Source organism: Caballeronia sp. SEWSISQ10-4 2, assembly GCF_030464885.1.
In the GTDB taxonomy this organism is placed as follows: domain Bacteria; phylum Pseudomonadota; class Gammaproteobacteria; order Burkholderiales; family Burkholderiaceae; genus Caballeronia.
On sequence record NZ_JALPRJ010000006.1, the window covers coordinates 113673 to 170254 of the forward strand.

Consider the following 56582-nt stretch of genomic DNA (forward strand, 5'->3'; position numbering starts at 1 on the left):
TGTATCTGTAGTAGGGTTCGACCGTTTTCTTATGGCGCTTTCCAAAACAACGGACGAGCGATGCTCAAGAACAAAAAACCCCGCCACTTTCGCGGCGGGGTTTTTCGGGGGGTGTCGCTGGTGTTATTACTGCTCAGCCGGGGTACAACGTTTAGTGGAGGATCACCGGCTGGTTCATCAAGATGTCGAACTGTCCGAGGAACTCGTCCACGTCCTCGAGCGATTGCTCTTCTTGCATTAACTTCTGGACATGCTCGCGAAAACGCGCCGCGAGTGCGCCGTCAATGAAGATTTCGCGCTGCATGGTCTTGTCCACGATCTCGTAACCCCCCGCTTTCATCGCGAGATGATTGTCCTGCGGCGGGAATTCGACTACACAATAGTTAGGGCTGTTGTAGATCATCTGCATGGCGACACTCCTTATTCCTGTTTGCCCGTAAGGCGTTTCACCGTCTTACATTGAGCGTTTGGGTTGGAATTCAAGGGGTGGCCTCGACGTTGAGTCCGAAAGCCCATCGAGGACCTTTGTTAGACATTCTCCCGCAAAGATGTTTCCAGAAACGCCGTGAAACACTGTGTTTCTGCTACTGGGACAGATGTGTCGCGTCAAATATTTCGAATCTTGCATCCATGATTGAATCTACCACCACTTCCAGGCGCGCCTTCCGGTACGTTTTCATCAGCAAACTTCGCACCGTTTCATCGACGATACTCGCCGTTCAGTGTTACCGCACATTCGCCGCGCATCTATCGGTATGAGGCTTCATCTGGCGGCGTTGTGAACACCTTCATACCAAGAACGTACCGCGTGTCGATACCGTTGACCGTTACTTGCATACTGGCCCCGTTCGGATGCGCTTTCAGTACGGGATCGAACCATCTTTCACACGTCCGTGCATGCTCTGGAGTCACCTGTTTAACGGCTATTTTCGTCGAATCTTTACGTCTCACAGGTTCGCCGGACGTGGGGCTCCGGTCCGCTTTCACCTACGCGGAAATCAGGGTTTGTCGGATCCCGGTGTGCCGGGTGTCGCATTGTCAGACGCATCCGGCGTGCCTGCACCGGATTGATCCGGCGTTACGGACGGCGGCTGCAGTTTGCCGCGCCAGAGCATTTCGATCTGCATGCCGTTCGGCTCCGTCTGCAGAATACGCACCGGCAGCCAGCCCAGCGCGGGTGCGAGCCAGATGTCGAGACGCCGGCGATCGCCGGCGCGTCGGGGCAGGCGGGTGAAATGGCGAGCCTGGACATTGCCGTCGCCGGTCTGGACGTTTTCATCGCCGACGGTTTCTATCGGCCAGATCTCGTTGCTGTCGTTATCGGCAACACTGAATTGACGCACTACGCCGGGTTTGTAGGTATCGGGGGCGCCTCGCACAAGGCTCGATAGCTGCATGACCACGCTGAAGCGATCCTGCGCGCCATCGGCGAGTGGCTGGTTGTTCGGTGTGCGTGTATAGACGAGTTGCTTCGTGGTGCGATCGAAGACGGTGATATCGGCGGCACGGCGGCCACGCTGCTCCGAGTATTGCTCCGGCGCAAGGCCAAAACCGTCGGTGTGGCCCTTGCTGGAATATACGTAAGGCCCGACGAACGGCAAGGGGATGGAGACGACCATCTCGTAGTGCTGGCCGTCGTTGATCCAGTGGATCGTGCCTATCTGATTCATCACGCCGTTGATTCGCGTGTCGTATCGAAGTTCGCCCGAGGGTGGGACGCTGAACTTATCGGCGGGCGCGGCTGCTGCTGCTTGGGAGGCCGCTGCCGCTTGAGCTGCCGCAGCAGCGCTCGCGGCCTTCGCGGCTGCTTGAGCCGCTTGCGCGGCCTGTGCTGCTTGCTCGGCCTGTGCCGCTTCCGCAGCCTGCACCGCTTGTTCAGTTTGTTCCTCTGTCGTGATGGCGGGCGTGGGTTGAGGTTGCGGCGCCGGTTTGGGTCTCGGCTTGGGCGCGGGCGGAGGCGGCGCGGGGGGCGTCGGCGTTTGCGCTACAGGCTTGGGTGTCAATAACTCGATCTGCACCGGGACATGTTCCGCCGGCATCGGGTTCGACGCGTTCTTGCTCCTCTCCACCCAACGGCCCGCAACCCAATGCAGTGCCAGAACGGCGAGCAGCGCGGCCAGCCACACGACCCATCGAAGGGAAGGGTCGGAGGATGAATTGTCGGACGATCCGCCAGAAGCGGCGCGACGGCGGCGAAGCAGGGAGAACGGCATTGGCTAGCTCGGAAACGCGCGTGGTCAGGCACGCTGTAAAACGCTGCCCGGGAAATAACCGGCGGCGATCATGAAAGAACGCAGGTGAAGAAGAGATCGCGGGCGAAACGCATATGACCCGCGTGGACGCCGCGATGTTCCGCGTGAGCGTTGAGGCATGCAATCCTCAAGTATTACCGTTCGCCAGGTTTGTAGCCGAGTTCGTAAGAAAGTTGTCCGGCGCACTCGCGCAAGGCGGTGTCTATGTCCCCGCCCCAGCGGGTATCGAACGATCCTTCGTGGCCGAGCGCAATCAGCCCGAGCGCGAGATCGCCAGTCGAATCGAATACCGGCGTACAGAACGCATGAATGGTCGGCAGCAGCATACCCTCCACGCGCGCCGCTCCGTGTGCGCGGATATCGGCGAGCAGCGGTTCAATGTCGGCCATCGACTGCCGCGTGGTGGCGAGTTCGCGATCGAGCATTGCTTGCGTCTTGCTGCGCGGCAGCCACGCGGCAAACAGCAAACCCGTCGCCGATGACAACAGCGGCATGACATCGCCGAGTTTCAACGATGCCTTCGCCGGATAGCTCGACTCCATCCAGTGCACGACGGTCGGGCCCTGGTTGCCCCAGACCGCGATGCCCACCGTCTGGTCGAGCCGGTCGCGCAACTCCGTCAGCGCGATGCGCGCGAGCTTCACGCCATCGACGCGAGCCAAGCGCGCCAGACCCATCTGTAACGCGAAACCACCGAGTTCATAGCGCCCGGAAACAGGGTCTTGAGAGACCGCGCCAAGCCGCAGAAAACTCACCAGATAGCGATGCGCCTTCGCCGGGCTCATGCCGGCGCGCTGGGCGAGATCGCGCAGCATCATCGCGCGTGGCTCGTTCGTCAGCACGTCGAGCAGGCGGAAGCCGACTTCTATCGACTGGATGCCGGAGCGGGATTTTTCCTCGGCGGCGTCGGTTGAGTCGGAGGAATCTGCGAGGTCGAGGGCATCGTCGGCTTCGGCCTGTTCGGATGCGGGCAACATGGACGAAGCGGGACGGCTGGGAGAGGGCATGGAGAAATCGATGACGGCGCGAGCCGGTTCAAATACAAGGTTAGATCGGGCGCGTGAGCGGCTTGAATGGCGATGGTAAACAGCCAAGGGCGCGGCGAACGCGATCGCATGGAAACGGCAACCGCCGCTCAAAACGAACCGGCAAACGCGGCGAACCATTGCTCCGCCTCAGCCCGAATCGTCGCAAAACCGCCCCGACGCGATTCACCATCGTAAAATAGATTTCCTCCATCGTCACTAAACGTAGAAACGCTTTATGAAACTTGCCACGCTGAAGGACGGTACGCGCGACGGCCAACTGGTCGTTGTATCGCGAGATTTGCGCACGGCGGCCATTGCCGACGCGATCGTGCCGACGCTGCAACGCGCGCTGGACGACTGGACTTTCTACGCGCCGCAATTGCTGGATCTCTCGGATTCGCTGAACCAGGGCCGCGCGCGCCACTCGTTCGCCTTCGATCCGAAAGCGTGCATGGCGCCGCTTGCCCGTGCCTTCCAATGGGCCGACGGTTCCGCCTACGTGAACCATGTCGAACTCGTGCGCCGCGCGCGCAACGCGGAAATGCCGCCCGAATTCTGGACCGATCCGCTGATGTACCAGGGCGGCGGCGACGATCTGCTGGGTCCCACGGACGATATCGTGTGTGCATCGGAGGCCTATGGGATCGACTTCGAAGCCGAAGTGGCCGTGATCACGACCGACGTGCCGATGACCGTCAAACCCGCCGACGCGCTCAGGCACGTCCGCCTCCTGATGCTGGTCAACGATGTCTCGCTGCGCAACCTGGTGCCCGCGGAACTCGGCAAAGGTTTCGGCTTTTTCCAGAGCAAGCCGGCCACGGCGTTTTCGCCGGTCGCGGTCACCCCGGACGAGCTCGGTGACGCCTGGCGCGAAGGCCGCGTGCATCGGCCGATGATCGTGCATTGGAACGGCAAGAAAGTCGGCCAGCCCGATTGCGGCACGGACATGGTGTTCAACTTCGGCCAGTTGATCGCGCACGCGGCTAAAACCCGCAACGTGCGCGCGGGATCGATTGTTGGATCAGGCACTGTCTCGAACAAGGATACGAAGCGCGGTTATTGCTGTATCGCCGAGAAGCGCTGCCTGGAAACCATCGAACACGGCGCACCGTCGACGGAATTCATGAAGTTTGGCGACAGCGTGAAGATCGAAATGTTCGATGAAGCCGGCAAGTCGATCTTCGGTGCAATCGATCAGGCGGTTGTCGCGCTCAACGAATAACTGGCTCCTTCAGTAACGGGTTTCGCCCGATGCGCCCGAATGCTGCACCGCCCTACACTTAGGCGCATTGCGTCGAACGCTCACAAAAAACTGCGTCGGCGCCCCCATAACAAGGAGACTTCGATGCAGTCAGGCGGCGGATGGGGAACGGCGTTCAGGCAGTTGGCGGCGGGTGTTTTGATCACACTTTCAACGGCGGCCTGGGCCCAGACGCCGCATGTGAAGATCGGGCTGGTGTTGTCGCTGACGGGGCCGGCCGCGTCGCTCGGCATTCCGGCGCGCGATACCGTCGCGTTGCTGCCAAAGGAAATGGGCGGGCGTCCGGTGGATTACATCATTCTCGACGACGCTTCCGACACCACGCAAGCCGTCCAGACCACGAAGAAGCTGATCTCCGAAAATCACGTGGACGCGATCATCGGTTCATCGATTACGCCGAATTCGCTCGCCATGATCGATATCGTCGCCGATGGCCAGACGCCGATGATCTCGCTGGCGTCGTCCTCGAAGATCATTGAACCCGTGGATGCCAAGCGCCATTGGGTCTTCAAAACACCGCAAACCGACGCGATGATGGCATCGGCCATCGCAGAACATGCGAGCAACCATGGCGTGAAAACGATGGCGTTCATCGGTCAGGCCGACGCGCTCGGCGAGACCTTTTACGCGGAGGTATCGAAGTTCGCGCAGCTTCACAAGATCACGATGGTGGAGAGCGAGCGCTTCAATCGGACGGACACCAGCGTGACCGGACAGGTGCTGAAGATCCTGGCTGCAAAGCCGGACGCGGTGGTCGTGGGCGCAGCGGGAACACCCGCCGCGTTGCCGCCAAAGACGTTGATAGAACGCGGCTACAAGGGCACGATTTATCATAATCACGGCACGGGTAACCGCGACTTCCTGCGCGTGTGCGGTGCGGATTGCAACGGCACGTTCCTGCCGACAAGCCCGGTTCTCGTCGCCTCGCAATTGCCAGACGATCATCCGGCGAAACATCTCGCGCTCGAGTACATCAAACTGTACGAATCGAAATACGGCGCGGGGTCGGTATCGGCGTTTGGCTCGTATGCTTGGGACGCGGGCATGTTGCTGAACCGCGCGGTGCCGATTGCGTTAAAAGCGGGTGCGCCGGGCACGCCCGAGTTTCGCGGCGCGTTGCGCGACGCGCTGGAAAGCACGAAAAATTTTGCGGACTCGAACGGCCTCGTCAACATGACGCCAAACGATCATATCGGTCTCGATCAACGTGCCCGCGTGATCGCGAAGATCGAGAACGGCAAGTGGATTTATCAACCGCGTTGATCCTCCTTTAGCTGAGGCACGACCATGAGCGACTTATCTCTCTACGCGCATTACACATCGCTGGAATTGCGGCGGCACGATCACGGCGTGCTCGAAATCGTGATGAATGGCGCGGGCGCGAACAGGAGCGGGCTCGCCACCGCCGATGCAAACATGCATCGCGAACTCGCGGATATCTGGCGTGATATCGATCGCGATCCGGATACGCGCGTGGCGCTGATTCGCGGCGAAGGGAAGGGTTTTTCGGCGGGTGGCGACCTGGATCTGGTCGAACAGATGGCCTCGGATTTCGAGGTCCGTGCGCGGGTCTGGCGCGAAGCGCGCGATCTCGTTTATAACGTGATTAACTGCAGCAAACCGATCGTCTCGGCGATGCACGGCCCGGCGGTCGGCGCAGGGCTCGTGGCGGGCCTTCTCGCCGATATTTCCATCGCGGCGAAAACGGCGCGCATTATCGATGGTCATACGCGGCTCGGCGTGGCTGCCGGCGATCACGCCGCGATTGTGTGGCCGTTGCTGTGCGGCATGGCGAAAGCGAAGTATTACCTGCTGTTGTGCGAACCGGTCAGCGGCGAGGAAGCGGAGCGGATCGGTTTGGTGTCGCTGGCGGTGGATGAGATCGAATTGCTGCCGAAAGCAGTTGAAGTTGCGAATCGTCTGGCGCAAGGTTCGCAGACAGCAATCCGCTGGACCAAATACGCGCTGAACAACTGGCTGCGAACGGCCGGTCCCGCCTTCGATACTTCGCTGGCACTCGAATTCATGGGCTTTTCCGGGCCCGATGTGCAAGAAGGGATCAAGTCGCTGCGCGAGCGGCGCGCGCCGGATTTCCCGGGCGGATCGCCGTTCTAGATGTGCATCGAATCTTTTGTGGTTTCCCTCATATGTTCTCGCAGCACCAAGGAGAAAGTCTCATGACCGATACGCCCGGTGGTACGCCGCCCTTTGGAAGTTTCTCCGGCATGACCGGTTTCTCACAGGGCGACATGATGGAAAAGATGTGGGACATGATGAAGCTGAACCCGTTTGCGGCCGCCACGGGTGGATCCCCATCGCTTTCGATGATGTCCGACATGCTCGCGCCGCTCACGAACGTCGAGGAGCTCGATAAACGCATCAAAGACATGCGCGCGGTCGAGCAATGGCTGAAGCTCAATCTGAACATGCTCCAATCGGCCATTCAGGCTCTGGAAGTGCAGCGCGCGACGCTCGCGACGCTGCGTGCGTTCGGCGCGTACGCGCAGTCGTCGGTGGAGAATGCGCAGGCTTCGTCGGCTTCGTCGTCGGCTGCTACGGCGTGGCCTGCGCCGCCGCAGGAAAAGCCGAAGGCGGAAGCGGAGCCGAGCACAGCCGCGCCCAATGAGGCCGGCGTGAACGACGCGTCATTCGATCCCTCCGGCTGGTGGAACATGCTTCAGTCGCAATTCAACAGTCTCGCAACCCTGGCGATGGCGCAGCAGCACGCCGGCGCTGCGGCTCCCAGCATGAGCACGGATGAAGACGAGAACGGCGACGATGACGATGACGACGTCGAACCGCCCGAAGCCGAGGCGCCGCCCGCTGCAAAGAAAGCCGCAGCGAAGAAAGCGCCCGCCAGGAAAGCGGCGGCCCGAAAAAAGCCGCTTTGATGCTTGCTTAAAGGGGGCTACGGCGCGGTAGAAAGGTCAATCTACTGCGCCGCGCCGTTGGCGAGCAACTGGTTGCGCAAGCCCGGCGCCGACGTACGCGGATCGAGCCAGATCGCAAAGAACGCGCGAGCGAAATCGTCGCCGGGAATCGAGCCGATGACTTTGTCGCCGGCATAAAACGTCGTGCCGCGTTCAGGCACGAACACGCCAGTCACATGATCTCCCGGTTGCACGTCCGGGAAGATATCTTCCATCTGCTGTTGCCATTGCGCTGTCTGCTCCCGGCTGGCGACCTTCAGGCCGTCCATCTCCTCGCGGCCTCTTTTGGCTATCGAGGAGCCCTTGAAAGCGCGCGCATATTCGACATCCACCGCGAGCGGCCGCGCCGCCAGTTCCTTGCTCGACAAACCCGCCGGCCCGACAAAAAGCTTGGCGTCGTAGATATGCAAACCATACATGCGCAGTTCGCCTTCGCCTTGCATGCGCGCTTGCGGAATGGTCTGGCGCACGAGCGCCGTGGTGTCGAAGGCAAATGCCTGAAGGGGCAGTACGAGCAGCACCAGAAGGAGCGCGGCGGCTCGGCGGATCAGACGTGTTCCAGCGTGAACTGAATGACGTCGGTGTTCGAGTGGGCGAACGCGGCCTCGCAATAACATAAGTAAAAGTCCCACAAGCAGATGAATTGTTCGTCGAATCCTTGCGTACGAATCTCGTCTAATTGGTTAACGAATGCATTGCGCCATAACTTGAGTGTGCGTGCATAGTCGCGGCCAAAAGAAAACTGGTTGACCACTTTCAGCCCGTGACGTTCCGCGGATTGCACGAAGACGGCAGGAGACGGCAGCATACCGCCTGGAAAAATATATTGCTGGATGAAGTCGGTGCTTGTTCTGTAACGATCGAACAGCGTGTTGTCGATGGTGATCGTCTGCACGCACGCCCGGCCGCCGCGCTTGAGGTTGCGCTTGAGGCATTCGAAGTAGTTGGGCCAGTATTCCTCGCCCACGGCTTCGAACATTTCTATCGATGCAATGGCGTCGAACTGGCCGTGGGCATCGCGGTAGTCCTGAAGGCGCAAGTTGGCTCGTTCAGCGAGGCCCGCGTCCGCCAGACGCTGCTGCGCGTAAGCGAGTTGTTCGGTGGACAGTGTAAGGCCGGTAATACTCGCTTTCGCCTCGCTTGCAGCAAGCTCGGCGAAACCACCCCAGCCGCAGCCGATTTCCAGCACGTTCAGATTGACGCCATCGAGCTTCAATTCGTTCAGCAGCCGCCGGTATTTCGCGCGCTGCGCGTCAGCGAGTGTCTGGTCGGGAGAGCCGTCGAAGAGCGCGCTCGAATAGCTCATCGTGCTGTCGAGCCACAGCTTGTAGAACGCATTGCCAAGATCGTAATGTGCGTGGACGTTGCGCTGGCTGCCTTCCTTCGTGTTCGCATTGCGCAGATGTCGGAGGCGATTCGTCAGCTTGCCGAACCATGAGCCGTAGATCACCGCTTCAATTGTCGTGCGGTTGCGGACCATGATGTCGAGCAGTGCGGCGAGGTCATCGGTGTGCCAGTCGCCGGCCAGATACGTTTCAGCAAAGCCGATATCGCCGCTCTTCAGCGCCGCCGCGCACACATTCCAGTTGGTTAGCACGACACGCGCGTATGGCGGGTTGCCGCCGGCGTCGGGCGCTTGTCCGTAGCGGCGCGTGGTGCCGTCGGGGAGGTGGACATCGAGGACGCCGTATTTGAGCTGGTTCAGCAACCTGAGCACCACGCGCGCAGCCGCGGGTTTGCGCAGCGCGCGATGGGTCCGAAGCAAAGGCAGAATGAACCACGATGCCAGCGGATTACGAAGCGATGAAGAAGTGGAGGGCTGTGTCGACATTTGCAAGTCACCTGGTCGGCAGTTCGGCCCGCTCGTGCGAGACATTCGCGCACGGCGGAGCGGGTTTGCTCAGGAACGGCACGCGCTTGAAGAACAGCTTCAGCGCCTGCCAATGGATTCTCGCGACGACACCAAACGTCATCAGCGGATAACCGAAGAACACGCGCAGCACGTTGCGGGCGTTGAGTGGACACGCGTTCCCCGCGATGCTGGTCAGCAGCAGCGGACCCTCGCCGTCGTCGTAATCGATGCGCGCCAGCGAGCGCAGCGGCTTGCCGCATGTCGGCGATGCAAACATGAAGCGGAACGTGTAGTGCCCCTGCACCTTGCAGAACGGCGATACGTAGAAGACCTTGCGCGCGGTGAGCGACTCGCCGTTCCGAATGCCGCCGGCGGGATCGAGCAGATAGCAGTGGCGCTCGCCGAACGTGTTGTTCACTTCGCAGACCACGGCGCGCAACGATCCGTCCGCGCGCTCGCAAAACCAGAAGCTGACAGGGTTGAAGACGTATCCGAGCACGCGCGGGAACGTGTGCAGGAAGATCTCGCCGGTGGCGTCGTGGATGCCGTTTTCATGCAGCGTCGATTCGATCCATTGCAGCGCCGTTTGTCCTTGGGCGCCGTGATCGCTGTCGTAAAAGCTCAGCAAACCGAAGCGATTGGTCGCGAATAAAAGCGAGTTTTTATGTGCGCCCCGAGCGAGTCGTGCAGTGCGGGCACGAAGCGGCAGCCGCAACGTGTACACGCCGTAGGCGAAAGCGTTGCGTGCTGGGCGCAGCCGCTTGTGGCGCACAGAACCGACGAGCAGCAGGTCGGGGGTATCGAAGGGCGTGCTCATGCTGCATGCGCCGGTGCGTTACGGCTCAGTGCAGCGATGGCCGTCAGCTTCGCGGCCGCGTCCAGTCCCGACGTCAGGCCATCCTCGTGGAATCCGTAACCGGTCCACGCGCCCGCGAACCATGTGTTGCGCACGCCTTGCATCGACGGCAAGGCGCGTTGAGCCTGCACGGCGGTTTGATCGAAGACGGGATGGCTGTAGGCGAACTCACGCATCACTGTGTCGCGACGCGGCTCGCGCACCGGATTGAGCGAGACGATTACCGGCGTCTTGAACGGCAGCGGTTGTAGCTTGTTGATGAGGTAATGCACGCATAGCTGCGGTTCGCCGCCAAGTTCCCCGGCGCGGCTTTCATAGTTCCATGCCGACCACGCGCGTTGTGCCGGCAACAGCAGCGCGTCTGTGTGCAGCACCGCGCGATTCGACGCGTAGCCAATCGCGCCGAGCGTGGCCGATTCGTCGCGCGAGGGATCGGCGAGGAGCGCCAGCGCCTGATCGCTGTGGCAGGCGAGCACGACGTGATCGAAGTGTTCAATTCCCCGCGTGCTTTTGACCTCAACGCCCAACGCGCTGCGTCTCACTGATTTCACGGGCGCACAAATACGGGCATCGCAGATTGCGGGCAACATCCGCCGCACGTATTCGCGCGCGCCGCCGTTGACCGTGTGCCATTGCGGCCGGTCGTTGACTTGCAGTAGCCCGTGGTTATGACAAAAGCGGATCAACGTGCCGATGGGAAACGCCATCATCTGCGATGTCGAACACGACCAGATCGCACCGATCATCGGCAGCAGGTACCAGTCGCGAAACGCCGTCGAAAACTTTTCGCGTTCGAGGAAAGTGCTCACAGGCTCGGCGAGTTGGATGTCCTGGCCTGCCCGGACGAGTGCGGTGGTCGCGCGGTTGAAGCGCAGGATATCGGCGAGCATGCGCAGGAACGCCGGGCGCAGCAGATTGCGACGCTGCGTGAAGACCGTGTTCAGATCGCTGCCTGCCCACTCCAGCCGACGGTCCGTCAGCGATACGGAGAACGACATATCGGTTGCGGTAGTGGGGACGTCGAGTTCTTCAAAAAGCTTCACCAGGTTCGGATAAGTGCGGTGATTGAAGACCAGGAAGCCCGTATCCACGCCGTGCGTGATGCCATCGAGTGTCACGTCCACCGTGTTTGTGTGACCGCCGAAGTAGCCGTTGGCCTCGAACAGCGTTACGTCGATACCCGCCTTGGCCCGCGCCAGCCGGTACGCGCACGCCAGTCCCGAAATCCCCGCTCCGATTACCGCAACTTTCATGACGTTGCTCCGTGTGTCTTTGTCTTTTGTGTTCCGAACGGCGCGCGGTTGCTCATGCCGTGTTCAAGGTGATTTACGCAATCCCTGTCGCGATGGATGCAGCCAGTCGGAATTAAACGGCCATTCCTTGACTACATTTTGTCCATCAAAAACACAAAAATTCGTCTATGATAAGTAATGTAAGAATCGTTGTTAGCGTTTGTGCATATTAGAGTTTAAGCATATTTTCTTCACTGCTCGATCGATGCGTATGAGGGTTTGTCCATGACAAATGAGTCGGGTACTAACCCGTCTTCAAGTAGCGCGACGGCCGGCGTGAGTGAAACCGGAGGCTCGGCGCTGGTGAGTCCGGACACAACGGGCATTGGTATTGGCGCGATTGCGCACGAGATCGGACTGACCAAGGACACGTTGCGGGTCTGGGAGCGGCGTTACGGCTTCCCGCAACCGTTGCGGTCGACGGGCGGCGAACGGCTTTATCCGCAGGAACAGGTGACCAAGCTTCGGCTGGTCAAGCGCTTGCTCGACGCTGGCCACAGGCCGAGCAAGGTCCTGCCGCAGTCAATCACGCGACTGCAACAACTGGCTGAAGATTCGGGGGTGGGACAGGACGCGCCGGACGTGGAGCTTGACCGGCTGGTGGAGTTGCTGCGAGTGGGCCGTTACGATGACTTCCGCTTCGAGCTGCTCAAACGCGCCACGCGCGAAGGGCTCGCGCGTTTCGTTTTGGACGTCGCTGCACCGCTGTCCGCACGGGTTGGCAATGCATGGGCGGCAGGCACGCTGCAGGTCTATCACGAGCACCTGTTTAGCGAAGCGATGCAGGTCGCGCTGTGCTCGCTGATGCGTCCACTGTCCGAGGCTTTACGCGGGCGCGGCGCTCACCCGCGGGTGCTGCTCACCACGCTGCCCGGCGAGGAACATGGGCTCGGCATCCTGATGGCGGAGGCCATGTTCACGCTGGAGGATTGCGAATGCATTGCGCTCGGAACGCAGACGCCTCAACAAGACATAGTCGATGCCGTTACGGCCCACGACGTCGAGATCGTCGCGCTGTCCTTTTCCGCTTCCATGCCCGTGCAGGCAGTGGTCAACGGACTCACGGAGTTGCGCCAGGCGCTCCCGTCGAAGGTCGCAATCTGGGTCGGCGGCAGCAGTCCCGCGTTACGGCGCAAGCTTCCTGACGGCGTGTTGAACGTAGCAGGACTTGCACCGATTGAAGACGCTGTGGCGGAGTGGCGTCATAGCGCCATGCTATGATCGGCGGGCTGTTGGCTGCCGCGTGGGCTTTGCATCAAGGCTAACGCGGCGACGCCGGACGGGACATGACGTGTGGCGCGGCGCAAAACGCTTCGCGCCTTGAGTCTGTCACGCACGAAAGGCATGCTTCACGCGGGGTGCGCAGCAGTCACAAACCGCTGAGGACCGGGCAGGAAACAGGGTTTTAAGCAGCTTCAGCAAAGTATCAAAAAAGGCTTTAAACGAGCTTCATCAAAGCTCGCGCTTCGTACTTACCTCAGGCACAGGGTTCGCTCCTCACCCACGGTAAACATTGCAACGCCGCATGGCTGCTGCGATTGCAACGGGCAAAAAGTCGCAGAGGGACGCGACAGGCGCTTCTTTACCGTTTTTGCATCTGGGCGCCTGATTCCCGCGTAAAATTGAAAGATTCGCTGCTGGCGGCGCGGGTTTCCGCGCGTAGCCGGCGAAAGTTACAACAGACAGAACTGTCGCACTACGTTGCAAACCAGGGGTGGACTATGAACACGATGCTTTATCCGGAACTGTATAAATCGCTGGAATCGGTTCGTTGGGACATGGAGAAGGATATTCCCTGGGACAAATTCGACTCGGCGCTGCTTACCGACGAACAAGCCAAGACCATCAAGATGAACGCGATCACCGAATGGTCCGCGTTGCCCGCCACGGAAATGTTCCTGCGTGACAACCACAACGACAGCGATTTTTCGGCATTCATCAGCGTGTGGTTCTTCGAAGAGCAGAAACATTCGCTCGTGCTAATGGAATACCTGCGCCGCTTCAAGCCTGAAATGGTGCCGACCGAAGAAGAACTCGATGCGGTCCGCTTCGAATTCGATCCGGCTCCGCCACTTGAAACGCTGATGCTGCACTTTTGCGGCGAGATCCGCCTGAACCATTGGTACAGGCGTGCGGCCGAGTGGCATACAGAGCCGGTGATCAAGCACATCTACGAAACCATCTCGCGCGACGAAGCGCGGCATGGCGGCGCGTATCTGCGCTACATGAAGAAAGCGATGACGCAAACCGGCGATATCGCGCGTGCGGCGTTCGCGAAGATCGGTGTCCTGATGGCATCGGCGCGACGCACGGAAAAGCCACTGCATCCGACCAACTTGCATGTGAATCAGGCGCTGTTTCCGCGCGACACGATCCAGTCGCGGCTGCCGGATCCGGATTGGCTCGAACACTGGCTCGACGAGCAAATCCGCTTCGACGACAGCTGGGAGAAGAAAGTCGTCGAACGTATTCTGCATAACCTGTCCATTTTGTTCGAGCGCTCGTTTGCTACGGCGCAGGAATTGAACCGGTATCGCAAGGAAGTGGTCTTGCGCTTGCAGGCTGCGCAGGGAGCGTCGCAATTGCCGGCTTGATCGGGGTTCCGACTCGTTTTTTCAAAACAGCCCGCTGGTTTTTGACCGGCGGGCTGTTTCGTTTTTGAAGCGCCGTTAAAGCGCTTTTGAAGCACAAATGCGTGTGAATATCGAAGCGCGCCGGCATGCGTGGCACACTACGGTCCTTCCAAATCCCTCATCGCTTACAGCCATGTCCGCTTCTTTCGAACGCAAGATCATGACGCGCGACGCGCTCGCCGCTTTGCGCCCGCAATTCGCGTCGCCGGTGGTCTTCACGAACGGCGTCTTCGATATTTTGCATCGCGGGCATGTGACGTATCTCGCCGACGCAAAGGCGCTGGGTGCAACGCTGATTGTCGGTGTGAACAGCGATGCATCCGTGCGTTTGCTCGGCAAGGGCGACGATCGGCCGATCAATCGCGAAGACGACCGGATGGCGCTGCTAGCCGCGCTGGAAAGTGTGGATTGGGTAGTGAAATTCGAGGAATTCACTCCGCTCGAATTAATCGGCGAACTGCGTCCCGACGTGCTTGTGAAGGGCGGCGATTACGACATGGACAAGCTCGCGGAATCGGCGTTGGTTCGGAGTTGGGGAGGAAAGGCGCTGGCCATTCCATTCGAGCATGATCGCTCGACGACCGCGTTGCTCAAGAAGGTGCGCACGCAGGGGTAAAAGCGTCGTCGGAAAACCGCTTATTGCGACAGCGGCGCCGCCTGCACCGGAGCCGTGGGTGCCGGACCGCCGACCACGGCCTGATCGGCGGCTTCTTCTGGGCCGATCGGGCGAACCCGCACGAACTCGGGATGCACTTGCCGGTCGAGATGTTGCGGTTCGCGTCCACCGGCGGCCGGCAACGGTCCAAATACCCCTTGCACGACGACGAACATCAACAGGTTTGCCAGAAACAACAAGGCGAGCAGCCAGCGCAGCATGGAAAGCGCTCCATCAATCGGGTGAACGGGAAACGGCGGCTTCGCGAGCGATCAACGCAAGCCCTGCGAGCACGAGCGAATCGTGGCGAGTATGCGGCACCTTTAACGCGCCCGCCACTTCGCTGGCGCCCCCGCCGCTGAGAATCAGGCGCACGTCGTTATTCCACTGGCTGCGCAGATCGTGCCACGCCCGTTCGATCAATCCAGCCTGCGCAAGCAGGCATCCCGACGACAACGCCGTGCGTGTGTCGGTGGCGAAAATGCCGGTGGACGAGGTAATCGCGCGGCGGGCGGTATCGGGGAGAAGCGTGGGCAGTTGTGCCGTGTGGGTGCCGAGCGATTGCATCATCAGCAGCCATCCGGGCGCGATCAGACCGCCTGTGAACGTGCCGTCGGCGAGCAGCGCTTCAAGCGTCGTCGCCGTGCCGATGGTGGCGATCAGCAGGTTTTCGCCCGGATACGCAGCGTGTGCGCCGATCAAGCCGCACCACCGGTCGCTGCCAAGCGCCGCAGGTTCCGTGTAGCGGTTCGTCACGCCGGATTGTTGCGCCTGAGCGCGCACGACCGAGCGGGGAAGGCCGGGCCAGCGTTCATCGAGCAGGGCGGCAATGCGCTCGCCCGCGCGCGGTCCCGCAACGTTCGAAATCCATGCGCCTGCGGGGTTCGGCAGATCGGCCCAATCGGGCAAATCCGCGAGCACGGCTTGAACGTCGACGTGTTCAAACGCGCCGCCGTTCAGCGTTGCATTGGCGGCGCTCACCAGCGACCACTTGATCCGGCTATTACCCGCATCGATAAGCAAAAACGGTTGACCACTCACGGCCGCTGCTCCGCCAGACGCAGTGAGACGTCGCCGGTGCTGGCGGTTCTCAGACCCGTCGCTGTATCGATCTGCAACTGGCCGTTATCGTCGATACCCACCGCCAGGCCGCGCGCCACCTCCACACCTTGTTCGAGCAGCACGACTTCGCGTCCCGCGTAAGCGTGCGCGGCGAGCCACTGCTGGCGAAACGGGCGGAAGCCATCGGCGGCAAAACGCGCCAAGGTGGCATCGAGCGCGTTCAGGACGGCGGCGAGGGTATCGGTGAGATTCGCTTCGGGCCATGCCCGCGACAACGACGCCGGCGTATTCCCCGGCGTTGGCAGGGCGTTGCGGCGCTGGGCTTCGTCGAGCTCCGCCGCCAGTTCCGCTGCGCCATGCAAATTGATGCCGATGCCAATCACTACGGCGCTCGCCCGCGGCGTGTTCCACGCGGTTTCGATGAGTATTCCGGCGAGCTTGCCGTCGTCGAGCAGGATGTCGTTTGGCCATTTCAGCGCCAGTCTCGCCGATGCCGTCAGCGGCAAGCTGTTTAGCGCCTCGAGCACGGCCGTGCCCACCGCGAGGCTCAGGCCCGCGAGCCCTTCGAGTGGCCGCGGCAACACGCAGGCCGTAGAAAACAGCAGCGCATTGCCCGGCTGCGCGACCCACGCGCGGCCCCGGCGGCCCCGGCCCGCCGTCTGTAAGTACGCAACACGCACGAACGGCGTGCCATCGGCGGCCTTCAGCGTCGAACGTGGGGAGAACGAGTCGGGCACAGACGCCGACGTCTTGTTGCGGGGCTGCTCCTTGAGCTGCGCCATCAGGTCGGCATTCGTGGAGCCCGTTTCATCGACGATCTCGATCGGCCAGTCGCGCACCGGCCGCGCCACCAGCGACATCAGCCGGTCGCGGTCGATCCGCCAGGCGGCGTCGAGCGGGAAAGAGTTGGATGAGTTCATATCCGCATTGTAGCGATCTGGCGCCCGGGGGCTGTACGGCGGAAAACGCGAACGCCGGTCGTGGCGCGAGGCTTGGGCGTCGAAACCCTGGCCGGTCCGCCGATGCCCCCGCCAGTTCGAGATTCCATCACGTACCTTCGCTACAATGAGTGCTCCCTGCCACCCTACTCCGAGCGTTTTCGAGCCTTGAACTTCGACACTCCGCCCGGCCTGAAGGTCGAGTCCGGCCAGCAGGGCAAGGTCGTCCGGCTTTCCGGCCAATGGACGGCGCTCGCACTGGCGCGCGATCACGCGAGCACGAAGCGCGGCGTGGTGGAGCGGCTGCGCGGCGTCGGAGAAGAAGCGATCAAGCAGTGGGATCTCCTGCCGATCGAGCGGCTCGATCACGTCGGCGGACAGGCGCTGTGGCGCGTCTGGGGCAGGAAGCTGCCGGAGCGCGTCACGCTCTCGGACACGCAGAAGGAAATCTTTGAACGGGTCGCGTTGCTCGACGCGAATCGTGAAGAGCCAGAGCGAACGGATCGTATCGATCCCATCACGCGCCTCGGCCTGATGCTGTTCTCGTTCTTCGAGCATCTTCATGGCGGCATCTCCATGTTCGGTGTTTTCATGCTCGACCTGATCGGACTGGTGCGTCGGCCGAAGCGCATTCCGTGGACGGAAATTTCCGCGAATGTCTATAGCGCGGGCACGCAGGCGCTCGGCATCACGGCGCTCGTGGCGTTCCTCATCGGTATCGTGCTGAGTTATCTGTCCGCGCAGCAACTGCGCATGTTCGGCGCGAATCAGTACATCGTGAATATCCTGGGGTTGTCGGTGATACGGGAGCTCGGGCCGGTGCTGTCGGCCATCCTGGTCGCCGGCCGTTCCGGCTCCGCCATCACCGCGCAGATCGGCGTGATGCGCGTGACGGAAGAACTCGACGCCATGCAGGTCATGGGCATCCCGCACGGTTTGCGGATCGTGCTGCCGCGCGTGCTCGCGCTGGGCATCGCCATGCCTTTGCTGGTCATGTGGACCAACATGGTCTCGCTGCTCGGCGGCGCGCTGGCCGCGAAGCTGGTGTTGGGCATCGACCTGTCCTTTTTTGCGCGCTCGCTGCCCTCGGTCGTGCCGATCGCCAACCTGTGGATCGGGCTCGGCAAGGGTGTGGTGTTCGGCATGCTGATCGCGCTGGCCGCGTGTCATTTCGGCTTCCGTATCAAGGCGAATTCGCAGAGCCTGGGCGAGGGGACAACAACGTCGGTGGTGTCGTCCATCACCATCGTGATCCTTGCCGACGCCGTGTTCGCCATCCTCTTCCAGTCGGTGGGGCTCTGATGTCGGCTACCCTTGCATCCGCCGTTCGCGACAAGCCGACACTCGTCACCGCCGAACCGGTGATCGAAGTGGTCGACGTGACCAAACGCTACGGCCGCACGGTGATTCACGAGCATCTGAACCTGGAAGTGCGGCGCGGCGAGATCCTTGCGCTGCTCGGCGGTTCGGGTTCCGGCAAGACCACGCTCGTGCGGCAGATACTCGGGCTGGAATCGCCCACGTCAGGCACGATCCGCGTGCTCGGCGACGAGTGGGCGAACATGGACGCGGAAACCGCGCGGATCCTGCGCACGCGCTCGGGCATGATGTTCCAGCAGGGCGCGCTGTTCTCGTCGCTGTCGGTGTACGACAACATTGCGCAGCCGTTTCGTGAACTCGGCAAGATTCCCGAAGACCTGATCCGGGAGTTCGTGATGCTCAAGCTCGAGATGGTCGGGCTGTCGTGCAAGAACATGAGCAAGATGCCGTCGGCGTTATCGGGCGGGATGGTCAAGCGCGTAGGTATCGCGCGGGCGATTGCGCTCGAGCCCGAGCTGCTGTTTCTCGATGAACCCACGGCGGGGCTGGACCCGAAGGCATCGGACGAATTCGTCGATCTGATCGCCACGCTGCATCGCGCGCTCGGTCTGACCGTCGTTCTCGTCACACACGATCTCGACACCATGGTCGCGCTGTCCACGCGAGTCGCGGTGTTGGCCGACCGGCGCGTGCTGGTGGCCGCGCCGGTGGAAGAGGCGGTGGCCGTGGATCACCCGTTTATCCGCGAATATTTTCTCGGGCGGCGCGGCAGGCGCGCGTTGCAGGCGCTGCCGCCCGAACGCCGCGCAAGGTTGCCGGCGGCGGCGCTGGAAGATGCGCCGTGTCGTCCCGCGCTTTAACCGTTCTCATGAGCATTCTCATGAACGGCGCTCACGAAAGCTCTGGCAGTACGCAGTAAAAAAAGGAACCTGCTGATGGAAAACAAATCCCATGCGTTCTGGGCCGGTCTGTTCACTATCGGGCTATTGGCTGCCATCGGCGTCGCGGTGTTCTTTTTCAACGTCGACCGTGCCGTGCGCGTGCCGTATGACCTGGTCGCGCGGACCAATGTGACGGGTTTGTACACCGATGCCGACGTGCGGTATCGCGGACTCGGCGTGGGCAAAGTGCAGTCCATCAGGTTCGATCGTGAGAATCCGGGGCAGATACGCATTCGCATCATGGTCGACAAGACCGCGCCGATCACGCAATCCACGTTTGCCACGCTCGGTTTTCAGGGCGTGACGGGGATCGCGTTCGTGCAACTCGACGATACCGGCAAGAATCCCGCGCCATTGCCTTCATCGATGCAAAAGGTGGCGTCGCTGCCGTTGCGCCCGGGCCTGTTCGACCAGTTGCAGCAACGCGGCGACATCCTGATCAAAAAGCTTGAACGAATTGCCGACGACACAGACAGATTCTTGTCCGACGACATGCGCGATCAGGTGCTGCAGACCGCCAAAAGCCTGCAGGGCGCAGCCGACGGCATCGCGGTGTTGAGCAAGCAAATCGGCCCGGTGGCGCAGCAACTGCCGCGCACGCTGGACCAGCTGGACCGGACGCTGGCGTCGACGAATGTGCTCGCGAGCAGCCTGAGCCGGGCGGACGGGCCGTTCGTCACCAACATGAACAAGGCGGGCGAAGCGGCAGAGCGCGCTGGCCGGGTGATGAACGAGGTCAACGAGTCGTTGCAGGAAATGGCCGCGCGAGTGGGTTACGAGACCTTGCCGCGCGTGAATTCCCTGGCCGACGACGTGGGCAGTGCGGCGCGTTCGGTGGATCGCGCCGCTGACACTTTCAACCGGAATCCGCGCAGCGTGTTGTTCGGCGCGCCGCAACCGGCGCCGGGGCCGGGCGAACCGGGTTTCCAGTGGCCGGCGGCGCCATCGAATCCATCGAAATGAAGTCGTAAAACATCGCGCAGGCACGTCGGCGCAGGGTCCGCTACCCACTGAAATTTGGCGGACTAGAGTTCGATGTCCAGGCGTTTTTGATCTTGAAATAGGGAACTGTGATGCCACACACGATCTTGCAGGCGATGCGCTTATCCAAGCGCGCTGCGCGCCCGCTGCCGCGGGCGCGCTCCGGTTTTATCTGCCTGGCCCTGGCGGCGGTGTTGGCGGGGTGCGCCTCGGGACCGCCCGCGGCGGTATCGAATATCCGTTACGACCTTGGCGAGCCCACGCCGCTTGGCAACACCATCAACATGCCGCCAGTGAAGGTTCTGGCGGTGAATGCAGCGAAAAACCTGGATACCGACGCGTTCGTGTATCGACTGAAATACGCCGACGCACAGCGTACCGGCATCTATGCGGACAGCCATTGGACAATGTCGCCCGCGGAGTTGCTCACGCAGCGCCTGCGCGGCGCGCTGGCTTCGCGCGGGCCGGTGCTCACAGGTGCCGACCCGGTGCGTGCGCCCATGCTGCAGGTCGATCTGACGAACTTCGAGCAAGTTTTCGATGCCCCCGAGCAAAGCCACGGCGAGGTATCGGCGCGGGTGACGTTGTCGCAGCATGGGCAGGTGATCGGCCAGCGCACGTTCGTTGCCCGGGCGCCGTCGTACACGCCTGATGCAGCCGGTGGCGCGCGTGCGCTCGCCGCCGCTTCCGACGACCTGATCGCGCAAATGGCCGCATGGCTCGGCGTGCAGCCGCTGGTCGCTTCGCAGTGAAAGCCGCAAACGTGTCCAGGATCGCCCGATGACTTCCATGCAGGCCGAAGCCGCACGGCGTTCGGCAGGACAAGGACGAGGGCGGCAGGCATGATCCTCAAGCACTGGCAGCGCCGGCCGTCCGCGCTTTCGCGGCAGGCGCTGGCGGTTTATACGATGCTGGTGGTCTACGGTTCGCTATATCCGTTCTCCGGCTGGCGAACGCTCGGAATCGGTCCGTTCGCGTACCTCTCCGATCCCCTGCCGCAATATCTCACCGCGTTCGACGTCATCACCAACGTGCTCGGTTATATGCCGTTCGGCGCGCTGGTCGTGCTGGCGCTGTATCCGCGCTGGCGCGGCGCGCTCGCGGCGTGTATGACGTTTATCGGCGGGGCGATGTTGTCGGGCACGATGGAAGCCGTGCAAACCTATTTGCCCACGCGCGTGGCGTCGAATCTGGATCTGGCCGCCAACGCGCTTGGCGCGCTACTCGGCGCCGCGCTCACCGCGCCCGCCACCAGCATGCTGCTCGATCGCGGCTTGCTGCGGCGCATTCGTTTCATGTGGTTCGAGCGCGACGCTGCGTACATGATCGGGTTATCGGCGCTCTGGCCATTCGCCACGATGTACCCCGCGCCGTTCCTGTTCGCTGTCGGCGATTTGCCGCGCGTGCTGTGGCAGCGTGTCGATCCGGTCATGCAAGAGGCGTTGCTCGCCTGGACGCCCGCCGCATGGAACGTAGCGGCATGGCCGGCGCAACTCGGCGCAATGCTCCCCGACGACGGCTGGGAAATGCTCATCACGTCGCTCAACCTGTTCGCCGCGTTAGTGCTGGCCACCTTGCCGATGCGCGCCCGCGCGCCGCGCGTGCGGCTGCTACTCGGCCTGGTGATCGCGACGCTGGGAGCGAAGGCCGGCGCGACGTTCCTGCAATCGCGCTCGGGGCTCACGTTCGACTGGGCCACTAGCGGCGCTGTTGCAGGCATCGCGTGCGGCACGCTGGCGAGTCTGTTGTCCTTGCGATGCTCGCGGCCGTGGCGCGCAACGCTGGCTGGCATGGCGCTCGTCGTTGCGCTGGTGCTGGTGAACATGCTGCCGGTGAATCCCTACTTCGATATCGTCCTCGCCGACTGGCGCCAAGGGCGCTATGTGCATTTCAACGGCCTCGCGCACTGGCTGGCCTGGGTGTGGCCGTATGCCGCACTTGGCTGGCTGGCATCGACTGCGGAGCGCGCATTTCTTGCCCGGCGGCGTGACGACGGTGAAAAGCGCCGCTCGTTATAATCGGTCGAGATCGACTAAAAATCCTACGACATCCTCCTCTTCCGGCCAAGCTCATGGACCCGTTCTACAAATATCACGTGTTCTTCTGTCTCAACCAGCGCGACCCCGACGCCGGGCGTCCGAGCTGTGCGAATTGCAATGCGCAAGCCATGCAGGAGTACGCGAAGAAGCGCGTCAAGCAGCTCGGACTCGCTGGCGACGGCAAGGTGCGCATCAACAAGGCCGGCTGCCTCGAGCGCTGCGAACAGGGACCGGTGATCGTCGTGTACCCCGAAGGCACCTGGTACACGTATGTGGATGAAGCGGATATCGATGAAATCGTCGATTCGCATCTGGTGAACGGCAAGATCGTCGAGCGTTTGCTTATCGATCAGCCGGTGGTCTGAGGGCTTACCCGATGAACGCACAGACCGACAGGTTCCTGATCGACGGCCCGGTGGGCAAGATCGAAGTCGCGCTGGATCGTCCCGGCGAAGGCGCCGCGACCAGAGGCATTGCGCTGGTGGCACACCCCCATCCGCTCTACGGCGGCACGATGGACAACAAGGTCGCGCAAACCCTTGCGCGCACGCTCGTGCAGCTTGGTTACATCACGTATCGCTCGAATTTCAGGGGCGTGGGTGAAACGCAGGGCGAGCACGATAACGGCACCGGTGAGCGCGACGATCTGCTTGCCGTGGTCGCCCATATGCGCGCGCAACCGGGGCAGGCCGATGTGCCGCTGGTGCTCGCCGGTTTCTCGTTCGGCACCTTCGTGATGTCGCATGTGGCGAAGCAGTTGCGCGAGTCGGGCGAGGTTATCGAACGCATGGTGTTCGTGGGCACGGCGGCGAGTAACTGGCAGGTGGCCGAGGTGCCGGACAACACGCTTGTGATCCATGGCGAAGTCGACGATACCGTGCCCATAAGCTCGGTCTACGAGTGGGCGCGGCCGCAGGAATTGCCCGTCGTGGTGATCCCCGGCGGGGAGCATTTCTTTCATCGGAAGCTGCATGTGCTGAAGAAGATCATCGTTGACGCATGGCGTTGAGTTTGGCTCGACTCCGCTTTTCACCCATACAAACCTTCTGTTGAATCAACGTGCGGCGCGAGGCTTTCAAAGGCTTTGCGCCGCGGCCGGTTTTATCCCCGCATTCACGAATCCCCGGCACACCACGCCACTTTCACGGCAAAAGCCGTTGGACGCGCGCGTATAATGGCGCAGACTTTTGCGCGGCCGCCTGTCGGTTTAGCGCTCGCCGTAGCGCATGCGGCATGTGTCCGGCATCTGCATGACCGGGTGCGCATTGCCCATGTGCCGCTCGAGTATCGAAGCGCGCGGAGGTCAGTCCAGCGAGCGTTTTATGCTGCGCCGGCGGATTAAGGATTCGACCGGGCGAAAACAAAGCGCTCTACTGGACTGACCCTCCGCCTGTACAACCCGCGAGTCGCGTGTTTCTCCTCGGGAACGCCTGGCTCGCCGATGTTTTTTCTGCCGATCCGAACCTATGCGCTTTTCCCCTTCCGGCTTGTCCTTCGTCGTACCTTCTTCCATTCACCGCGCTGTCACTGCCGCTATCGTTTTGCCTGCCGCGCTTGTCGCGGCGAGCGCGTTTGCGCAAGTGCCGCCACCCGATGTCACGGCGCGCTCGTGGGTTCTTGTCGATGCAACCAGCAATCAGGTGCTCGCTTCCGGCAACCCGGACGAACGTTCGGAGCCGGCGTCGCTGACCAAGCTGATGACCGCTTATCTCGTCTTCGACGCGCTCAAGTCGAAGAAGATCAACATGGACCAGACGGTCATGCCGAGCGAGGCCGTGCGCCGCGTGGGCACGGACGAGTCGCGCATGTTCATCGAGGCGAACAAGCCTGTCACCGTGCACGATCTCGTGTACGGCATGATCATCCAGTCGGGTAACGACGCGGCTATCGCGCTGGCCGAACTGGTGGGCGGCAGCGAGTCGAATTTCGTCGCGCTGATGAACGCTGCGTCGAAGCAGATCGGTATGAAGAATACCCATTTCGCCGATGTGAACGGCATGCCCGACCCGCAGCACTACACCACGGCGGGCGATCTGGCCGTGTTGTCCGCGCGCCTGATTCGCGATTTTCCCGAGTACTACGCGATCTTCTCGGTGAAGGATTTCACCTATAACAAGATCAAGCAGCCGAACCGCAACCGCTTGCTGTGGATCGATTCCACCGTCGACGGCCTGAAGACCGGCCACACCAAGGCAGCCGGTTATTGCTTGATCGCGACCACGAAGCGTCCGCTGGACGGCGTGCCCGACGCCAGCCGCCGCCTGGTCGCCGTCATGATGGGCGAGCCGAAAGAGCACAACCGGGTGCAGGACAGCCTGAAGATGCTGAATTACGGCTACACGGCTTATGACGCGCTGCGTCTTTACAAGGCGGGTCAGGTGATCGAGTCGCCGCGGGTGTACAAGGGCACGGAAAATCTGGTGAAGGCGGGCGTCGAGACGGATCAGTACATCACGGTGCCGAAGGGCATGGGCGACAAGGTAAAGCCTACGGTCACGCATAACGACACCATCGTTGCGCCGATCAAGAAGGGTCAGCAGATCGGCACCGTGAAGATGGTGGCCGAGGGCAAGGAAGTCGCACAGTTCCCGCTGGTCGCGCTGCAGGACGTGCCGCAAGCCGGATTTGTCGGCCGGACATATGACTCGCTGCTGATGATGTGGCAAAAGCGCAAGTAAACGGCAAGCGGCAAGGCAGGGCGGCGGTTGGAATCACGTGATCCGGCTCCATCTATGCCTGCTGTATGACGCCCGGGCGGACCGGGCGTCTCGTGATGGAGGACACCATGAGCTCACCCGATATCGACGCCCTGTTCGATTTCCCCTGCGATTTCCCAATCAAGGTAATGGGCGCGACGCATCCGGAATTCCGCGATGCCGTCGTCACCGTGATCCGCGAATTTGACGACCAGTTCGACCTCGAGCGGATTGAAACGCGCCCGTCGTCGGGCGGTAAATACACCGGTCTGACAATCACCGTGCGTGCTCAAAGCCGCGCGCATCTCGACGATATTTATCGCGCGCTGACCGGCCACCCAATGGTCAAAGTGGTGCTTTAAGCCTGAGTTCGGGCGCTGCAAGCGGCGGCATGGGGGCATCGCATGCAGCCGGCGTGCACTCGTAGAGTTGCTTGAAGCGCGAGATTTCATCGAAGAGCCAGGTGCGAAAGTCTTGCACGCGTTGCGTCCCAAGCAACGAGGGCGGGCACACGAAGTAGTAGTTCCACGGGCTCGGTCCGTCGACGTTGAACAGTCGCACGAGCCGGCCCGCCACGATCTCTTGCATGGCAAGTGATCGGCGCACGAGCGCAATTCCCTGGCCTTGAATGGCCGCCTGCAGCAAATTCGACGAATCCTCGTATAGAACCCCGCGCTTCGGCTCAGGAAAGTCCACGAGCCCGGCGGCGTCGAACCACGGTTTCCAGAGCTCGTCGTGCGAGCGCAGCAGCGGCGCGTCGGCCAAGTCGGCGGGCGTGCGCGGAAATTGACCACCATGGAAATTCGGCGAACACGCGGGGAAAAACACTTCGTCGAGCAATTCCTCTGAGTGCAGTCCGGCATAGTTGCCCAAACTGCTGAAACGGATGGCGACGTCCACGTCGTCGCGCGCGAAATCGGTCAGCGTGTTGGTCGAGAGCAGCTCCAGATTGATTTCCGGATGCTCCTCGATAAACCCGCCTATCCGCGGCGTCACCCAGCGCGCCGAAAACGACGAGATCATCGATACAACCAGCCGCCGGTGCCGGTCGCCGGCACGCACCCGTTGCGTGGCGTCGGCAAGCGCGACCAGCGTGGCGCGAACCTCGGTGGCGTACTGTCGGCCGATGTCTGACAGGCGCACGCGTTTGCCGTCGCGAGCGAACAGCGTGATGCCGAGATCGGCTTCCAGCGCGCGGATCTGGTGGCTGACGGCGCCGTGGGTGACGAAGAGTTCGTCGGCGGCGCGCGAAAAGCTTTCATGGCGCGCGGCGGCTTCGAAGGCGCGCAGCGCGTTGAGGGCGGGGAGTTGTCGAAGGTCCACGGGCGTTCACTCGAGTTGTATATGTGAATTTATCTCACAAACCCAAGAAAATTGCTCGTTTTGCTTAAAGCCATGCTGAGCCTAATCTTGTAGCCATCAAGACGACTTTTGGCGGAGGCTGTAATGCGAGAAATATCCACAAGCATCACGTTTGAAATTGGCGATGGCGAAACGGTGCCGATGAGAATTGGCCGCAGCGTCAAGCTGGTCGTTCAGGGCGCGCCTGTTTGGGCGACGCGTAGCAACGACACCGAAGACTATTGGCTCGTTCCCGGCGACTCGTTGAAGCTGCGCTCGCGTGAGCGGCTGTGGCTCAGTACGGAAAAGGGACGCACGGCACAGGTCGTTTTTACGCTGGCGCCGCGGCCGGATCAGCGAGCGATCGGGTGGCTGGCGCGCGGGTTCGAGAAGCTTGCCGGGAGGTTCCGGTCGGGATGGCGGACGGTTTGAGTTCATTCGCACTGGCGTTATAAAGGGGTTCTGCCAGTGGGCTGATTTGGGATGAATGTTGCCCAACGTCGGCGATTGGCAGAACCCGCCTAAGTGCCGGCCAAAACGCTCCTCGGCGAGGGCGGCGGGATTTCGGTAAACTAACGGAATCATGTGCGCCACGCCGGTAATAACTTCCCCCACTGCTGAAACGGAGCGCGCGCGCGCCGTAATCAGCGGCCTGGCGCCCCAGGTCAACATCCACTGGCGCGGACTGGAGCCCTACTCCAGCAGTTTCGACGCCATGCGCGCCTTCACGGAAGCGCGTACACCCGACACCATCGATGAAATCTGGCTCGTCGAACATCCGCCCGTTTTCACGCTAGGTCTCGCCGGCGATCCGGCACATCTGCTTAATCCCGATAGCGATATTCCGCTGATCAAAGTCGATCGCGGCGGCCAGATCACTTATCACGGGCCCGGACAAGTCGTCGCGTACCTGCTGCTCGACCTGCGCCGCCGCAAGCTGATGGTGCGCGAACTTGTGCAGAGAATCGAGGCTGGCGTGATCGAAACGCTCGCATCGTATAATCTCGCGACAGAACGCAAGGAGCGCGCGCCTGGCATCTATGTCGCGCCAACGCCGCCGCAGCTTACCCACGCGGGCGCGAAGATCGCGGCGCTCGGGCTGAAGATTCGCAACGGCTGCAGTTATCACGGTGTGAGCCTCAACGTGAAAATGGACCTGCAACCGTTCCTCGCGATCAACCCGTGCGGCTACGCAGGACTCGAAACCGTCGACATGGCAACGCTCGGCGTGGCAGCAGACTGGAACGGCGTGGCTCTAACGCTGGCTGAAAACCTCACTCACCATATCGGCGGCCATCGCGCGACCGCCGCCCAACCGCAGAACGGCGTGGCCGTCTGAATGGACCGACCGAATGACTGACGTAACCGGAAACCTGGCTGGCGGTGCTGCTGCATCGACCCCTGCTGCCGCACCCTACGACGCCACCGCCAAACAAAAAGCGCAAGCGAAAACGGCACGCATCCCGATCAAGATCATCCCGATCGAAAAGCTGAAGAAGCCGGAATGGATCCGCGTAAAGGCCGCAACGGGAAATTCGCGTTTCACCGAGATCAAGCAGATCCTGCGCGAGCACAACCTCCATACGGTATGTGAAGAGGCGAGTTGCCCGAATATCGGCGAATGTTTCGGCAAGGGCACCGCGACCTTCATGATCATGGGCGATAAGTGCACGCGCCGTTGCCCGTTCTGCGATGTGGGCCATGGCCGCCCCGATCCGCTGGATGCCGACGAACCGCTGAACCTCGCTCGTACCATCGGCGCATTGAAGCTGAAGTACGTGGTGATCACGAGCGTTGACCGCGACGACTTGCGTGACGGCGGCGCGGCGCACTTCGTGGAATGCATCCGGCAAGTGCGTGAGCATTCGCCGATGACGCGCATCGAAATCCTGACGCCGGATTTCCGTGGCCGTCTGGATCGCGCAATTGGCATCCTGACCGCCGCGCCGCCGGATGTGATGAACCACAATCTTGAAACGGTGCCGCGTTTGTACAAGGAAGCACGCCCGGGTTCGGACTACGCGCACTCGCTGAAGCTCCTGAAGGACTTCAAGGCGCTGCATCCGGAAGTGGCGACCAAGTCCGGACTGATGGTCGGTCTGGGAGAAACGGAAGAAGAAATTCTCCAGGTAATGCGCGACCTGCGGGCACATAACGTCGATATGCTGACGATCGGCCAATATCTGCAGCCTTCCGAACATCACCTTCCGGTGCGTTCATACGTCCATCCGGATACGTTCAAGATGTACGAGGAAGAAGCGTACAAGATGGGTTTCACGCACGCCGCCGTGGGGGCAATGGTTCGTTCGAGCTACCACGCGGATCAGCAGGCTCACGACGCGGGTCTGGTCGGCGCGATGTAAGTCATCCAGCATCCAGCCTGCGATCAAGAAAAACCCACGGAAACGTGGGTTTTTTCGTTTCTGGACCCGTCTGTTGGCCTGGAATTCGTCACGCTCCCCAACGCGATTCAAAAGGGCCAAAAACCTCGGGAAAGCCCGTAGATAAAGCGTCTTAGGGATTACCCGAATGCCGTCCGGATGATCGGACAGCGTTCATCTCGAATTCTGGAAACGCAGATTCATGCTGTGGCGAAGCAACAAAAAACCCTTAAAAATCAATGCCTCATGCGTGTCAAAAACTGGCATCGACCTTGCAATAAGAAAGGCAGGCCAAACAGGCCGAAAAAAATATAGGGAGACAATTCGATGCAACCCATCCCATCCAGCTTTATCTGATTTTGCCGACGCCAGACGCGCATCGCCGCAGCCAAGCGCCGGCGCGTTTTGTCTCACCCCATTTGCGATACGCCGACCATGCCTGGAACTACTGTGAAGAAACCCTTTTATAAAGTCCTGTACGTGCAGGTGCTTGTGGCTATTGCCATTGGCATTGCGCTCGGGCATTTTTATCCCGCGCTCGCCACCGAAATGAAGCCGCTCGGCGATGGGTTCATCAAGCTCATCAAGATGGTGATCGGCCCGATCATCTTCTGTACGGTCGTAACCGGTATCGCCGGCATGGAAGACATGAAGAAAGTCGGGCGCGTGGGCGGCAAGGCGTTGCTGTACTTCGAAGTCGTCTCCTCCTTCGCACTCGTGCTCGGCTTAGCCGCTACGCATCTGCTGAAACCGGGCGTGGGCTTCAATATCGATCCCGCTACGCTCGACGCCAAAGCGGTCGCTTCGTACGCCGCCAAGGCGCACGGTCAGACGACGACCGATTTCCTGATGCACATCATTCCGGACACGCTCACGTCAGCGTTCGCGCAGGGCGAAATCCTGCAGATCCTGCTGATCGCGCTGCTGTTCGGCGCGGTGCTGGCGACTGCGGGTGAGAAAGGCCGAGTGGTGACGGACTTTATCGAAGGGCTGTCGCATATCCTGTTCGGCATCGTGCGCATCATCACGAAGCTGGCCCCGATCGGCGCGTTCGGCGCAATGGCGTTCACCATCGGCAAGTACGGCATCGGCTCGCTCGTGCCCATGCTCAAGCTGATCGGCACGTTCTATCTGACGTCCATCGTGTTCGTGGTCGTCGTGCTCGGGATCATCGCGCGCCTCGTGGGGTTCAACATCCTGCGGTTCGTTGCGTACATCAAGGAAGAAATGCTGATCGTGCTGGGCACGAGCTCGTCGGAAGCCGCACTGCCACAACTGATGCTGAAGCTTGAAAAGCTCGGCTGCTCGCGCTCGGTGGTGGGCCTCGTGGTGCCGACCGGTTATTCGTTCAACCTCGACGGCACCAACATCTACATGACGATGGCCGTCCTGTTCATCGCCCAGGCCACCAACACGGACCTGACGTGGACGCAGCAACTGACGCTGCTCGCCGTGACCATGCTGACGTCGAAGGGCGCAAGCGGCGTGACCGGTGCTGGCTTCATCACGCTGGCCGCAACGCTCGCTGTCGTGCCGACCATTCCGCTGTCGGGCATGGTGCTGATTCTTGGCATCGACCGTTTCATGAGCGAGTGCCGCGCGCTGACGAATATCGTCGGTAACGGCGTGGCAACGGTCGTGGTGTCGGCGTGGGAAAAGGAACTCGATCGCGACAAACTGCGCGATCAGCTCAAGCACGGCGCGGTGGATACCGAAGCCGAAACCGTGTCCTGATGGTTCGTGATCCATCAAGTAGCGACTAGTTGATCGCAGAAAGGAACACACGGCAATGAAAGCGGCGAAGCATTCTGTGGCGGATGCTTCGCCGCGTCCGTTTACGCAGGTATCGACGCAGGTATCGACGAATGCAGCGTTCGAAGCAGCGCGTGCCACAATCGCGGGATCGCATCGTCTGGAACCCGTTCACGTGACGCGTCGTTTGCTGGTTTTCCTGCTCCTTCTCGCGGCGCTTGGCGGCGTGTGCGCGCTCACCTGGAGCATTGCGTGGCAGCGCGGCCTTGATGCCTTGCGTCAAAACGCTGCGGCGCGCGTCGACCGCACGACGGCCGAGCTGAAAAGTACGCTCGACCGTTACGAATATCTTCCTTATCTGCTCGCGCGCCATCCGTTCGTGCAGGAAGTTCTCGCGGATCCGAACCCGCGCTTCACTGCGCGCGCGGACCGTTATCTCGAAGACCTGAACACGCACGCGCGCGCGACAGCGACGTACATCATCCAGTCGAACGGCCGCTGCGTGGCGGCGAGCAACTGGGACAGCCCAGATACTTTCGTCGGCGCCGAATATTTGTTCCGGCCATATTTCGTCGATGCCGTCAAAGGCGGCACAGGCCGCTTTTTCGGGCTCGGTACGATCTCGCGCGAGCCGGGATATTTCATCTCGCAGCCGGTTTTGAAAGAGGGCACGAGCGACATCATCGGCGTGGCGGTGGTCAAGCTGAACCTGGAGTGGCTGCAAGGCGCCGATGCTTCCGAGCCGCTGCTGGTCACCGACGATCACGGCGTGATCTTCCTGTCGTCGGTGCCGGCGTGGAAATATCACACGCTGCGGCCGTTGCCGAAGGACATCGAGGCGTCGGTGTATTCCGCGCGGCAGTACGCCCAGCATCCCATTACTGCGTTGCCGATCACCATCGTGCGCACGCTCGAGGGCGGCGCGCAGATTGTGCGTGTGGGTGGCGGACGCGACGCGCCGAGCTTTCTCGCTACGCAGCGCGCGCTGGGCGAACCGGACTGGCACCTGATGACGATGGCATCGCTCGATCCTGCGGTCGATGCTGCGTGGAGCTCGACCATTGTGACGGCGCTGGTGTTTGTGTCGCTGTGTTTGCTCGCGTTCTACTGGCGCATGCGGCGTGCGCGCGTGCGCGAAATGATCCGCAGCCGCGCGCTGTTGCAGACTGCGTATGCCGAGTTGAACGAGCGGGTAGCGGAGCGGACGGCGGATTTATCGGAGACGAATGCGTTGTTGACCAAGGAGGTCAGTGAGCGCACGCGGGCCGAACAGGACCTGCGCGCCGCGCACGACGAACTGATCCAGGCGAGCAAACTGGCGGCGCTGGGTCAGATGGCGGCGGGCATCACGCATGAGCTGAACCAGCCGCTCGCGGCCTTGCGCAGTTTCTCCGACAACACCCGCGTGCTGATCGAGCGCGGCGATCATGTGGCGGCGAATGAGAATCTGGAGGCGATTGCCGCGCTGACGGAGCGGATGGGGAAGATCACGAATCAGTTGAAGTTATTCGTGTCGAAGGCGCGTCCGAAAAGCGCTCGCACCGATGTTGGCCGCGCATTGCGCAACGTGCTCGCGATGCTGCAGCCGCGGATGAAGAACGTGGTGCTTGCGTTCGACGCCGAACAACGCGCTGATGTCAGTCCACCGCTGTATGTGGGCTGCGAGGATCTGCGGCTCGAGCAGATCCTGATCAACCTGATTGGCAACGCGCTGGACGCGGTAGCAGCGTGCGATGCCCCGCGCCTCGAGATCGAGTTGGTGACCCGCAAATCGACCGTCGATATCGTGGTGCGAGACAATGGGCCGGGCATTCCGCCCGATGTCTTGCCGCGTCTTTTCGAGCCTTTTTTCACGACGAAGGAGATGGGACACGGCTTGGGATTGGGACTGGCGATCTCGTCCGCCATAGCGCGCGACTACGGCGGCACCCTCGTGGCGCGTAATCTGGTTCCGCAGATGGAAGTGGATGGACCGGAGGGCGGCACGCAGGCGGACGCGGACCGTTCGCACGGGGCAGAATTCGTGATTACGCTGAGGCGTGCGTGACGAGAGGCGAGTCAGCACGGGCCACATGCTGAGAAAATACGTCCTTTTGCGCTGAAAAGAGCAACACCCAGCAGGAGTAAAAACCAATGACCACAGGCCTTCAGGTGATCTTCATCGAAGACGATGAACTGGTACGCCGCGCAAGCGTGCAAAGCCTCCAGCTCGCCGGTTTCGATGTCACTGCATTCGGCAGTGTGGAGGGGGCATCGCGCCTGATCGATGCCAGTTTTCCCGGCGTGATTGTGAGCGACATCCGCCTTCCGGGTGCGAGCGGGCTCGACCTTCTGGCGCAGTGCCACGAACGCGCGCCCGAAGTACCGGTCATCCTCGTGACAGGCCACGGCGACATCTCGATGGCCGTCCAGGCGATGCGCGACGGCGCCTACGATTTTATCGAAAAACCATTCGCGTCGGAACGGTTGATAGAAGCGGTGCGCCGCGCGCTGGAGCGTCGCAAGCTCGTGCTGGAAAACCGCGCTCTTCGGCGCGAACTTGCCGGCCAGAGCAGCGTGGCGCCGAGAATCATCGGACGCAGCCCGGCTATCGAACAGGTGCGCAAGCTGATTGCGAACGTCGCGCCAACTGACGCCTCCGTGCTGATCAATGGCGACACCGGCGCCGGTAAGGAATTGATCGCGCGCAGCCTGCACGACCTGTCGCCGCGCCGGGACAAACCGTTTATCGCGGTGAATTGCGGCGCGTTGCCCGAGCAGATGTTCGAGTCGGAGATGTTCGGCTACGAGGCAGGCGCGTTCACCGGTGCGCAGAAACGGCGTATTGGCAAGCTCGAACATGCGTCGGGCGGCACGTTGTTCCTCGATGAAATCGAAAGCATGCCGCTCGCGCTGCAAGTCAAACTGCTGCGCGTGTTGCAGGACGGCGTGCTGGAGCGGCTTGGTTCGAACCAGCCTATTCGCGCGAATTGCCGCGTGATCGCGGCCGTGAAGGGCGATATGGCCGAGCACGTCGCGGCGGGTACGTTCCGGCGCGACCTGATGTACCGGCTGAACGTGGTGACGATCACGCTGCCGCCGCTCGCTGAGCGCCGTGAAGACGTGGTGCCGCTGTTTGAACACTTTTTACTCGATGCCGCCGTGCGCTACGAGCGCCCGGCACCGCTGCTGAGCGATCGCCAGCGCGCTGAACTGATGCAGCGCGACTGGCCGGGCAATGTACGCGAACTGCGCAACGCGGCGGACCGGATGGTGCTGGGCATTATCGATGAAACCGGCGTGCCGCTCGAAGCCGCCACGCAGTCGCTGAAAGAGCGCACGGAGCATTTTGAGCGTGCGGTGATCGGGGAGGCGCTGGAGCAGTGCGGTGGCGTGGTAGCTGCGGCGGCTGACCGGCTGCAGCTCGGCAAGGCCACGCTCTACGAGAAGATCAAGCGGTATGGGCTGGCGGTGAAGGGCGAAGGGGAGCGGTAGGGGATTCTTGATCGTCACCGCGTGTCATGTTTCCCAAAAACAAAACGCCCGCTGACTTGTCAGCGGGCGTTTTCACTTCTCACGACATCAAGCCGAACTGCCTTCAGGCTGCGTTCAGTGCTTTGTCCAGAAGTGCATCGAGTTCTTCGAACGTCGGCTCACCGACATAACGCTTCAGGATCTTGCCGTTCTTATCCACGACAAACGTGGTCGGCGTCAGCTGGACGTTGCCGAACTGCTTCGCGGCGCTGCCGTCGTCCATGGCGACCTTGAACGGCAGGTTGCGCGTCTGCGCGTAGTTGGTTACGTACATCGGCGCGTCGTATTTCATCGCCACTGCGACGAATTCCAGTCCGCGGCCCTTGAAGCGGTTGTACGTGTTGACCATTGCCGGCATCTCTTTCATGCAGGTTTCGCAGTCGGTCGCCCAGAAGTTGATCAAATAGACCTTGCCCTTGAGATCCGTCGATGTCGATATTTTTTGGCCCGACAACAGCGTGAACGTGGCGTCCGGAACGCGTTGCTGTCCGCCGAACGCAAAATAGCCGCTGCACGCGATCACGCCGGCGGCGATCGCCGTCACGATGTAGCGCAGCGGGCTCTTGCTGCGTCCCGGTGAGACCTGTGAATTCTCTGACATGAAAACCTCGAGCGTGCTCGGTTGAATCGCGACGACGCCAGCCTGACTGGATGCCCCGCATTTTAGCGCCAATCCCGGAAAAGCGTTCTGCGTGCGGCTTGGTGTGGGGCGTTTGCAAGGCAGGGCGTTATCCAGTACAAAACTCGACGCCAACGTATCAGGGGCCAGCAGCGGATAATCACGGTTTTCCCCGCAACATTTCTCATGATCCGAGCTTTTTCACGCACCTTGACGCGCGTCGTCCCGCAAAACTCCCCGCGCACCCTGTTCAAATCGACCGCCACGGCAACGGCCGTGCTGTTCGCCGCCGCCGCGCTGTTGGCCTGCACGCCGGCTTACGACTGGCGCACGATCCAGAACAACGACGACGCCTACGAAGTCACCTTCCCGGCCAAGCCGCGTTCTGACGCACGCGATATCGACATTGCCGGGAAGCCGATGCACATGAAGATGCAGATGGCCGAGGCGGGCGACGCTGTGTTCGCCGTCGGCACCGTCGACTTGCCCGATGCCGATCCGGCGACCCAGCGCGCCGCGCTCGATTTTCTTCAACAAGGCTTGGCACGCAATCTCAATACCGTGCCCGCTGCACATCCGGTCCAGATTGACGTGGCGGCCGGCGGCCACTTGGTTGGCGCCGAAATTGCCATGAGCGGCACGAGCGGTGATGGCCCAAAAAGCGAAACGCGTCAGATCCGGGCGCGTTTCATCGCCAAGGGCACGCACGCGTACCAAGTCGCGATCGTCTCGACCAAGGCACCGCCGCCCGATCAAATCGATCAGTTTTTCTCCTCGTTCAAACTTTTTTAAGTATTTGCACGAAACAGCGCCCATTCGTTCGCAGATATTTCTCTAATTGGCAGACACGAAGCGAACGTCTCGGGCCTGAGAAATTGCGCAAGCATTTCGAGCTAAAACTAGGATTTGTCTCGGTTTTTTAAGCTATCCACAGAGGCTGTGGATAACTTTGTGGAAAACTTCACCGCACCCTCGCCAAGCGCCCGTCCGACGCGGCTTTCGTTACTTTGACTCGATTCGTGGCAGTCTAAAATAATCAATAAAATCAATGGTCTGTGGATCATTGCCAAAATTGGTGTTTGATCAGATGTTAAAGAAACAAAGAACGATGCAATGTGTATAAGTCAAGTCTTGACACGCGATTTTTCTTTTTGCCAGGCGTCGCGGCTTCCGTGGTGGTTTATGCCGTCGTGAATGCACGCCGGTATTGAATCGCTTCGGCGAGGTGGGCGGTGGTCGGCGCATCGGCTGCGGCGAGATCGGCGATCGTGCGCGCTACCTTTAGCACGCGGTAATACGCCCGTGCCGACCAGCCGAAGCGTTCTCCTGCTTCGCGAAGCAAGGCTTCGCCGGTGGCATCGAGCCGGCAGACGGTGTCCACTTCGCGTCCGTCCAGCTCGCGGTTAGTCTTTCCTTGCCGCTCGAGTTGCCGGTCGCGCGCATCGGCAACTCGCCGGGCAACGATCGCGCTCGTTTCGCCAATCGATGCACTTCTCCCCGACAACTCAGCGGGCGACAACGCGGGCAATTCGATCTGAATGTCGATGCGATCAAGCAGCGGTCCCGACAATTTGCGCAGATAGCGCGTGGCTATTTCGGGCGTGCATCGGCAGCGGCCGTTCGGATCGCCCCGCCAGCCGCACGGGCCGGGATTCATCGCTGCGACCAATTGACACGCTGCCGGAAAATCCGCCTGATGCGCAGCGCGCGAAATGGTGATACGACCGGCTTCCAGCGGTTCGCGCAGCGTTTCGAGCACTTTCCGGTCGAATTCGGGTAATTCATCGAGGAACAGCACGCCGAGATGCGCCAGCGTGATCTCGCCGGGTTGCGGCGGATTGCGCCCGCCCACCAGCGCAACGGAACTCGACGAATGATGTGGTGCGCGAAACGGCCGTTGGCGCCATTGCGCGGGCGAAAATCCGAGCATGCTGGCTGAAAGAATGGCTGCCGACGACAGCGCTTCGTCGTCGGTCATTGGCGGGAGAAGGCTGGGCAGGCGGGCGGCGAGCATTGATTTGCCGGCGCCGGGCGGGCCAACCATCAGCAGGTGATGACCGCCCGCCGCCGCAACTTCCAGCGCTCGCCGCGCGCCGGGATGGGCGATGACATCGACGAGATCGGGCAAGGGCGCACGCCTGCGCCCTGGTGAATCGGGCGCGGCGCGGCGGATGGGCATCAGACGGGCATCGATCGAACCGCCCAGGTGTGCACACAAAGCGGGCAAATCGGCGGCTCCGAATATATCGATACCCGGCACCAGCGCCGCTTCGGCCGCACTACCCAAGGGCAGATAGATTTCGGGCATGCGTGCGTCGCTGTCGCGGATGGACGCGCCGTCGAGCGCGGCTCCAGCCCGTGCAGCTTGCGCATATTGCCGCGCAGCCCCACAGGCCATGGCGAACGCGCCGCGCATCGGCCGCAGCGCGCCTGTCAGCGACAACTCGCCGGCGAACTCGCGATGCAGTAGCGCTTCAGCCGGAATCTGACCGCTCGCCGCGAGAATGCCGAGCGCAATAGGCAGGTCGAAGCGGCCGGATTCCTTCGGTAGATCGGCGGGAGCGAGATTGACGGTGATGCGGCGGACCGGGAAATCGAAGCCACAGTTCTGGAGTGCGGCGCGCACTCGCTCGCGGCTTTCACGGACTTCGAGATCGGGCAGGGCGACGATTGAAAACGACGGTAATCCATTGGCGAGATGAACCTCGACGGTCACCTCGGCCGCGCGCCCAAGGGGCGGGCGCGCGGCTGCGCACCACGGCAAGCGACATGATTTTTCCCCGCTGCCGGCGCCTCGTTCATACGAGGCAACGGCTTAATGACCCAACATCACGGCTCGCTTAGCCGATGACACGCTTTAGCAAAACCAGATAGTCAGTCCTGGTTGCTCGACGACGGTCCGCCGCCTAACTTCACTTCCAGTTGCGCAACTCGCTGTTCGAGTTCCTCGAGCCGAGCGCGCGTGCGCACGAGCACTTGCGTCTGGGTATCGAATTCTTCGCGCGTCACCAGATCCAGCTTCGAAAAGCCCTGGGACAGCATGGCTTTCATATTCCGTTCAATGTCCTTTGCCGGCGAATTCTTAAGCAGTTCGCTCATCTTGGCCTGGAAGTCATTGAATACGTCGTTGGGTTGTTTCATACGGTTTTCCTCTTGCGCACCATGAAGGTGCATTCATTGTTAGCTCAGTGCTCCGGCAAACCGGATGATCCATTTTGGTGCGTTCGATATGGCGCCCCATCAAAACCGGGACACATCCACGCAGCACGATGCTGCGCTTCCAAACACACCTGTTTGCCTGGACCTTGCGAGCACTCTAGCAACGATCCACGGTGCGCGCCAGCGCACGCAGGCGATGCTGGCCGTCCGGTCTACGCCCGCGCACGGCGTGCGCCGCAGCCTTGTTCTGCATGCGTAGACACGCGCATGGCATACGAGTTGCATATGTGCCCCGGGCCTTGTCCGTGCGCGCTTTTCCGGGCGGTCGGCAATGCGGCGTGGCGCATCAGACGCCGCTCGCGACGGGCATGAGGCAGCGAGGGATCAGGCATGGGACCAGATTAAGGCGCTAAAGCGCCAACTCTGTTCGACACCACAGCGAGGGATACATGAAGCTCATTACCGCAATCATCAAGCCGTTCAAGCTCGACGAAGCACGCGAAGCGTTGTCGGCTATTGGCGTCTCGGGCATCACCGTGACCGAGGTAAAAGGCTTCGGCCGCCAGAAGGGCCACACGGAGCTGTATCGCGGCGCCGAGTACGTGGTCGACTTCCTTCCGAAAGTGAAGATCGAAGCGGCGGTCTCCGACGACATCGTCGACCAGGCGATCGAGGCGGTAGAGCGCGCGGCCCGCACGGGCAAGATCGGCGACGGCAAGATCTTCGTCACCCCGATTGAACAAGTCATTCGCATTCGCACCGGTGAGACCGGCGCGGATGCTCTCTAAAAAAAGATTCGGCGATAAGAGGAAACAGAAGAATGCGTAAATTATTGATGTCCTTGTTGATGGCGGGGTCGCTGCTAGGAGTCAGCGTCGGCACCGTGATGGCGCAGGATGCATCCGCGCCAGCGGCTGCATCTGCCGCGGCTTCAGACACGACCGCAGCAGCACCTGCAAGCGCACCCGACACCGCCAGCGCGGCAACGGCAGCCTCCGCCGCCGCTCCGGCTTCCGGTGCATCCGACGCAGCGCCTGCCGCGCCGACGGAACCGTTCTCCGTGGATTCATCGAAGATCAGCGCCGGCGATACCGCCTGGATGCTGACCTCCACCGCACTCGTTCTGTTCATGACGATCCCGGGCCTCGCGCTCTTCTACGCGGGCATGGTCCGCAAGAAGAACGTGCTCGCAACCGTGATGCAATCGTTCGCAATCTGCTGCCTGGTCACGATCATCTGGACCGTGGTGGGTTACAGCCTTGCGTTCACGCCGGGTAACTCGTTCATCGGCGGCTTCTCGCGGGTGTTCCTGCACGGCATGAACTACATCAAAGGCGACAAGGCGACCACCCTGACCGTCAGCCACCTGGCTCCGACGATTCCTGAGTCCGTCTACTTCGTCTATCAGATGACGTTCGCGATCATCACCCCGGCGCTGATCGCCGGCGCGTTCGCCGACCGGATGAAGTTCTCGGCCATGCTCGTGTTCATGGGCCTCTGGTCGCTGGTCGTCTACTCGCCGATCGCGCACATGGTCTGGGAACCGACGGGCTGGCTGTCGGCGGCCGGCATCCTGGACTTCGCAGGCGGCACGGTGGTTCACATCAACGCCGGTATCGCAGGCCTGGTGTGCTGCCTGGTGCTCGGCAAGCGGGTCGGTTACGGCCGCGAAGTCATGGCGCCGCACAACCTGGTGCTCTCGCTGATCGGTGCATCGATGCTGTGGGTCGGCTGGTTCGGCTTCAACGCGGGTTCGGCAGTGGCGGCTGACGGCCGTGCCGGTTTCGCGATGCTCACGACGCAAATCGCGACCGCATGTGCTGCATTCGGCTGGATGTTCGCGGAGTGGCTGGCGAAGGGCAAGCCTTCGGTGCTCGGCATCATCTCGGGCGCGGTTGCAGGTCTGGTGGCGATTACGCCGGCATCGGGTTATGTCGGCGTGACGGGTGCGCTTGTGATCGGCATCCTGGCTGGCGTTGTCTGCTTCTGGTCGGCAACGTGGCTCAAGACGAAGCTCGGCTACGACGATTCGCTCGACGCGTTCGGCGTCCACGGCATTGGCGGTATTCTCGGCGCGCTCCTGACCGGCATCTTCGCGGTCAAGGACATTGGCGGCGCGGACGGCAGCGTCCTGCTGCAAGCCAAGGGCGTGCTCACCACGCTGGTTTACAGCGGCGTGGTCAGCTTCGTCCTGCTGAAGGTGATCGACATGGTCATGGGTCTGCGTGTCACAGAAGAAGAGGAACGTGAAGGTCTCGACGTGACGCTGCATGGCGAACACGTCGAATAAGCAATGTTTTCGAAGGGGATGAAACCGGGCGCGAGAGGCCGCGGTTTTATCCCCGGATTCGAGCGCAAGCTATAGCAGCACGGCTCCGAGATAAGCGCAGCGATTTTGCCCGCCCACTTACCGGCGGGCATTTTTTTGTCTGATTTTTGTGCAAGGTTACTGTTTCTGGCAGACGGGATTGGTGCAAACGGCGACACGCATCGTGCTAATAGGCTTGGGAAAAGGGAGTTCATACCCAAATACGTGAGGCGTTTGCTCTACAATCTTTCCTCTTAAGTCCGCGAGTCATCAATGGTTCCGCACCTCGTTACGGCTTTAAACGGCCCCTTGCTCGATCTCGAGCGGAAGATACTCGACGCGACGCCGTCCATCGAACGCTGGTTCCGGCTGGAGTGGCAAGAACACACACCGCCGTTCTACTGCTCGGTGGACCTGCGCAACGCCGGTTTCAAGCTCGCTCCTGTCGATACCAACCTGTTCCCCGGTGGTTTCAATAACCTGCCGGTGGAAGTGTTGCCGCTTGCCGTGCAAGCCGCGATGGCGTCGATTGAAAAGATCTGCCCCGACGCGAAGAACCTACTGGTGATTCCCGAGCGCCATACGCGCAACGCGTTTTATCTCGAGAACGTCGCGCGGCTCGCCACGATCATGCGTCAGGCCGGGCTGAATATCCGCTTCGGCACGCTCGATGAGAACATTCACGGACCGGTCACAATCGCACTTGCCGATGGGCAGAAGATCGTCCTCGAACCGCTCGAGCGCACGCCGCGCCGGCTGGGGCTGAAAAACTTCGATCCCTGCTCGATCCTGCTGAACAACGACTTGTCCGGCGGCATCCCGCCCGTGCTGGAAAATCTCCACGAGCAATATCTGTTGCCGCCGCTGCACGCGGGCTGGGCTGTGCGCCGCAAGTCCAATCACTTCTCCTGTTACGACGACGTCGCGAAGAAGTTTTCCAAGCTTGTCGAGATCGATCCGTGGATGATCAACCCGTATTTCGCGCATGTGGAAGGCGTGGACTACGAGGCGCGCACGGGCGAGGAAGCGCTGGCTGAAGCCATCGACGGCGTGTTGAAGAAGATCGCGAAAAAGTATCGCGAGTATGGGATCAGCGAGAAGCCGTACGTCGTGATCAAGGCCGATGCCGGCACGTACGGCAAAGGCGTCATGACCGTGCACGATGCATGTGAAGTCGCCGCGCTGACCAAACGCGAACGCGTCAAAATGAACGACGCGAAGGACGGCCTCGAAGTCCACGACGTGATCGTGCAGGAAGGCGTGCATACGTTCGAGCGCGTGGAAAACGCGGTTGCCGAACCGGTGGTGTACATGATCGACCGGTATGTGGTGGGCGGGTTTTATCGGGTGCACGATTCTCGTGAGCGCGACCAGAACCTCAACGCGCCGGGCATGCATTTCGTGCCACTCGGTTTCGAGCACACCGCGCTCCCCGATACCCACGCAAAGCCCGGCGCCGCACCGCCGAACCGCTTTTATATGTATGGCGTGGTGGCGCGGTTAGGGTTGCTCGCGGCATCGTTGGAACTGGAAAAGACCGATCCGGAAGCGATTCAGGTCTAAGCTTCACTGCAAGATGGCGGCCGCACGAAGTTGCGGCCGTTTGCACTTCAGGCGCGAAGGCGCGCGACGTGTTAAAAATCGCGTACTGCAAGACCGGCAGCAACCGTGCACTCGCACTCATACCGATCAAATCAAGGCCGAATGGCCGCTCTGGACGCTTATGGACATCCTTTTTATCGCCGATCCGCTCGATCATTTCAAGATCTACAAAGACACGACCTACGCGATGATGGCCGAAGCCGCGCGTCGCGGACACACGCTCTACGCGTGCGAGCCGCAGCATCTGGCGTGGGTTGGCGGCAAGGTGGAAGGGACCGTGCAGCGCGTGAAGATAGTCGGCGACGAAGCCGATTCAGCGCGCTCGCCGTGGCACGTGGCTGAAGCGCCGGAGGTGCTCGATCTCAAGCATTTCGATGCCGTCCTGATGCGCAAAGACCCGCCGTTCGACATGGAATACGTGACGTCGACGTGGCTGCTGGAGCTGGCCGAGCGCACCGGCGCGCGCGTCTTCAACAAGCCGAGCGCGATCCGCGATCACTCGGAGAAACTGGCCATTGGCGAATGGCCGCAATTCGTCGTGCCCACGCTCGTCACTCGCGACGCCGCGCGTCTGCGCTCTTTTCATGCAGAACACGGCGACGTGATCCTGAAGCCGCTCGACGGCATGGGTGGCATGGGTGTGTTTCGCGTGAAGGCTGACGGCATGAATCTCGGCACGATCGTGGAAATGCTTAGCGACAACGGCGCGCGCAGCGTCATGGCGCAGAAGTTCATCCCGCAAATTGCCGATGGCGACAAACGCATCTTGCTGATCGGCGGACAACCCGTGCCGTATTCGCTTGCACGCATTCCGCAAGGCAACGAAGTGCGCGGCAACCTGGCCGCAGGCGGATTGGGCCGCGCTCAACCGCTCACCGAGAACGACCGCCGAATCGCGGAAACGCTGGGGCAAACGCTCTTCGATCGCGGCTTGCTGCTGGTCGGGCTCGACGCCATCGGCGACTACCTGACCGAAGTGAACGTGACGAGCCCGACGTGCTTCCGTGAAATCATGGACCAGACGGGCTTCGATGTCGCCGGCATGTTCATCGATGCATTGGAACGCGCTGCTTCAGCTTAGTACGACCGTAGCAGGACGATGAAAATTAGAGGTGACTGTCGACGAGGGCAGTCTGCCCGTTGATTTCTCGCGGACTGTTACAATCTCACCCTCATGAGATTCGTTTCGTGGCGCGATCCGGCCCCGAAATTGAAAGTGGAAACTTGCTGCAGTGCATAACGCTGCGCATAGCGTGCGAAATCCGACTAAGCTTAGGTATTGGCGCTTGTTGATATTTCCGCACACGGATCGATGTTGCAGTCGCGTTTGGCGCCGTTTAAGCAGTTTGGCAGCGCAATTGGCATATATAAAGCAAGTTCCCGCAATTTCCGACGCATCTCGTCGTTTTGGGGCAGCACACTCTGACATGGCTGGCATTCTAATCATTGCGCACGCTCCGTTCGCTTCGGCGTTACGGGAGTGCATTACCCACATTTATGGCGGTTTGCCCGCACGCATTGGTGTGATCGATGTGATGCCGGATTGCGATCCCGTCGAGGTCCGTGCGTTCGCGCGTTCCGAAATCGACCGCCTGAAGGAAGAGAACGGCGCTGTCGTACTTACGGACGTGTTTGGCGCAACGCCTGCGAATATCGCGCAAAGCCTGGCAAGCAGCACGGTTCGCGTGCTCGCCGGCGTCAATTTGCCGATGCTCGTGCGCGCGGTCTGTTACAGGACCACGCCGCTCGATACGCTGGCTGAAAAATCGCTGCAAGGTGGATCGAAGGGCATCCAGGAACTCGATGCCTCGACGCCCTCCAATCCGTGCGCGATGGCGACCGCGGCGGCCGCTGCTGCCGCAAGTTGCGCAGTCGGTGCTGCCGCGACCAGTTGCATGCCCGCCAAGGTGGCAAGTCACTGAGTCGAGCGCGCCAGCAGCACGTTAAAAAGACCGTTAAAAAGCATTGACCAAGCTGCATTGCGTCAGCCCTCTCACCTAGCGCCCGGAGCATCATGCTGCAACAGGAAACAACCATCGTGAACAAGCTTGGGTTGCACGCACGTGCTTCAGCCAAGCTAACGCAACTGGCGGGAAACTTTCAATGCGAGATCTGGATGAGCCGCAACGGCCGCCGGATCAACGCGAAAAGCATCATGGGCGTGATGATGCTCGCGGCGGGAATCGGCAGCACGGTGACGATAGAAACCGAAGGCTCCGACGAAGCCGAAGCAATGAAGGCCATCCTCGCGCTCATCGCAGATAAATTTGGCGAAGGACAATGACGTTGTCCTGCTAGCAGCACTGAAAAAAGCCGCGCATCGACGCGGCTTTTTTGTGTCCATCGCCATGACATATCGTGCAATAACTTGCGGCGTTTTGTGACAGAAAGTTGCTGCGCTGCACAGCGTGCCGGATGACGTTCGAATTTATAATGGTGCGCGGATCGCATCGTCAGCCGGGGATGCGACAAAACCGTGAACCACCCATAACTAGAGAGAGGTGCGCGTGTCGTTCACGCTGCATGGAATTCCCGTCTCGCGCGGCATCGCCATCGGCCGCGCGTATCTGATCGCGGCGGCGGCACTCGATGTCGATCACTATCTGGTCGAACCGGATGGCATCGACAATGAAATTGAACGCTTTCACGCAGCGCAGGCGCAGGTGCACGCGGAGCTTGACGCACTGCGCGACGATCTGGCCGCGGACGCCCCCAGCGAGATGGGGGCGTTCATCAACGTCCACTCCATGATCCTGAACGACGCCATGCTCGTTCACGAAACTATCGACCTCGTGCGTACGCGCCGCTACAACGTGGAATGGGCGCTGACCGAGCAGCTTGAAATCCTGAGCCGCCATTTCGACGATATCGAAGACGAGTATTTGCGCGAGCGTAAAGCCGATATTCAACAAGTGGTGGAGCGCGTGCTGAAGGCGCTCGCGGGCGCACCGTCCACGGCGACGCTTGTGGTGGATGGCGCCGCGACCAACGGCCACAACGACATGATCGTGGTCGCTCATGACATCGCGCCCGCCGACATGCTGCAGTTCAAGACCCAGGCCTTCAAGGGTTTCGTGACGGACCTCGGCGGCCGTACGTCGCACACCGCTATCGTGGCCCGTAGTCTCGGTATTCCTGCGTCGGTCGGTGTGCAGCAGGCGAGTACGTTGATCCGGCAGAACGACTTGATCATTGTGGACGGGGATCACGGCATTGTGATCGTCGATCCGGCGCCGATCGTGCTGGAAGAGTATTCGTATCGGCAAAGTGAGAAGGTGTTGGAGCAGCGCAAGCTGCAGCGCCTCAAGTTCTCGCCTACGCAAACGTTGGACGGCACGAAGATCGACTTGTGCGCGAACATCGAATTACCCGATGACGCCAAGACGGCACTCGACGCAGGCGCGATGGGCGTCGGACTGTTCCGCAGCGAGTTCCTGTTCATGAATCACAAGGACGAGCTGCCGGAAGAGGAAGAGCAATTCGAGGCTTACCGGCGCGCGATCGAGTTGATGAACGGCCGGCCGGTGACCATTCGCACAATCGATGTGGGCGCGGACAAGCCGATCGACTCGATGGGCAGCGGTGACGGATACGAGACCGCGCAAAATCCGGCGCTGGGCTTGCGCGCGATCCGCTGGAGCCTGTCCGAGCCGCAGATGTTCATGACGCAGTTGCGGGCGATCTTGCGGGCATCGGCGTTTGGCCGCGCGAAGATTCTGATCCCGATGCTCGCGCACGCGCAGGAAATCGACCAGACGCTCGACTTGATCCACGAAGCGAAGCGTCAGCTTGACGACGCCGGTATCGACTACGATCGCAACGTGCAGATCGGAGCGATGATCGAGATTCCGGCTGCCGCAATTGCCGTGCGTTTGTTCTTGAAGCGGCTGGATTTCCTGTCGATCGGGACCAACGACCTGATCCAGTACACGCTCGCCATCGATCGCGCGGATAACGCCGTCGCGCATCTCTACGACCCGCTGCATCCGGCGGTGCTGCACTTGATTGCGTTCACGCTGCGTGAGGCGAAAGCCGCCGGCGTGCCGGTCTCCGTATGCGGTGAAATGGCCGGCGATCCGACCGTGACGCGCTTGCTGCTTGGCATGGGGCTCACCGAGTTTTCGATGCACCCGAGCCAGTTGCTGGTGGTCAAGCAGGAGATTTTGCGCGCGGACCTGAAGGCGTTGCAAAAGCCGGTCGAGGACGTGCTCGCCGCGTATGAGCCTGCGGAATTGCTCGCCGCGCTGGCGTTGCTTCAGAAGATCTGAGCGAGGCCGCGCTCGGCGATCAGTTTATCGACCACGCGCATCACGAACTCAGGCGTGATGATGGCCGTGCATTGAAACGGCTGCACCTTGTCGACGCGGCGTGGGCACCAGGCGAAATTCTCGGAATCGAACTCGGTGGTCAGGTCGTTGAAGCAGCTATTGCAGCCCTGGAAATTGATCACGCGATACGGCGTGCGGAACTCGGTGGATGGATGCGAGAAACCGCTGATCATGACCACGGGCGTGCCTGCTGCCCATGTAAGCCACGATAGCCCGCTTCCCAATCCGATAAAAAAATCCGCGTGATGCAACAGGCTCACGCGTTCCTGCAATGGCCGGTTGCCGGTGAAGTCCTCGGCGCCTTCCGGCATGGTGTTCATGTGTTGCGCATTGCCGTACTGCTTGTCGCGGTCAATGCATAACACCCGGTAACCCAGCGTTTTCAAATGCTCGATCAGCGTCGGCCAGCCGCGCGGATTGTTCCAGTACTTGCATTGCGCGGTGGATTGCGTCGCTATGCATACATAGCGCTCGGCAATCGTGCGCGTCTTATCCGCAATGACCACGTTCGGCCGGCGTTCCTCACACGGCACGCCCAGCAGATACGCCATCATGTCCTTGCATGTTGCTCACGCGCGGATCCGTGGGTTGATGATCGCGTTCAGAGAATGGCTTGAGCAGACCGAGGTAATACGTCGCGTAGTACGTGTCTTTTTGGCGATCAAGTTCGTCATCCGTAGCGATTTTCAAATGCGGATAACCATCGCGGAAAAGCGGCTGCAAATGCGCCGCCAAAGGCATGGCGATCTCGCACTGATGTTGCTCGCGGAAGGCATCGATGACCGGCAACCACGCGAGCGAATCGCCCAGCGCGAGCGGGGTCATGCGTAATGCAACCTTCTTGTTCGCGGCGTTGAATGCGTGGGAGAACACGAGCCGCTCGCCATCGAACACTTCCAGCAGGAAGCGCACGAAATACTTGCGTCTGCTTCTGACCACAGCGTTGGCTTCTACAGTTTCGTCAAATAGGACGTTGAACGTATCGACGTCGGTCATGCGGACGCGCCAGCCGTCAACCGGCACCTGGACACGGCAACCGTAGTTGAAATCGTAGAGGATGCCTTCGGGTCCACTGATTGCCGGGCCGCCAGGTCGGGCAAATTCCGTTTCGGTCCTGCCGCGTTGTGTGCTTCGGGTCGAAGTCTCGCTCACGTGTTTCTCCAATTGCGTTGAAAGGCCAGCGACCAAGATAAGGCGGCCCGGCGATCAGGAAAATTGGAGAACTCTTAAATTTGAGACAGCGGCTGGAATGGGCGTTCGCCGAAGTGCGGGGCCGTTAGGCGAGCAAGGCTTTCGATGACCGCCGCCCTAGGCTTGATCTGGCTTACTGAACACACTATTTCTTCACATGCGTTCCGCACACGGGGCACGTCGCCTGCCGTGTGATGCGCATCGTGTTCCATTCCATGCGTAACGAGTCGAGCATCATCAGGCGGCCTTCGAGCGTCGTACCGAACCTGCCTATCACCCGTAACGCCTCGGCCGCCTGCATAGCGCCGATGATGCCCACCGTCGGCGAAAAGACGCCCATGGTCGAGCATGCGACTTCCTCGAACGCATCGTCGGGGGGGAACACGCAGGCGTAGCAGGGCGATTCGGCGGAGCGGAAGTCGAAGGTACTGATCTGGCCGTCGAAGCGAAGTGCGGCGCCGGAGACGAGCGGCACGCCGTGGGCGAAGCATGCGGCGTTGATCGCGTGGCGCGTGGCGAAGTTATCGGTGCAATCGAGTACAACAGTGGCGCGGGGAACGTGCGTGTTAAGCCAGTCTGCGCCGACGCGGATGGCGACGGTATTGATCTTCACACCGGGGTTGAGCGCAGTGAGCGCGTCGCGGGCGGAGTCCACCTTCGGCTTACCAACCGACGCGGTGACGTGCAGAATTTGACGCTGGAGATTGGTGAGATCGATGGAATCTGCATCGACCAGCGTGATCTCACCGACACCCGCCGCTGCCAGGTACATGGCGGCAGGCGATCCTAGCCCACCAGCGCCTATGACGATGGCGTGCGCATCGAGAAAGCGTTGTTGCGCTTCGATGCCGATTTCATCAACGAGGATGTGTCGGGAATAGCGGAGAAGCTGATCGTCGTTCATCGAGCGCTCAAGTGGGCTTCGACCGGCACGCTGTGAAGTTGGAAACAGGCGGACGGTCGCGAAACCACTATTTTAATCGCGTGAAACGAATCACACGATGCGGTGGTGCAGTCGGAGAACTAGCGATGTGAGGCGTGAGGGGTACAGCGCGGGCGGAAGAGCACTACGGTGACACGATTTTTTTGCTTACTGCTGAATCAGTCAGCGCGGACATCGAACCCGCGCTGACTGAAACTGAAACGAAACTTACTGTGTAGCCGAAGCCGGCACGGGTGCAGACGCGGGCGCCGGCGCGGCGTTCGCTCCCTGCGCGCCCGATGCAGGCGTTGCATCTGCCCCGGGCGTTGCCGGCAAGGCCGGTTTGACAATGATGGGAGCGGACGCCGACGGAGTCGGCTTGTCCTGCGCCAGCTTCCTTTCGGAATAAGACTTCGATTCCATCACAGGCTTGCCTTCGAGCTTGTTCAGCCCTTGCTGGAGCATGAAGTCATCGGGCGTGCCGAACTCAACCGGCTTGCGCTCGCGATCCTTGCGACGCTGCTCCGGCGTCTTCTTGTCGTTTTGCTCTTCAAGAAGCCGCAATTGCTCGAGCCGGTCCGCTTCACGGGCTTCCTGTTCCTTCTTCTCGTTCGGATCCTGTGTATTGGCCAAGTGGTTCGAATAGTCCACTTCGCGGGTGACGAGCGCATCGTCCGGATCGCCTTCTGCGTACTGATCGACCGGAACGTCCGGGCGAATACCCTTGTTCTGGATCGACTTGCCGCTTGGCGTGTAGTAATACGCGGTGGTCAGGCGCAGCGCGGTGTCGGCGGTCATCGGCCGGACGGTCTGAACCGAACCCTTGCCGAACGTGGTCTTGCCGACAATCAACGCGCGATGATGATCCTGCAGCGCGCCCGCGACAATCTCGGACGCCGACGCGGAGTACGCATTGGTCAACACGACCATTGGCACCTTCTTGAAGATATCCGGCAGGTTCTTCAGCGGATCGGAGTCGAAGGAGGGTAGGCGATAGTTGTCGAAGGTATCGCGGAAGGTTTGCTTCGCGTCCGCGATCTGTCCATTCGTCGATACCACCACAGCGTTATCCGGCAGGAACGCGCCGGCCACACCGACCGCGCTCTGCAGCAAACCGCCGCCGTTGTTACGCAGGTCAACCACGAGGCCCTTCAGGTCGGGCTGCTGGCGCGCGAGATCCTGCAACTTCGCGGCGAGATCCGGCACCGTGCGTTCCTGGAAGCTCGTGATCCGGATGTAGCCGTAACCCGGCGCCGGAATCTTCATCTTCACGCTCTGCACACGGATGAGCGCACGCGTGACCGTGATCGGGAAGGTGCGGTCGTCAGTCTTGCGGAAGATGGTCAGCGTGACCTTGGTGCCCGGATCGCCGCGCATTTGCTTGACGGCGTTATCCAGCGTCATGCCGCGTACCGGCTTGTCGTTGATGCGCGTGATCAGGTCGCCCGGACGAATGCCGGCGCGAAACGCAGGCGTGTCTTCGATAGGCGAAATCACCTTGATCAAGCCATCTTCCGACGAAATCTCGATACCGAGCCCCGCGAAGCGACCCTTGGTTTGCTCCTGAAGCTCCTCATAATCGGTTTTGTCGAGGTATGACGAATGCGGATCGAGGCTCGACACCATGCCTTTGATAGCAGCGGTGAGCAGTTTTTTATCGTCGACCGGTTCGACGTATTCATGCTTGATTTGCCCGAATACTTCGGCAAACAACCGCAATTGATCGAGCGGGAGAGGCGCGGTGGCGGCTTGCTGGGCTGATGCGGAGAGTTGCAGCGTTGCAAATGCGCCGGTAGCAAGGCCCGCGGCGATCAGGCCGATGTTTTTCAGGTTCTTTCGCATAGAGTCTGTTGCGGTCGGAAGCGGATTAGGCTGCGTCGTGGTTGATTGGGCAGTATAACTGCAAGCCTTGGACCACGACTTAATCGCAGCTTAAAGGGCTTTGCCGGGAAATAAATGGACGAGTTGTTTTTCTGGGCGGCGCTTTGAAAACTGCTATCCGGGCGCAAATGTCGGGCCCGCTTGGTTGAACGTATGAGGACGGTAATAAAACCGACGGCCGCGACTGCTGGTTCAAAGCATCCGAGGCTGTCGGTCAAGCCAGACACAGAACGCCGTTAACCTGCCTTCCCTTGTTTTGCGACCGCCGCCTGCGCCTTGGCAATTGCTTCCGGGTCGCCGAGATAATAGTGCTTGATCGGCTTCAGGTTTTCGTCGAGTTCATAAACGAGCGGCACGCCGTTCGGGACATTCAGGCCGACGATGTCGTCATCGGAAATTCCGTCCAGATACTTGATCAGCGCGCGCATGGAATTGCCATGCGCGGCAATCAGCACACGCCTGCCTGACTTGACGGCTGGCGCGATGGACTCGTTCCAGATGGGCAGCACGCGGGCGACCGTGTCCTTCAGGCATTCGGTCAGCGGCAACTGCTCGCGCGGCACTTTCGCGTAGCGCGGATCGTTGTATGACGTGCGTTCGTCGGACGGATCGAGCGCGGGGGGCGGCGTGTCGTAGCTTCTGCGCCAGATCAGCACTTGCTCGTCGCCGTATTTTTTGGCGGTCTCGGCTTTGTTCAGCCCGGATAGCGCGCCGTAATGCCGCTCGTTCAGCCGCCACGAATGGACGACCGGCAAGTACATTTCGTCCATCTGGTCTTGCACGTGCCAGAGCGTGCGGATCGCGCGCTTGAGCACCGATGTGTACGCAATATCGAAGCTGAAGCCGGCTTCCTTCAGCAGCAAGCCGGCCTGCTGGGCTTCACGGTTGCCTTGTTCGGTCAGGTCGACGTCGACCCAGCCTGTGAATCGGTTTTCCTTGTTCCACGTGGATTCGCCGTGGCGGATGAGCACTAGCTTGTACATGATGTCCGTTGAGAGGTCGGTTAGTTAGGAAGCGGCAAAAAAGCGGGAAACTGGCATCGATTCTGTGCGGCAACGCGTTCTGGCGCAACTCGGCCGATAGGCCGAGTCCATCGCGGAGGACGGTTATTTTATAATGGCTGGATTGTCCCGATTTTTTTCGACCTTTCATTTTTCCACACTCCCAATCCGGCGGTCCCGACGTGAAGTTTTTCACCGATTACACCAACCTTGTTCTTATCGCGGTCGCCCTCATTTCTGGTGGGTTGCTGCTTTGGCCGACGCTTGTCCGGCGCGGCCGCGGCAGCGTTTCGGCGCCGGAAGCCATTCAGCTGATCAACCGGCGTAACGCCGCGGTGATCGACGTGCGGCCGGCTGCCGAGTATTCGCAGGGGCACCTGCCGGCGGCGCGAAACTTCGAGCTCACGGAGCTCCAAGCAAAAATTGGCCAAATCGCGAAGAATAAGAGCAATCCGGTCTTGCTCGTGTGTCAGACCGGCCAGCAGTCCCAGAAGGCGAGCCGGATCGTGAGCGATGCAGGTTATGCCGAAGTCCACGTATTGCAGGGCGGACTGGATGCCTGGCAGAAAGCCGGCATGCCGGTCGTGAAACAAGGAGCGGTAAAGTGAATAAAGTGATCATGTACAGCACGCAGGTGTGCCCGTATTGCCAGATGGCCGAACGTCTACTAAAGTCGCGCGGCGTCGAAAATGTTGAGAAGGTGCTGATCGACCGTGATCCGGCGCGACGTGAAGAAATGATGACGCGTACGGGGCGCCGTACGGTGCCGCAAGTGTTTATCGGTGAGACGCATGTTGGCGGTTACGACGATCTGTCGGCGCTCGATCGCAAAGGCGGCCTGGTGCCGCTGCTCGAGGCCGCCTGACACGTCGGACCCGGAGCGTCGGCGTCGGCCTGAATGCGTTCGCTACGCAATTAAGCAGCTCGCGGCTTTCAGCCGGAAAAACCGGAAAAACCACGAGCTGCACATTAAATAATCAAGGGAATCAACCATGTCTGACGACAACAACCAGCCGTTCTTCAACATCCAGCGCATCTACTTGAAGGACATGTCGCTCGAACAGCCCAACTCGCCGGGCATCTTCCTCGAGCAGGAAATGCCGTCGGTGGAAGTGGAAGTGGACGTGAAGGCCGAGCGCCTTGCGGAAAGCGTGTTCGAAGTGCTGGTAACGGGCACCGTGACCGCGAAGGTGTCCGACAAGGTCGCGTTCCTGATCGAAGCCAAGCAAGCCGGTATTTTCGACATTCGCAACATTCCCGCCGATCAAATCGATCCGCTGGTGGGCATTGCGTGCCCGACCATCCTGTTCCCGTACTTGCGCTCGAATATTGCCGACGCCATTACCCGCGCCGGTTTCCCGCCGATCCACCTCGCCGAGATCAATTTCCAGGCGCTGTACGAACAACGTATTTCGCAGTTGTCGGCGGCTCAGGAAGGCGTGGCCAACGGCGCGACGCTGAACTAAATCCCGCACATTCCGGAGCCGGGCATGCAAGTAGCCGTTCTCGGCGCCGGTGCGTGGGGCACCGCACTGGCTGGCCATCTGGCCACTCGCCACTCTACGGTGCTCTGGGCGCGCGATCGCGCGCTCGTCGAGTCACTGTCCCATTCGCGTGAAAACGAGCGCTATCTGCGCGGCATAACGCTGCCCGCATCGCTTCAGTACGATCCCGATCTCGCTTCCGCCCTGACCCATGGCGCGGCTGAAGACGCACTGTGCGTGGTTGCCGCGCCGGTCGCAGGCCTGCGCGCGTTATGCCGGAACATGCGCGAATTGGGCGTTGTTCCGGCGCATATCGTCTGGTTGTGCAAGGGTTTCGAAGCGGACACGCAATGTCTGCCGAACGAGGTGGTTGCGGCCGAATTGCCGCAACACGCGAGCAACGGCACGTTATCCGGACCGAGCTTCGCGCGTGAGGTCGGGCAAGGTCTGCCCGTGGCGCTGACGATCGCGAGCGCGTCGGCGACGCTTGCCGAGCGCACGGTCGCGGCTTTTCATCACGGGGCCATGCGAATCTATACCGGTGACGACGTCATCGGCGTAGAAGTGGGCGGCGCGGTGAAGAACGTGCTGGCGATTGCAACCGGAATTGCCGATGGACTCGGTCTGGGCCTGAACGCCCGGGCCGCGTTGATTACGCGCGGACTGGCCGAGATGTCGCGGCTCGGCGTGGCGCTCGGCGGGCGCGCGGAAACCTTCAATGGCCTGACCGGAGTCGGCGATCTGATTCTGACGGCGACTGGGGATTTGTCGCGTAATCGCACGGTCGGGATGCAGTTGGCAACGGGCCGTTCGCTCACCGATATCCTCGCGGCGCTTGGCCATGTGGCCGAAGGTGTGCGATGCGCGCGGGCCGTGCTGGCGCTGGCCGAGGCCCATGGCATCGATATGCCGATCACACACGCCGTGTGTCGCGTGTTATTCGAGAATGTCGCCCCGCGTGACGCGGTTCAGGCGCTGCTGAGCCGCGATTCCAAAGCGGAGTGACAGGCTTGGCGAAGTCTATTCGCCACCCTCGAACCCTGTCTGACGCCACGCTTCGAACGTCACGACCGCCACCGTATTCGACAAATTCAAACTTCGATTGCCCGGTCGCATCGGTAGACGCACGCGGCGGTCGTTCGTGAACTGCGTGAGCACCGTGTCCGACAGGCCCCGGGTTTCTGCGCCGAACACGAACCAGTCACCGGCCTTGAACGTGTGCCCGAAAAACGGCGTCGAGCCACGCGTGGTGAAGGCAAACATGCGGCTCACGTCGGGCGTTTCGGTTTCCAGGAACGTCTCCCAGTCCGCATGCACATCCATTTGTGCGTACTCGTGGTAATCGAGGCCGGCGCGGCGCATTTTGGCGTCGTCGAGAGGGAAACCGAGCGGCTCGATCAGATGCAAGCGGGCGCCTGTATTGGCGCATAGCCGGATCACGTTGCCGGTGTTCGGCGGAATTTCAGGTTCGACCAGTACGACATTGAACATTAGCGATAACTCTTGAAAATTAGTCTTGCGGCGTGCGCAGCGCGACGAAGTTGGTAACGCGCCGCGCGCCGGCGGCTTTCAGCGTAAAGGCCCGCGCGTCGAGCGTGGCGCCGGAGGTCATGACGTCGTCGACGATAGCCACGTGCTGGCCGCGTATATTGCGCTGCACCTTGAACGCATCGCCGACGTTGCGGCGCCGCGTATCGAGATCGAGCTTCGCTTGCGGCGCGGTGTCCCGAGTGCGCTCGATCAGCGCTGCGTCGGCAAACGCGCCGAGCCGGCGGGCGAGTGGTTTGCCGATCGACCACGCCTGGTTGTAGCCGCGAACCCTCAGACGCCGGCGCGACAACGGCACCGGCGCGACGATATCCGGGGCCGCTGCATCGGTTGCCTCGAATGCGGCCTGCAACTGGCGTGCGAATTCCTCTGCGGTTGCCAGCCGGGCGTGAAACTTGAGATCGAGCGCGAGTGTATCGAGTGGCGCGTGGTAATCGGCCAGCGCGATCGTCGCATCGAAATGCGGCGGCTCCGCAATACAACGTCTGCAAGATGGCTGCGCTCCACCCGCTGCCCTTGATTGCGGCAAAAATCGGCATGGACAGAGCACAGACCGGGCACCGCGTGCGTGTCTGGTTCCAATACTGTTCATCGCAGCCCGCACACAACACCTTCTGCGACAAATTGCCACACAATGCGCACTGATTGGGCAACGCGATGTCACGGATCTGGCCGAGCCACCGCGTGGCGGCGGCAAAAGCCGTGCGTAGCGAGCCTGGACCGCGTGATGCGACCCAAAACCGTAGATTCATACGTTCGATCCAAATAATGCGTGGTTGCGCAAAAAGCCGCCGTGAGTGCGCCTATAGCCGCACTGGCAAACAGGCGGAAACCGTTGCGCTGTCTGGTTTAGCCGAACGTTTCAGGAATCGACCGAGTATACTTCGCACTCTTATAAAGCAGGTTGTCATGTCCCCAACTCCCGCCAACGCTGGCCGTCCGGCCTACGATTCGCGCCGTCTGAAGCGAATTTTCGACCGTCGCGCCGCAACGTTCGATGACGTCGCGTTCCTGCCGCGCGAGATCGCGCAGCGCATGCGCGAGCGGCTCGACTACATCAAGGTAACGCCTACGCGCGTGCTCGATGCGGGTTGCGGCATGGGTGCCGACCTGCCGGGCCTGCGCGAGCGTTTCGCCGAGGCCTCGGTGCTCGGCATGGATTTGTCGGCGGCGATGCTGGCCCGGGCGAACCAGGCCGAAATGGTCGAATCTGACGCCAACGCCGGCTGGCGGCGGTTTCTTCCCGCCTCGCTGGGCAAGGCATTCGGCGCGCGCGGTCCGCAACTGGCGCAGGCCGACTTCGCGGAACTGCCGTTCGCTGCCAGCGCCTTCGAAATGCTCTGGTCGAACCTCGCGCTGCACTGGCATGCGCGGCCCGACCTCGTGTTTCCGGAATGGGCGCGCGTGCTCAAGGTGAACGGCCTGCTGATGTTCAGCACGTTGGGTCCCGACACGCTGAAAGAGCTCACTGGCGCGTACGCGCAGGCGGAAAAGTCCCTGGGCTTGGCGCCGCAGCGGCACACCATCGAATTCGTCGATATGCACGATCTCGGCGACATGCTGGTCGAGAGCGGTTTCGAGATCCCGGTGATGGATCAGGAGGTGCTGACGATCACGTACAAGTCGCCGGAATCGCTGCTGAAAGACGTGCGCCGATGGGGCGCTTATCCGCGCGACGCGGCCCCGCAAACCCATGCTCGGGCGGTGCGTGACGCGCTTCACGCGGCGCTCGAAGCGCGTCGTCGTGAAGACGGCACGATCCCGCTGACCTTTGAAGTGATCTATGGGCACGCATGGAAGGCGGTGCCGCGAATGACGGCGGAAGGGCACGGTATTGTGAGGCTTGAAGACATAGGACGAGGCTCAAAACGAAGCAAGTAAACAAGTCACGAACGCCTTTGTCACCCCTCGAATGCACGCGTTGACAAGCATCCAAAAGGATGCGGCAAAAGGGCGCAGAGGCTTGTGCGGCTTGGCTTTGCGGCGTGCACCACCTTGCTTGTGGATGCTGGGCAACGCGCCTATAATGCGTCAGTTTGTCGCCTGGCTGGCATGATTTTGGGTGCATTCCGAGTGAGTTGCGAACAATACGTGAGCAGTGAGCGAGCAATAAGCAAGCAGCACATGAGCGGTACGCGGCACGGGTGAGAGAAATCTGACGCGGGAGACGGCGATGCAAACAACGGATCTGCCGATGGACACCGAACCGGTTGTCAAAGACTGGTTGATCAAGCGGAACTGTTCTGCCTCGCCGCGGCAATTCGTGGCCTTTTATGTGTCCCTGGCGCTGTTTTCGTTGCTGATCGCGAGTTTGCTAGTGTGGGCAGGCGCTTGGCTGGTGCTGCCTTTTACTGGTATCGAGTTGCTGGCGGTCGGTATCGCGTTCGTCATTTACGCGCGGCATGCTGTCGACTACGAGCGGATTCTGCTGTTTCACGACCGGCTTCTGATCGAACGGATGGATGCCGAAACGCTGACGCAGATGGAGTTCAATCCGCGCTGGGTGCGAGTGGAACCGGGGGCCACGCCGAGAGATCCGGTGAAGCTCGTATCACGGGGACAGTCGGTGCCTGTCGGGATACATCTGGCGCAGCATCGTCGCAAGCAGTTTGCCGTCGAGTTGCGCACGTGGCTGATGCGCTGCAACTGAAACGCGCTGGTGCGTGCAGGCAAGGCGGCGTTGCACAGTTTTGGCAGATCAATGCGCAGGAAAAGCAGAAAGCGGCACACGCATCGACACGCGCCGCCGAGCGAATCGTTTCCTGAGGAGGCGATGCATGAATCGGACGAGTGCCTACGGGGGTCGAGGGTCTGAA

The 56582-nt window shown here is 61.1% G+C and carries 56 protein-coding genes and 2 pseudogenes (1 of these 58 only partly in view); 37 read left to right on the top strand and 21 right to left on the bottom strand.

Annotated features, from left to right (window positions below):
* Positions 1–151: 151 nt before the first annotated feature.
* From M0D69_RS05880 to M0D69_RS05890, 3 genes are all read right to left on the bottom strand, one after another.
* A complete protein-coding gene (locus M0D69_RS05880) occupies positions 152–409 on the bottom strand; it encodes a DUF3567 domain-containing protein (RefSeq protein WP_056358215.1) in 258 nt (85 codons plus the stop codon).
* Between the two features lie 589 nt (positions 410–998).
* Positions 999–2213: a DUF3108 domain-containing protein gene (locus tag M0D69_RS05885; protein WP_301781129.1), complete on the bottom strand. Its 1215-nt coding sequence runs from the start codon at positions 2211–2213 to the stop codon at positions 999–1001.
* A gap of 173 nt (positions 2214–2386) precedes the next feature.
* Positions 2387–3229 carry an IclR family transcriptional regulator gene (locus M0D69_RS05890; protein ID WP_301781197.1) on the bottom strand — a complete coding sequence of 281 codons (843 nt, stop codon included), beginning with the start codon at positions 3227–3229 and terminating at the stop codon, positions 2387–2389.
* Positions 3230–3515: 286 nt separating this feature from the next.
* On the opposite strand from M0D69_RS05890, the gene M0D69_RS05895 reads away from it, so the two are divergent.
* The 4 genes from M0D69_RS05895 to M0D69_RS05910 all read left to right on the top strand — a co-directional run bounded on the left by M0D69_RS05895 (position 3516) and on the right by M0D69_RS05910 (position 7432).
* Positions 3516–4502, top strand: a complete 987-nt coding sequence (locus M0D69_RS05895) for a fumarylacetoacetate hydrolase family protein (RefSeq protein WP_301781130.1) — start codon at positions 3516–3518, stop codon at positions 4500–4502.
* Between the two features lie 123 nt (positions 4503–4625).
* A complete protein-coding gene (locus M0D69_RS05900) occupies positions 4626–5804 on the top strand; it encodes an ABC transporter substrate-binding protein (RefSeq protein ID WP_301781131.1) in 1179 nt (392 codons plus the stop codon).
* Positions 5805–5828: 24 nt separating this feature from the next.
* Positions 5829–6656 carry an enoyl-CoA hydratase/isomerase family protein gene (locus M0D69_RS05905; RefSeq protein ID WP_301781132.1) on the top strand — a complete coding sequence of 276 codons (828 nt, stop codon included), beginning with the start codon at positions 5829–5831 and terminating at the stop codon, positions 6654–6656.
* Positions 6657–6718: 62 nt separating this feature from the next.
* On the top strand, positions 6719–7432 hold the full coding sequence (locus M0D69_RS05910) for a PhaM family polyhydroxyalkanoate granule multifunctional regulatory protein (RefSeq protein WP_301781133.1): 714 nt from the start codon (positions 6719–6721) through the stop codon (positions 7430–7432).
* A 41-nt stretch (positions 7433–7473) separates the two neighbouring features.
* Here the strand turns inward: M0D69_RS05910 and M0D69_RS05915 are convergent, their stop codons facing one another.
* From M0D69_RS05915 to M0D69_RS05930, 4 genes are read right to left on the bottom strand one after another with little or no spacing between them, the layout of a single operon-like run.
* Positions 7474–7992 (bottom strand): chalcone isomerase family protein, encoded by a 519-nt coding sequence (locus M0D69_RS05915; protein WP_301781134.1) that lies wholly within the window; start codon positions 7990–7992, stop codon positions 7474–7476.
* 26 nt (positions 7993–8018) lie between these two features.
* Entirely contained in the window at positions 8019–9302 is a 1284-nt protein-coding gene (locus M0D69_RS05920) for a cyclopropane-fatty-acyl-phospholipid synthase family protein (RefSeq protein WP_301781135.1), read from the bottom strand.
* Between the two features lie 7 nt (positions 9303–9309).
* Positions 9310–10140, bottom strand: a complete 831-nt coding sequence (locus M0D69_RS05925) for a DUF1365 domain-containing protein (protein WP_301781136.1) — start codon at positions 10138–10140, stop codon at positions 9310–9312.
* Complete coding sequence (locus M0D69_RS05930; protein WP_301781137.1) at positions 10137–11432, bottom strand: NAD(P)/FAD-dependent oxidoreductase; 1296 nt, start codon at positions 11430–11432, stop codon at positions 10137–10139. Before M0D69_RS05930 ends, M0D69_RS05925 begins: the two co-directional genes overlap by 4 nt.
* 264 nt (positions 11433–11696) lie before the next feature.
* Between M0D69_RS05930 and M0D69_RS05935 the strand changes: the two genes are divergently transcribed.
* The 3 genes from M0D69_RS05935 to rfaE2 all read left to right on the top strand — a co-directional run bounded on the left by M0D69_RS05935 (position 11697) and on the right by rfaE2 (position 14720).
* Complete coding sequence (locus M0D69_RS05935) at positions 11697–12692, top strand: MerR family transcriptional regulator (protein WP_301781138.1); 996 nt, start codon at positions 11697–11699, stop codon at positions 12690–12692.
* Between the two features lie 500 nt (positions 12693–13192).
* Positions 13193–14065, top strand: a complete 873-nt coding sequence (locus M0D69_RS05940; protein WP_301781139.1) for a ferritin-like domain-containing protein — start codon at positions 13193–13195, stop codon at positions 14063–14065.
* 172 nt (positions 14066–14237) lie between these two features.
* Entirely contained in the window at positions 14238–14720 is a 483-nt protein-coding gene (gene rfaE2 / locus M0D69_RS05945; RefSeq protein ID WP_301781140.1) for a D-glycero-beta-D-manno-heptose 1-phosphate adenylyltransferase, read from the top strand.
* 20 nt (positions 14721–14740) lie between these two features.
* On the opposite strand, the gene M0D69_RS05950 is transcribed toward rfaE2, so the two are convergent.
* From M0D69_RS05950 to M0D69_RS05960, 3 genes are read right to left on the bottom strand one after another with little or no spacing between them, the layout of a single operon-like run.
* On the bottom strand, positions 14741–14980 hold the full coding sequence (locus tag M0D69_RS05950; RefSeq protein ID WP_301781141.1) for a hypothetical protein: 240 nt from the start codon (positions 14978–14980) through the stop codon (positions 14741–14743).
* Positions 14981–14993: 13 nt separating this feature from the next.
* On the bottom strand, positions 14994–15800 hold the full coding sequence (locus M0D69_RS05955) for a type III pantothenate kinase (RefSeq protein ID WP_301781142.1): 807 nt from the start codon (positions 15798–15800) through the stop codon (positions 14994–14996).
* Positions 15797–16741, bottom strand: coding sequence for a biotin--[acetyl-CoA-carboxylase] ligase (locus M0D69_RS05960; RefSeq protein ID WP_301781143.1), 945 nt, complete (start codon positions 16739–16741; stop codon positions 15797–15799). Before M0D69_RS05960 ends, M0D69_RS05955 begins: the two co-directional genes overlap by 4 nt.
* A 186-nt stretch (positions 16742–16927) precedes the next feature.
* Between M0D69_RS05960 and M0D69_RS05965 the strand changes: the two genes are divergently transcribed.
* The 9 genes from M0D69_RS05965 (at position 16928) to M0D69_RS06005 (ending at position 25098) form a co-directional block, all read left to right on the top strand.
* Positions 16928–18061: an ABC transporter permease gene (locus tag M0D69_RS05965; protein WP_301781144.1), complete on the top strand. Its 1134-nt coding sequence runs from the start codon at positions 16928–16930 to the stop codon at positions 18059–18061.
* A complete protein-coding gene (locus M0D69_RS05970) occupies positions 18061–18939 on the top strand; it encodes an ABC transporter ATP-binding protein (RefSeq protein ID WP_301781145.1) in 879 nt (292 codons plus the stop codon). Before M0D69_RS05965 ends, M0D69_RS05970 begins: the two co-directional genes overlap by 1 nt.
* A 75-nt stretch (positions 18940–19014) precedes the next feature.
* A complete protein-coding gene (locus M0D69_RS05975) occupies positions 19015–19983 on the top strand; it encodes an MlaD family protein (protein WP_301781146.1) in 969 nt (322 codons plus the stop codon).
* A gap of 134 nt (positions 19984–20117) precedes the next feature.
* The gene (locus M0D69_RS05980; RefSeq protein ID WP_301781198.1) at positions 20118–20753 is read left to right on the top strand and encodes an ABC-type transport auxiliary lipoprotein family protein; all 636 of its coding nucleotides are present in this window, start codon (positions 20118–20120) and stop codon (positions 20751–20753) included.
* A 90-nt stretch (positions 20754–20843) separates the two neighbouring features.
* A complete protein-coding gene (locus tag M0D69_RS05985) occupies positions 20844–22019 on the top strand; it encodes a VanZ family protein (protein WP_301781147.1) in 1176 nt (391 codons plus the stop codon).
* A 53-nt stretch (positions 22020–22072) separates the two neighbouring features.
* Complete coding sequence (locus tag M0D69_RS05990; RefSeq protein WP_301781148.1) at positions 22073–22405, top strand: ferredoxin; 333 nt, start codon at positions 22073–22075, stop codon at positions 22403–22405.
* Between the two features lie 11 nt (positions 22406–22416).
* Entirely contained in the window at positions 22417–23049 is a 633-nt protein-coding gene (locus tag M0D69_RS05995) for an alpha/beta hydrolase (RefSeq protein ID WP_301781149.1), read from the top strand.
* 457 nt (positions 23050–23506) lie between these two features.
* Entirely contained in the window at positions 23507–24718 is a 1212-nt protein-coding gene (locus tag M0D69_RS06000) for a D-alanyl-D-alanine carboxypeptidase family protein (RefSeq protein WP_301781150.1), read from the top strand.
* Between the two features lie 107 nt (positions 24719–24825).
* On the top strand, positions 24826–25098 hold the full coding sequence (locus M0D69_RS06005; RefSeq protein WP_301781151.1) for a DUF493 family protein: 273 nt from the start codon (positions 24826–24828) through the stop codon (positions 25096–25098).
* Here M0D69_RS06005 and M0D69_RS06010 read toward each other — a convergent pair.
* On the bottom strand, positions 25082–26059 hold the full coding sequence (locus tag M0D69_RS06010; RefSeq protein ID WP_301781152.1) for a transcriptional regulator GcvA: 978 nt from the start codon (positions 26057–26059) through the stop codon (positions 25082–25084). The genes M0D69_RS06005 and M0D69_RS06010 overlap by 17 nt on opposite strands.
* Before the next feature lie 123 nt (positions 26060–26182).
* Here M0D69_RS06010 and M0D69_RS06015 point away from each other — a divergent pair, with 123 nt between their 5' ends.
* The 6 genes from M0D69_RS06015 (at position 26183) to M0D69_RS06040 (ending at position 33684) form a co-directional block, all read left to right on the top strand.
* Complete coding sequence (locus M0D69_RS06015; protein WP_301781153.1) at positions 26183–26509, top strand: DUF2917 domain-containing protein; 327 nt, start codon at positions 26183–26185, stop codon at positions 26507–26509.
* Between the two features lie 151 nt (positions 26510–26660).
* Positions 26661–27416, top strand: a complete 756-nt coding sequence (lipB, locus tag M0D69_RS06020) for a lipoyl(octanoyl) transferase LipB (protein ID WP_301781154.1) — start codon at positions 26661–26663, stop codon at positions 27414–27416.
* Positions 27417–27429: 13 nt separating this feature from the next.
* A complete protein-coding gene (gene lipA / locus M0D69_RS06025) occupies positions 27430–28440 on the top strand; it encodes a lipoyl synthase (RefSeq protein WP_301781155.1) in 1011 nt (336 codons plus the stop codon).
* Between the two features lie 468 nt (positions 28441–28908).
* Positions 28909–30192: a dicarboxylate/amino acid:cation symporter gene (locus M0D69_RS06030; RefSeq protein WP_301781199.1), complete on the top strand. Its 1284-nt coding sequence runs from the start codon at positions 28909–28911 to the stop codon at positions 30190–30192.
* Positions 30193–30247: 55 nt separating this feature from the next.
* A complete protein-coding gene (locus M0D69_RS06035; RefSeq protein WP_301781156.1) occupies positions 30248–32257 on the top strand; it encodes an ATP-binding protein in 2010 nt (669 codons plus the stop codon).
* An 86-nt stretch (positions 32258–32343) separates the two neighbouring features.
* Positions 32344–33684, top strand: a complete 1341-nt coding sequence (locus M0D69_RS06040) for a sigma-54 dependent transcriptional regulator (RefSeq protein WP_047895548.1) — start codon at positions 32344–32346, stop codon at positions 33682–33684.
* 103 nt (positions 33685–33787) lie between these two features.
* Here the strand turns inward: M0D69_RS06040 and M0D69_RS06045 are convergent, their stop codons facing one another.
* On the bottom strand, positions 33788–34324 hold the full coding sequence (locus tag M0D69_RS06045) for a TlpA disulfide reductase family protein (protein ID WP_301781157.1): 537 nt from the start codon (positions 34322–34324) through the stop codon (positions 33788–33790).
* Between the two features lie 204 nt (positions 34325–34528).
* Between M0D69_RS06045 and M0D69_RS06050 the strand changes: the two genes are divergently transcribed.
* Positions 34529–35134, top strand: a complete 606-nt coding sequence (locus tag M0D69_RS06050; RefSeq protein WP_301781158.1) for a hypothetical protein — start codon at positions 34529–34531, stop codon at positions 35132–35134.
* 388 nt (positions 35135–35522) lie between these two features.
* Here the strand turns inward: M0D69_RS06050 and M0D69_RS06055 are convergent.
* Positions 35523–37113 (bottom strand): annotated as a pseudogene (locus M0D69_RS06055) (YifB family Mg chelatase-like AAA ATPase).
* Positions 37114–37216: 103 nt separating this feature from the next.
* Complete coding sequence (locus M0D69_RS06060; RefSeq protein WP_301781159.1) at positions 37217–37483, bottom strand: accessory factor UbiK family protein; 267 nt, start codon at positions 37481–37483, stop codon at positions 37217–37219.
* Between the two features lie 467 nt (positions 37484–37950).
* Here M0D69_RS06060 and M0D69_RS06065 point away from each other — a divergent pair, with 467 nt between their 5' ends.
* The 7 genes from M0D69_RS06065 to ptsP all read left to right on the top strand — a co-directional run bounded on the left by M0D69_RS06065 (position 37951) and on the right by ptsP (position 45679).
* Positions 37951–38289 carry a P-II family nitrogen regulator gene (locus tag M0D69_RS06065; protein ID WP_031364354.1) on the top strand — a complete coding sequence of 113 codons (339 nt, stop codon included), beginning with the start codon at positions 37951–37953 and terminating at the stop codon, positions 38287–38289.
* A gap of 32 nt (positions 38290–38321) precedes the next feature.
* Positions 38322–39791 carry an ammonium transporter gene (locus M0D69_RS06070; RefSeq protein ID WP_301781160.1) on the top strand — a complete coding sequence of 490 codons (1470 nt, stop codon included), beginning with the start codon at positions 38322–38324 and terminating at the stop codon, positions 39789–39791.
* 291 nt (positions 39792–40082) lie between these two features.
* Positions 40083–41372: a glutamate--cysteine ligase gene (gene gshA, locus M0D69_RS06075; RefSeq protein ID WP_047895552.1), complete on the top strand. Its 1290-nt coding sequence runs from the start codon at positions 40083–40085 to the stop codon at positions 41370–41372.
* Positions 41373–41532: 160 nt separating this feature from the next.
* Positions 41533–42492, top strand: coding sequence for a glutathione synthase (gene gshB, locus M0D69_RS06080; protein WP_301781161.1), 960 nt, complete (start codon positions 41533–41535; stop codon positions 42490–42492).
* 346 nt (positions 42493–42838) lie between these two features.
* Entirely contained in the window at positions 42839–43333 is a 495-nt protein-coding gene (locus tag M0D69_RS06085; RefSeq protein WP_301781162.1) for a PTS sugar transporter subunit IIA, read from the top strand.
* A gap of 92 nt (positions 43334–43425) precedes the next feature.
* Positions 43426–43695, top strand: a complete 270-nt coding sequence (locus M0D69_RS06090; protein WP_062090111.1) for an HPr family phosphocarrier protein — start codon at positions 43426–43428, stop codon at positions 43693–43695.
* A 223-nt stretch (positions 43696–43918) separates the two neighbouring features.
* Complete coding sequence (ptsP, locus tag M0D69_RS06095) at positions 43919–45679, top strand: phosphoenolpyruvate--protein phosphotransferase (RefSeq protein ID WP_301781163.1); 1761 nt, start codon at positions 43919–43921, stop codon at positions 45677–45679.
* Here the strand turns inward: ptsP and M0D69_RS06100 are convergent.
* From M0D69_RS06100 to gpmA, 5 genes are all read right to left on the bottom strand, one after another.
* Positions 45667–46293, bottom strand: coding sequence for an autotransporter strand-loop-strand O-heptosyltransferase (locus tag M0D69_RS06100; protein ID WP_301781164.1), 627 nt, complete (start codon positions 46291–46293; stop codon positions 45667–45669). The two genes, ptsP and M0D69_RS06100, sit on opposite strands and share 13 nt — an antisense overlap.
* Complete coding sequence (locus M0D69_RS06105; RefSeq protein WP_301781165.1) at positions 46262–46891, bottom strand: hypothetical protein; 630 nt, start codon at positions 46889–46891, stop codon at positions 46262–46264. Before M0D69_RS06105 ends, M0D69_RS06100 begins: the two co-directional genes overlap by 32 nt.
* A gap of 184 nt (positions 46892–47075) precedes the next feature.
* Positions 47076–47834 (bottom strand): HesA/MoeB/ThiF family protein, encoded by a 759-nt coding sequence (locus tag M0D69_RS06110; protein ID WP_301781166.1) that lies wholly within the window; start codon positions 47832–47834, stop codon positions 47076–47078.
* 246 nt (positions 47835–48080) lie between these two features.
* Entirely contained in the window at positions 48081–49694 is a 1614-nt protein-coding gene (locus tag M0D69_RS06115) for a S41 family peptidase (RefSeq protein ID WP_301781167.1), read from the bottom strand.
* A 275-nt stretch (positions 49695–49969) separates the two neighbouring features.
* Positions 49970–50716 carry a 2,3-diphosphoglycerate-dependent phosphoglycerate mutase gene (gpmA, locus tag M0D69_RS06120; protein WP_301781168.1) on the bottom strand — a complete coding sequence of 249 codons (747 nt, stop codon included), beginning with the start codon at positions 50714–50716 and terminating at the stop codon, positions 49970–49972.
* Between the two features lie 200 nt (positions 50717–50916).
* On the opposite strand from gpmA, the gene M0D69_RS06125 reads away from it, so the two are divergent.
* The 4 genes from M0D69_RS06125 (at position 50917) to M0D69_RS06140 (ending at position 53223) form a co-directional block, all read left to right on the top strand.
* Positions 50917–51342 carry a rhodanese-like domain-containing protein gene (locus M0D69_RS06125; protein ID WP_301781169.1) on the top strand — a complete coding sequence of 142 codons (426 nt, stop codon included), beginning with the start codon at positions 50917–50919 and terminating at the stop codon, positions 51340–51342.
* Positions 51339–51599, top strand: a complete 261-nt coding sequence (grxC, locus tag M0D69_RS06130) for a glutaredoxin 3 (protein WP_158937140.1) — start codon at positions 51339–51341, stop codon at positions 51597–51599. The genes M0D69_RS06125 and grxC overlap by 4 nt, the downstream gene beginning before the upstream one ends.
* A gap of 127 nt (positions 51600–51726) precedes the next feature.
* A complete protein-coding gene (gene secB / locus M0D69_RS06135; protein ID WP_047895563.1) occupies positions 51727–52200 on the top strand; it encodes a protein-export chaperone SecB in 474 nt (157 codons plus the stop codon).
* Positions 52201–52224: 24 nt separating this feature from the next.
* Entirely contained in the window at positions 52225–53223 is a 999-nt protein-coding gene (locus tag M0D69_RS06140; protein ID WP_301781170.1) for an NAD(P)H-dependent glycerol-3-phosphate dehydrogenase, read from the top strand.
* A gap of 15 nt (positions 53224–53238) precedes the next feature.
* Here M0D69_RS06140 and trmL read toward each other — a convergent pair whose 3' ends face one another.
* Positions 53239–53709 (bottom strand): tRNA (uridine(34)/cytosine(34)/5-carboxymethylaminomethyluridine(34)-2'-O)-methyltransferase TrmL, encoded by a 471-nt coding sequence (gene trmL / locus M0D69_RS06145; protein WP_301781171.1) that lies wholly within the window; start codon positions 53707–53709, stop codon positions 53239–53241.
* A 19-nt stretch (positions 53710–53728) separates the two neighbouring features.
* Positions 53729–54527: pseudogene (locus tag M0D69_RS06150) on the bottom strand (phosphoribosyltransferase family protein).
* A gap of 148 nt (positions 54528–54675) precedes the next feature.
* On the opposite strand from M0D69_RS06150, the gene M0D69_RS06155 reads away from it, so the two are divergent.
* The 3 genes from M0D69_RS06155 to coxB all read left to right on the top strand — a co-directional run.
* Positions 54676–55647 (top strand): methyltransferase domain-containing protein, encoded by a 972-nt coding sequence (locus M0D69_RS06155; protein ID WP_301781172.1) that lies wholly within the window; start codon positions 54676–54678, stop codon positions 55645–55647.
* A 292-nt stretch (positions 55648–55939) separates the two neighbouring features.
* Positions 55940–56416, top strand: a complete 477-nt coding sequence (locus M0D69_RS06160; protein ID WP_301781173.1) for a DUF2244 domain-containing protein — start codon at positions 55940–55942, stop codon at positions 56414–56416.
* A gap of 165 nt (positions 56417–56581) precedes the next feature.
* Position 56582, top strand: partial view of a cytochrome c oxidase subunit II gene (gene coxB / locus M0D69_RS06165; RefSeq protein ID WP_301781174.1) — a 1-nt sliver only. Its footprint extends 1631 nt past the window's final position; just 1 of its 1632 coding nucleotides falls inside the window; its start codon straddles the right edge of the window (only 1 of its three bases is visible, at position 56582); its stop codon lies off the right edge, out of view.

Bases quoted from the DNA above. Each gene is read 5' to 3' on its own strand.
- M0D69_RS05980 (WP_301781198.1), top strand. From the start codon at position 20,118: ATGCGCTTATCCAAGCGCGCTGCGCGCCCGCTGCCGCGGGCGCGCTCC.
- M0D69_RS05995 (WP_301781149.1), top strand. From the start codon at position 22,417: ATGAACGCACAGACCGACAGGTTCCTGATCGACGGCCCGGTGGGCAAG.
- M0D69_RS05895 (WP_301781130.1), top strand. From the start codon at position 3,516: ATGAAACTTGCCACGCTGAAGGACGGTACGCGCGACGGCCAACTGGTC.
- M0D69_RS06005 (WP_301781151.1), top strand. From the start codon at position 24,826: ATGAGCTCACCCGATATCGACGCCCTGTTCGATTTCCCCTGCGATTTC.
- M0D69_RS05890 (WP_301781197.1), bottom strand. From the start codon at position 3,229: ATGTTGCCCGCATCCGAACAGGCCGAAGCCGACGATGCCCTCGACCTC.
- M0D69_RS05950 (WP_301781141.1), bottom strand. From the start codon at position 14,980: ATGCTGCGCTGGCTGCTCGCCTTGTTGTTTCTGGCAAACCTGTTGATG.
- M0D69_RS05930 (WP_301781137.1), bottom strand. From the start codon at position 11,432: ATGAAAGTTGCGGTAATCGGAGCGGGGATTTCGGGACTGGCGTGCGCG.
- M0D69_RS06115 (WP_301781167.1), bottom strand. From the start codon at position 49,694: ATGCGAAAGAACCTGAAAAACATCGGCCTGATCGCCGCGGGCCTTGCT.
- M0D69_RS05880 (WP_056358215.1), bottom strand. From the start codon at position 409: ATGCAGATGATCTACAACAGCCCTAACTATTGTGTAGTCGAATTCCCG.
- M0D69_RS06155 (WP_301781172.1), top strand. From the start codon at position 54,676: ATGTCCCCAACTCCCGCCAACGCTGGCCGTCCGGCCTACGATTCGCGC.
- M0D69_RS06040 (WP_047895548.1), top strand. From the start codon at position 32,344: ATGACCACAGGCCTTCAGGTGATCTTCATCGAAGACGATGAACTGGTA.
- M0D69_RS06045 (WP_301781157.1), bottom strand. From the start codon at position 34,324: ATGTCAGAGAATTCACAGGTCTCACCGGGACGCAGCAAGAGCCCGCTG.
- M0D69_RS05920 (WP_301781135.1), bottom strand. From the start codon at position 9,302: ATGTCGACACAGCCCTCCACTTCTTCATCGCTTCGTAATCCGCTGGCA.
- M0D69_RS06070 (WP_301781160.1), top strand. From the start codon at position 38,322: ATGCGTAAATTATTGATGTCCTTGTTGATGGCGGGGTCGCTGCTAGGA.
- M0D69_RS05925 (WP_301781136.1), bottom strand. From the start codon at position 10,140: ATGAGCACGCCCTTCGATACCCCCGACCTGCTGCTCGTCGGTTCTGTG.
- M0D69_RS06110 (WP_301781166.1), bottom strand. From the start codon at position 47,834: ATGAACGACGATCAGCTTCTCCGCTATTCCCGACACATCCTCGTTGAT.
- M0D69_RS06060 (WP_301781159.1), bottom strand. From the start codon at position 37,483: ATGAAACAACCCAACGACGTATTCAATGACTTCCAGGCCAAGATGAGC.
- M0D69_RS06000 (WP_301781150.1), top strand. From the start codon at position 23,507: ATGCGCTTTTCCCCTTCCGGCTTGTCCTTCGTCGTACCTTCTTCCATT.
- M0D69_RS05940 (WP_301781139.1), top strand. From the start codon at position 13,193: ATGAACACGATGCTTTATCCGGAACTGTATAAATCGCTGGAATCGGTT.
- M0D69_RS05935 (WP_301781138.1), top strand. From the start codon at position 11,697: ATGACAAATGAGTCGGGTACTAACCCGTCTTCAAGTAGCGCGACGGCC.
- M0D69_RS06035 (WP_301781156.1), top strand. From the start codon at position 30,248: ATGAAAGCGGCGAAGCATTCTGTGGCGGATGCTTCGCCGCGTCCGTTT.
- M0D69_RS05990 (WP_301781148.1), top strand. From the start codon at position 22,073: ATGGACCCGTTCTACAAATATCACGTGTTCTTCTGTCTCAACCAGCGC.
- M0D69_RS06050 (WP_301781158.1), top strand. From the start codon at position 34,529: ATGATCCGAGCTTTTTCACGCACCTTGACGCGCGTCGTCCCGCAAAAC.
- M0D69_RS05900 (WP_301781131.1), top strand. From the start codon at position 4,626: ATGCAGTCAGGCGGCGGATGGGGAACGGCGTTCAGGCAGTTGGCGGCG.
- M0D69_RS05905 (WP_301781132.1), top strand. From the start codon at position 5,829: ATGAGCGACTTATCTCTCTACGCGCATTACACATCGCTGGAATTGCGG.
- M0D69_RS05975 (WP_301781146.1), top strand. From the start codon at position 19,015: ATGGAAAACAAATCCCATGCGTTCTGGGCCGGTCTGTTCACTATCGGG.
- M0D69_RS05985 (WP_301781147.1), top strand. From the start codon at position 20,844: ATGATCCTCAAGCACTGGCAGCGCCGGCCGTCCGCGCTTTCGCGGCAG.
- rfaE2 (WP_301781140.1), top strand. From the start codon at position 14,238: ATGTCCGCTTCTTTCGAACGCAAGATCATGACGCGCGACGCGCTCGCC.
- M0D69_RS05970 (WP_301781145.1), top strand. From the start codon at position 18,061: ATGTCGGCTACCCTTGCATCCGCCGTTCGCGACAAGCCGACACTCGTC.
- M0D69_RS06160 (WP_301781173.1), top strand. From the start codon at position 55,940: ATGCAAACAACGGATCTGCCGATGGACACCGAACCGGTTGTCAAAGAC.
- M0D69_RS06090 (WP_062090111.1), top strand. From the start codon at position 43,426: ATGCTGCAACAGGAAACAACCATCGTGAACAAGCTTGGGTTGCACGCA.
- M0D69_RS06065 (WP_031364354.1), top strand. From the start codon at position 37,951: ATGAAGCTCATTACCGCAATCATCAAGCCGTTCAAGCTCGACGAAGCA.
- gshA (WP_047895552.1), top strand. From the start codon at position 40,083: ATGGTTCCGCACCTCGTTACGGCTTTAAACGGCCCCTTGCTCGATCTC.
- secB (WP_047895563.1), top strand. From the start codon at position 51,727: ATGTCTGACGACAACAACCAGCCGTTCTTCAACATCCAGCGCATCTAC.
- lipB (WP_301781154.1), top strand. From the start codon at position 26,661: ATGTGCGCCACGCCGGTAATAACTTCCCCCACTGCTGAAACGGAGCGC.
- M0D69_RS06085 (WP_301781162.1), top strand. From the start codon at position 42,839: ATGGCTGGCATTCTAATCATTGCGCACGCTCCGTTCGCTTCGGCGTTA.
- M0D69_RS06015 (WP_301781153.1), top strand. From the start codon at position 26,183: ATGCGAGAAATATCCACAAGCATCACGTTTGAAATTGGCGATGGCGAA.
- M0D69_RS05910 (WP_301781133.1), top strand. From the start codon at position 6,719: ATGACCGATACGCCCGGTGGTACGCCGCCCTTTGGAAGTTTCTCCGGC.
- gshB (WP_301781161.1), top strand. From the start codon at position 41,533: ATGGACATCCTTTTTATCGCCGATCCGCTCGATCATTTCAAGATCTAC.
- M0D69_RS05885 (WP_301781129.1), bottom strand. From the start codon at position 2,213: ATGCCGTTCTCCCTGCTTCGCCGCCGTCGCGCCGCTTCTGGCGGATCG.
- M0D69_RS06140 (WP_301781170.1), top strand. From the start codon at position 52,225: ATGCAAGTAGCCGTTCTCGGCGCCGGTGCGTGGGGCACCGCACTGGCT.
- M0D69_RS06100 (WP_301781164.1), bottom strand. From the start codon at position 46,293: ATGATGGCGTATCTGCTGGGCGTGCCGTGTGAGGAACGCCGGCCGAAC.
- lipA (WP_301781155.1), top strand. From the start codon at position 27,430: ATGACTGACGTAACCGGAAACCTGGCTGGCGGTGCTGCTGCATCGACC.
- trmL (WP_301781171.1), bottom strand. From the start codon at position 53,709: ATGTTCAATGTCGTACTGGTCGAACCTGAAATTCCGCCGAACACCGGC.
- gpmA (WP_301781168.1), bottom strand. From the start codon at position 50,716: ATGTACAAGCTAGTGCTCATCCGCCACGGCGAATCCACGTGGAACAAG.
- M0D69_RS05960 (WP_301781143.1), bottom strand. From the start codon at position 16,741: ATGAACTCATCCAACTCTTTCCCGCTCGACGCCGCCTGGCGGATCGAC.